The organism is Bacillus sp. FSL M7-0791 (assembly GCF_038627085.1).
Classification (GTDB): Bacteria; Bacillota; Bacilli; order Bacillales; family Bacillaceae; genus Bacillus; species Bacillus safensis.
The window spans coordinates 1,612,457-1,670,127 of record NZ_CP152022.1; the positions used below are offsets into that span (position 1 = coordinate 1,612,457).

Genomic DNA, 57,671 nt, shown 5'->3' on the forward strand with positions numbered 1-57,671 from the left:
GTCAGCACTTCAGACACGCTCAAATACAGCAAATTGATTGAAGAAGTAGAAGGAGCTTGAAGCAGCTATGTTGCAAATAATTAAAGCAAGATGGATTGTATTAGTGGTGTGGATGATAACAGCTGTGATTCTGTTTATTACTGCGCCCGATTTAGAGGAATTAACAAGAGAAAAAGGGCAATTAAAGGTTCCGGAGGGGACACCAACAGCTGAGGCACTTCACCTATTGGATAAGCTGTCAGATAAGAACGGGAAGAAAGATACAGGTGTGCTTGTATTCTCCGAACAACATCTGTTCCCTGCGAAAGAGCAGGAATTAAAAAAGGCTTTAGCTGCACTCATGTCAAATGCCCCAGAACTCCACATTGACGGAATTACTTCGTATTTTCATGTAGATCCGGACATTCAAAAACAACTTTTATCAAAGGATAAAAGTACACTTCTTGTTCCATTCAAATTCGACCACTACGAAACAAAAGCTGTGAAGATTAAAGAACAAATTGAGGAAGTTTTAAAGCCCTATCATGTCTCATATGAAATAACGGGTCAAAAGTTTGTGGATTCAGATGTCATTCAAAGCTCTCAACAAGGTCTGAAGAAAACTGAACTTATCACGATGATTTTTATTTTCTTTATTTTAATTATTGTTTTCAGATCGATATTGGCACCTGTTGTTCCGCTCATTACGATAGGCATTTCTTACGCTGTCAGCCGGTGTATTGTGGCTTTTCTCGTAGAATATACACAATTTCCTCTATCTAATTTTACTCAGATTTTTATGGTAGCCATTATGTTCGGTATCGGAACGGATTATTGCATCCTGCTGTTAAGCCGTTTTAAAGAGGAGATCGGTCAAGGCCGTGATGTCAAAGAGTCGATTATCGTCACGTATCAATGTGCAGGGAAAACGGTATTTTTCAGCGGCTTAGCCGTGTTAGTCGGCTTCTCAAGTATTGGATTTGCTAAATTCCAATTGTATCAATCAGCCGTTAGTGTTGCCGTTGGAGTAGGCATTCTGCTGATTGCCCTTGTCACCATCGTTCCCTTTTTTATGTCTGTTTTCGGAAAATCTCTATTCTGGCCATCTAAAAGAGAAAACATTCGGCACCCGCAAAGTAAAATGTGGGAATGGGCTGGGCGTTTTTCATTTAAAAGGCCGCTGATCAGCTTAGGGTTAGTCGCTCTTATTACAGTGCCTCCTATTCTGATGTACGACGGCACCCTATCTTATAACAGTTTAAATGAAATTGGGAATAAGTATGAGTCGGTGTCAGCATTTAATACGATATCAGAGCAATTTGGCTTTGGTGAAGCGCTGCCGCTGAATGTGCTTGTCGAAAATGATCATAAGCTGGATAATCAAGAAAAGATTGTCATGATTGAAAAACTGACTCGTAAATTAAATGACATTGACGAAGTCAAAACAGTCCGCAGTGTCACGCGGCCTGTTGGGGACGGGCTGAGCCAGCTTTATGTCACCTCTCAAGCGAAAGAGCTGGGAGGAGAACTTGGCAAAGGCCATGAAGGAATCGGGAAAATTTCAGATGGCTTGACCGAAACAAATCTCGCTCTTCTCAAACAAAAACCAAAAATTGAAGAATCCGCTCAAGGCATTGACCAGCTGATTGATGGAACAAAAGCAATCAAAAGCGGTATCGGAGAAGTCAGGGAATCCTTAATCTCTTTAGAAGATGGGGTGAGACGCAGTAAGGAAGGCGTCGGCACCATTCGAAGTAAAATCAAAAAAGCGAAAAAAGAATTAGAGCAAGAATATCGCAGCAGCGAAACGATGATTCAAGAGCTAGAGCGAGTGGTGAATACACTTGAACGCCATGCGAAATCGAATCAGCAGCTGATGACAACCATTAAGAAAGTAAGGGCATCCTATGAAAATCTATCATTTGAAGCACTAGAAAATCGTCTTCCAGAAGTAAAAGACATGGATGAATATAAAGAAATCAAGAAGGTATTCAAAGAAACAAAAGGAATGCTTGATCAAGCAGGGGATCAAATGAGTGTATATGAAGAGGAAGCCGCTCACTTTAAACAAAAGATCAAGCAGGCAGATCAAGTGATTCAAACCTTATCAAGCAAGCAAAAAGAAGTAAAACGCCAAGTGCAAGCGCTCATGGATGGGCTTGATCAAATTTATGACGGCCTTGACCAAACAAATGAGGGCCAAAAACAATTGATTAAAGAAATGCCTAAAATCGAAGATGGTGCAGATCAGCTGACAGACGGCCAAAAAGCCATCAAAAAAGGATTTAGCCAGCTTTCATCAAAACTTACGTTGTTAACAGATGGATTAGGTGAAAGTATTGAAGGGCTTGAACAGGTCAAAAGCGGCTTCACCGAGGCTGACGGCTACTTAAAGCAGCTGCAGCAAGCGCCAGATGAAGAAATAACGGGCTGGTTTATTCCGGAAGAAGTGCTGAAACGCCAAGAATTTAAGCAAATCTTTCATACGTATATGTCTCCAGATCGTAAATTAACGACTTTTGAAGTCATCTTAAATGTGAATCCATACAGTAATGAAGCGATGAAAGGTGTCGCGAAAATTGAGGAAACCCTTGATCAATATTTACCTGTAAGTGGACTCAAAAATGCCAAATACGGTGTATCTGGTATCTCAAGCTTAAATGTGGACTTAAAAGAAACGTCTGACGGTGACTTTATTCGAACTGTTATCTTCATGTTAATTGGTATTTTTATTATTTTAATTATTTTATTACGGTCAATCGTCATGCCGATATACTTAACACTTTCACTGATTTTAACGTATTTTACATCAATCGGGTTAACAGAATGGATCTTTAAAACATTTTTTGGCTACGATGGTGTCAGCTGGGCTGTTCCATTTTTCAGCTTTGTCATTCTTGTGACGCTCGGGATCGATTATTCCATCTTCCTTATGGATCGTTTTAATGAATGGAAGGGAGAGCATGTACAAGCATCGATGATATCAGCGATGAGAAATATGGGTTCTGTTATTATTTCTGCAGTGGCCATTTTAGCAGGTACGTTCGCTGCTATGCTGCCATCAGGAGTATTATCGCTTGTTGAAATTGCAACAGTCGTACTCATTGGACTTTTATTATATGCTTTTGTTGTATTGCCCCTCTTTATTCCGGTCATGGTTCGTATTTTTGGTAAATGGAATTGGTGGCCGTTTAGAATGAAATAACGACTGGCGTCTCTGCTATGAGCAGAGGCGTTTTTATTTCCTATCCTTTCCTCTGATTGATATAATGTCTATTAAATGGCTGTTTCACGTATATATCAGCTATGTTCTAATACATAATAAATAGGATGAACAAAGGAGGTTTCTCATGACGTACTTACAAGAGAAGACACTGGACACACCGGGTCTTCATACTCATATTGTCAAAACAGAAAAATTTAAAACCGTGACAATCCTTTTTAAAATGCTTGCACCGCTATCCAAAGATGACGTCACCATGCGTTCTCTTTTCCCGCATGTGCTGTTAAGAGGAACAGAAAAGATGCCGAAAACAGGCGCACTGCGTGCCTATTTTGATGAGCTCTATGGAGCAACCGTTTCCGCCGACATGGCGAAAAAAGGTGAGAATCACATCATTACCTTTCGCCTAGAAATGGCGAATGAAAAATATTTAAACGATCAAACCCCTTTACTAGAAAAAGGGATTGCCTTACTATCTGACCTATTATTCAACCCGTATGTTGAAGAAGGAGTGTTTAGTCAATTATATGTGGATCAAGAAAAACGCACATTAAAACAGCGAATTCAGGCAGTTTATGATGACAAAATGCGTTATTCGAACTTAAGACTTGTGCAGGAAATGTGTAAAGGTGAACCATATGCGCTGCACGTCAATGGTGAAATGGAAGACATCGATGCAATCACACCTCACTCGCTCTTTGAAGCTTATGAGCATGCGCTTCAATCAAACCAGCTTGATCTTTATGTTGTCGGAGATGTTGACGAACAAGACATCAGCCGCATGGTCTCCCAATACTTTAAAACAAGTGAAAGAGAACCAGTCAAACAGCAGGCTGAATCAAAAAGATCTCAAAATGAACCAAAAGAAGTCATTGATGAAGAGGACGTGAAACAAGGCAAGCTGAATATCGGCTTTCGTACACATACAACGATTGCAGATAAAGATTATCCGGCGCTGCATTTGTTTAATGGTATATTCGGCGGTTTCTCGCATTCTAAGCTATTCATTAATGTTCGTGAAAAGGCAAGTCTTGCGTACTATGCTGTGTCTAGACTTGAGAGCTTTAAAGGCTTGATGATGGTCATGTCAGGGATTGAAGTCGGCAACTACCAGCAGGCAGTAGACATCATTAAAGAACAATTTGAAGCGATGCAAAAAGGTGATTTTTCAGATGAAGCAATTGATCAAACAAAAGCAGTCGTCAAAAACCAGCTGCTTGAAACGATCGATACGTCTTATGGAACAGCAGAATATTTGTATCAGCATGCCGTTGTTCCAACTGGGGAAACCCTTGATTCCTTTTTAGAAGCATTAGACCGAGTGACAAAAGAGGACATCATCAAAGTGGGTCAGAAAATCGAATGGGATACGACCTATTTTCTTAAAGGAACGGAGGGTGCTTCATGACAGTGAAAACAATTCAATTCGATCAGCTGCAAGAAACGGTCTATCACGAAAAAATGGAAAGCGGACTTGACGTCTATGTGCTGCCAAAGCAAGGGTTTAACAAAACCTATGCGACCTTTACAACAAAATATGGCTCTGTCGATAACGAATTTGTGCCGCTTGGCAAAGAAGACATGATTCGAGTGCCTGACGGTATTGCACATTTCTTAGAGCATAAGCTGTTTGAAAAAGAAGATGGAGACGTGTTTCATACTTTTAGTAAACAGGGAGCATCCGCAAACGCTTTTACAACGTTTACAAGAACGGCTTATTTATTCTCAAGCACCTCAAATGTCGAACAAAACCTTGAGACACTCATTGATTTTGTTCAAGAGCCTTATTTTACTGAAAAAACAGTCGAAAAAGAAAAGGGCATCATTGGTCAAGAAATTAACATGTATGATGACAATCCGGACTGGCGTTTATTCTTTGGTCTGATTGAAAATTTATATCAAGAGCATCCTGTTAGAATAGATATTGCTGGAACAGTAGAGAGCATTGCCCCTATTACAAAAGATCATTTGTATGAATGTTATGAAACGTTCTATCACCCGAGCAATATGCTTCTATTCGTCGTCGGGCCTGTTGATCCGAAGCAAATTTTAGATCAAGTCAGAGCGAATCAGGCGAAAAAGCCATTTACAGACCAGCCGGAGATCAAACGAAAAGACATCAATGAGCCAGAAGGTGTGTACCGGAAAGAATACGAACTTCCAATGAACGTACAAGGCTCTAAATGTATGTTCGGTTTGAAAACAAAGAACCCGCATAAAAAAGGAAATCAGCTGCTAAAGCATGAGCTTGGGATGAACCTCATTTTAGAGACGCTGTTTGGCAAAAGCTCCTTACAATATGAACAGATGTATGAAAAAGGCTTAATTGATGAAACATTCAGCTACGATTATACAGAAGAGGGCGGCTTTGGCTTCACTTCAGTTGGCGGGGATACAAATGATCCTGATCAACTCGCAAAGGTATTAAAAGAAACCCTTCTTCAAGCAAAAAGCCTCATGACAGAAGAGAAAATTGAACTCGCGCGCAAGAAAAAAATCGGCAGCTTTTTAAAAGCCATGAATTCTCCAGAATATATTGCGAACCAATTTACTCGATATGCATTCTTAGACATGAGCTTATTTGATGTCGTCACAATGCTGGAACAAATTCAATTGACTGATATTCAGCAAATTTTAGATGAAGAAATTGATGAAGAACGGATGTCTGTTTTCAAAGTCGTCCCAAAAACAAAATAAATGTAAAAAGACAAACTCATATCGGCAGAGTTTGTCTTTTTTATGTTCATTGAAAAAGCCGTTTTATTTGTGAGGATATTCATTGACAATTGTTTTGGACATTAGTTAAACTCTTTAATAGTTAAACACTTAAACTAAAAAGGAGCAGCGTATGGAACAAAATAAAATTGCCCAGCTTATCCAGAGGTATGCAGATGTCTATCTCTGGATGGAGAAAAAAGTCTCGAGTATGATCACCGAAAAGCTTGATAAAGAGCTGACGCTTGATCAATATTACTCGCTTCGATACATCAATTTACATCCAGGATGTACATCTACGGACCTTGCTTATGTATGTAATGTAAACAAAAGTGCTGTAACATCCATGACCAATCGTCTTTTTACGAAAAACTATATTTTTCGTGAACATGATCAAGCTGACAGAAGAAATGTTCACCTGTACGTCACGCCAGAGGGCAAAGATGTGGTCAGCCGAATGGAAAAGCAGCTTCAAGACCTGGTTCGATCTTATTTTGAAAAGCTTGAAGAAAAAGAAATGGAATCATTTATTCAAACATATGAAAAGATCTATCAAGTGATCATCGAAGAGGAGGCACAAAGTACTAATGAGAGCAATCATAAAGGGTAGATGGCTGATCACGATCCTGTGGATCGTATTAGCGGCAGTGTTACTCATCACCGCTCCTAATATGTCGCAATTAACAAAAGAAAAGGGGCAAATTTCTGTACCAGACGGCTATCCGTCCTCATATGCCAATCAGTTATTAAAGAAAATGTCTGAAAACGGCGATACAGAAAAATCAATCGTCATTGTCTTTCAAGAAAAGAACATTGTGAAAGAAAGAGAAACATCTTTAAAAAAGGCAATGGATATTTTAGAAAAAGATCAAGATCTCCACATAGAGGACATCACTTCTTACTTTGAAGCCAATAAAGATATCAAAAAACAAATGCTCTCTAAAGATCAAACGACACTCCTTGTTCCAGTTACATATGACTCAAACAAAATCAAAGCGTCCGATTTTAAAGAAAGAGTCAATGAAAAGCTAAAAAGCTTAAACCTGAAATTTGAAATGACAGGGCAGCCGTTAATTGATGATGATGTTATCACAAGTTCGCAGGAAGGCCTGAAGAAAACAGAATTCATTACGATTGGGTTTATTCTCGTTGTCCTTATTCTTGTTTTTAGGTCAGCTGTGGCGCCTTTCGTTCCCTTAGTCGCAGTGGCACTGTCTTACTTGGTGAGTCAATCAATCGTGGCTTATTTAGTGAAATATGTAGACTTTCCGCTCTCGACCTTTACTCAGATCTTTATGGTCGCGATCATGTTTGGAATTGGAACAGATTACTGCATACTGCTTCTCAGCCGCTTTAAGGAAGAGATCGCACACGGTAAAGATAAAATTGAAGCGATTTTGATTACGTATAAAACAGCAGGAAAGACCGTCTTATTCAGCGGAATTGCAGTGCTGATCGGTTTTACATGTATTGGTCTCGCACAATTCCAGCTTTATAAATCAGCTGTTGCAGTAGCAGTTGGGGTTGCTGTGCTCATTGTGGCCCTTCTCACGATTGTACCGTTCTTTATGGCGGTTTTAGGAAAAGTGTTATTTTGGCCGATTAAAGGCGATATTGCCCACCCGCAGTCAAAAATGTGGGAAACAGCAGGCCGTTTTTCATTTAAGAAACCGCTTTTCAGCTTATTAATTGTAGGAATCATTACGCTTCCGCCAATTCTCATGTATAAAGGAACTCTATCTTATAACAGCTTAGATGAAATTGGTAATAAATACGAATCGGTTAACGCATTCAATACCATTTCTGATAAGTTTGGACCGGGTGAAGCACTTCCGGCAACAGTGGTCGTGAAATCATCTGACCTTTTAGACAACAATGAAGGGCTGATTGCCATCGAAAAACTCAGCCGTGCAATTGAACAAACAGATGGGGTCAGTAAAGTGAGAAGTGCCACCCGTCCTGTCGGTAAAGGGCTGAGTGATCTGTACGTGAAATCACAAGCCAAAGAACTGAACACAGGACTTGATAAAAGCAATGAAGGCTTGAAAAATATCCAAGATGCACTGACGACAATGAGTCAATCCATTGAGGATCAAACACCGCAAATCAAATCATCAGGAAAAGGCATTAACAAATTGATTTCTGGTACAGAATCTGTGCAAACAGGGATTCAAAATGTTGAAAAATCCTTAAGAAAATTGCAAAACGGCATCGATCAAAATAAAAAAGGTGTAGCAGCCATTAAAGGTGAAATCAAAGGTGCAAAAAAGGAATTAATGGCTCAAGTCGCACAAGTGAATCAGCAAGTTTCACTGTATAAAAGCATTTCCAAAGAATTAAAGGCAGCATTAGCGCAAGTGGATACGTCATCATCTGCTGCAGCAGATGTAAAAGCGTTAATCAAACAAGCAAATACACAATTTAGTACCCTTGAAAAGCAAATCCCGCAGGTAAAAGAAAATCAATCGTATCAAGCGATTAAAGCTTCGTACAACGAACTTTCTGCGACATTGCAAGAAGGGGCGAAACAGGCAGACAGCTATGCCAAACAAGCGAAAGAAGCTAGAAAGCAGCTTGAAGCAGCTGATGCCTTTATCGCAAAAGCTTCTGAGCAGCAAAAAGTCTTGACAAATCAAATCGATGAACTCATTGCTGGCTTAGATGCAGTTGAAAATGGACTGGATCAAACGTCTAAAGGCCAAGGACAATTAGCTGATAATATGCCAAAGCTTGCAAATGGAGCGGGGGACATCATTAATGGCCAAAAGCAAATGAAAGAAAAGATTGGCGGCTTTGGAGATGATCTAACCAAGCTGACAGACGGCCTGAACAAAAGTGTAAATGGACTGGAGAAAATTTCGAGCGGCTTAATGGGTGCAGGTGACTACTTAGACGAACTGAAAAATGCACCAGATCAAGACATGGCCGGCTGGTTTATTCCAAAAAATGTCTTGAAAAATAAAGCATTCAAGCAAGTATTTGATTCATACATGTCAGATGATCGCAAGATGACAAAGATTGATGTCATTTTAGAGAAAAATCCATATGGAAATGACGCTTTGTCGACGATTAAACAAGTGGAAGCTTCTGTCGAGCGGGCACTTCCTGAAACAAACCTAAAAGATGCGTCATTTGGCGTCTCAGGTGTATCAAGTATGAACGCTGATCTAAAACAGCTGTCAGACCAAGATTTCAATAAGACAGTGCTTTATATGATGATTGGTATTTTCCTTATTTTGGTGATTTTGTTCCGTTCGCTTGTCATGCCGCTTTACTTGGTAGGTTCACTCATATTGACTTACTTTACAGCAATCGGTGTAACAGAATTTATTTTCACCCATTTCTTCGGATATCCTGGAATTAACTGGGCAGTGCCATTCTTTGGATTTGTCATATTAATGGCGCTCGGAGTCGATTATTCGATTTTCTTAATGGAGCGGTTCAATGAATACAAAACAAAAGACATCCAGTTTGCCATGACTGAATCAATGAAAAATATGGGGTCTGTCATTATGTCTGCTGCTGTTATTTTGGCAGGAACATTTGCCGCCATGCTTCCATCAGGTGTGCTGTCTCTCCTGCAGATTGCAACACTTGTCCTTACAGGACTTTTACTGTACGCACTCGTTGTGCTACCATTGTTCGTACCTGTAATGGTGAAATTGTTCGGATCAGCCAACTGGTTCCCATTTAAACGAAAAGAATAGGTATTCTATATAGAAAGAAGGAATCAATGTGATGAGTCGTTGGGCGCTGATAACAGGTGCCAGTGGCGGGATTGGGCAGGCAGCAGCGAAAAAGCTTGCCCAAGAAGGCTGCCATGTGATGCTCCATTATCATAAAAATGAACAGGCAGCTGTGCGCCTCGCCGCTCATTTGGATGAGGCATATCACATTCAGACGCACGTCGTTCAAGCAGATTTAGCTAAAACGGGCGGAGCAGATGAGCTTGTCAGCCGTCTGCCGCTCTTTCCAGATATTCTTGTTTTAAACAGCGGCAGAAGCCATGTCGGATTGGTAACAGATACAGAAAAAGATGTATTAGCCAGTATGGTGCAGCTTCATGTCACCAGTCCATATGAGCTTACCCAATCCCTTTTACCTGCCATGATCCAAAAGAAAGCAGGCCATATTATTGCGGTCAGCTCGATATGGGGAGAAACGGGAGCATCATGTGAAGTGCTGTACAGCATGGTCAAAGGTGCGCAAAATGCGTTTATTAAAGGATTAGCAAAAGAGCTTGCTCCAAGTGGAATTAGAGCAAATGCTGTCTCGCCAGGTGCTGTCAAAACAGACATGATGAATCGTTTTACGAAAGAAGGCATCGCAATGCTGGAAGAAGAAATCCCGCTTGGCCGCCTTGCATCGCCTGAGGAAGTTGCAGATGTCATTTGGTTTCTCGCCTCAAAACAGTCAAGTTATATCACCGGTCAAATTTTATCTGTTAATGGCGGCTGGTACTGTTAAAAAACGTGTATAATTCGGCTCTCCATGACAAAAGCTATGGCTGTAATTCATCTTTTCGAATGGAGGAATCGACATGTCTGTACTTGAGAACTGGGACCATTGGAAAAACTTTTTAGGTGATCGCTTAAATCATGCGCAGGATAAAGGTTTAGAAGATGAGACCATCAATAACCTTGCGTATGAAATTGGCGGATATCTAGCTAACGAAGTTGAGGCAAAGAACGAGCAGGAAAGAGTACTTGCTGACCTTTGGAGCGTTGCATCAGAAGATGAGCAGCGTGCCATTGCAAATATGATGGTCAAGCTGGTTGAAAATAATAGCTCGCACTAAACAAAAAGAGAGGTCGTTTGTGCCTCTCTTTTTATTTTAACCGTTTCACAACATTGTGCTTTCTAAAAATGTGAAAATGCTTTATGATAAAGGAAGGTAAAAATTTGCCACAATGAAGGGGGTAATATCATTTGGCAAAGCTCGAATGGTATTTTGAATATGAGATACAGGTAAACCGTCCCGGACTTTTAGGAGACATTTCTTCTCTAATGGGGATGCTTTCAATTAATATTGTGACAATTAATGGTGTTGATGTATCAAGACGCGGAATGCTTTTACGCTGTGACCACACAGATCAAATTAAGCGGCTTGAATCAATTTTAAATACAATGGAAACGATAAAAGTAACGAAATTAAGACAGCCGAAGCTTCGTGACCGCTTAGCTGTTCGTCATGGAAGATACATACAGCGTGATGCCGATGACAAAAAGACGTTCCGTTTTGAAAGAGACGAGCTCGGTCTTCTTGTTGATTTTATGGCTGAACTCTTTAAAAAAGAAGGACATAAATTGATTGGGATTCGCGGAATGCCGCGTGTCGGAAAAACAGAATCAATTGTGGCTTCAAGTGTTTGTGCAAGCAAGAGATGGCTGTTTGTATCATCAACTCTTTTGAAACAGACGATCCGAAGTCAGCTGATCGCAGATGAATACAGCCCAGATAACGTCTTTATTATTGATGGGATTGTGTCGACAAGAAGAGGTTCTGAGAAGCACTTGCAGCTTTTAAGGGAAATTATGAGACTGCCGGCAACGAAGGTGGTCGAGCATCCAGACATCTTTATCCAAAATTCAGAATATACAATGGATGATTTCGACTATATCATTGAATTGCGTAATAGCGCAGACGAAGAGATTACATATGAACACGCTGAAGAACCACAAGTGTTTGATCATTCTGGTTTTTCCGGCTTCGATTTTTAATATGGTAATGGTAGGTGTTTGTTTTGACTGAATTGGGAAAACGGCTCGTTGAGGCCAGAGAGGAAAAAGGGATGTCGCTGGAGGATCTTCAGACGGTGACCAAGATCCAAAAGCGCTATTTGCTAGCAATCGAACAAGGAAACTATGATATTATTCCAGGTAAATTTTACGTCAGAGCGTTTATTAAACAATATGCCGAAGCCGTTGGACTGAATCCTGAACAATTGTTCGAAGAATTTCGTAAAGATGTTCCAAGCACGTATAACGATGAAGTATCTGATAAATTATCGAATATTAAGCCGCAAAGAGAGCTGCCAAAGCCTGCCTCAAAAGTGCTTGAACTATTGCCAACAATTTTAATTATTGGAGGCATCCTTGTGGTCATCGCCATCATTTATGTGATCGTGCAGGCGGTCAATCATGATAGCGGACAGAAGAATAATCAGGCGGCCCCTCAGCAATCAGAATCTAAATATGAAGTATCTGAGGGTTCATCTCTTGCAAAAGATCAAAAGAAAAAAGAAAAAGCTTCGTCAGATGATAAAGAAAAATCATCTAAAAAAGATGATTCATCAAAAGACGATGAAACTGTATCTTTAAAGGCGACGAATACAGAAGGCTCGACAACAACGTATGAAGTATCAGGTGCAGACGAAATGGAGTTAAAAATTTCTGCTTCGCAAGCTTCATGGCTGCGTGTAAGAGACGAATCTGGAAAAGTGCTGAAGATGGGTGAACTAAAAGATGGCGAATCGTTTAAAACAGACCTTTCTGATCTTTCTCAGGTCGATATCCGTCTAGGCAATGCGTCTGGAATTGATATCAAGGTAAATGACGAGACACTTAAGTACGAATTAGACCCTAAGGACACCATGACACAAAACATTGTGATTGTGAATAAAGGAAAGGAAAAGTCATCTTAAGCAAGTAGATGACTTTTCTTTTGTTCCTACTATTATATACATAAAAAAATTGCATTATTGGAGGATTGGATTTCATGTTTAACTTACCGAATAAAATAACCCTTTCTAGGATCGCCTTGATCCCTGTTTTTATGATTATTATGCTTGCACCGCTAGATTGGGGTGTTGCGCGCTTTGGCGACGTCAGCATCGAAGTGACGCACCTTGTTGGAGCGATCCTGTTTATTGTCGCTTCAACAACTGACTGGATTGATGGATACTACGCACGTAAGCTTAATTTAGTGACGAACTTTGGTAAATTTTTAGATCCGCTTGCAGATAAATTGCTTGTTTCAGCTGCTTTAATTATACTTGTTCAATACAACCTCACACCGGCATGGATGGCGATTGTGATCATCAGCCGTGAATTTGCTGTAACAGGTCTAAGGCTTGTATTAGCCGGAGGCGGTGAAGTAGTGGCAGCGAATATGCTTGGAAAGGTGAAGACATGGGCGCAGATCATTGCGATTTCAGCACTTTTACTGCATAACCTGCCGTTTGAACTTGTGTCATTCCCGTTTGGTGATCTAGCGATGTGGGTAGCGGTGTTCTTCACTGTTGTCTCAGGCTGGGATTACTTTGCAAAAAACTGGGAAGCTTTAAAGAATTCTAACTAAAAAGGACGTGTACGCTTTGAAGTCAGAGAGAAAAGCAGAAATTATTGCAGTCGGTTCCGAACTATTGCTAGGGCAAATTACGAATACGAATGCACAATTCATCAGCAAACAACTAGCTGAAATTGGTGTGAATGTTTATTACCACACAGCAGTTGGTGACAATCCAGAGCGTTTAAAACAGGCCATTCAGGTGGCGCAGGAAAGATCTAATTTTATTATCTTCTCAGGTGGTCTTGGACCAACCAAAGATGACTTAACAAAAGAAACCATTGCGAGCACGCTTGGCAAAGAGCTTGTACTAAATGAAGAAGCATTTGAATCGATTCAAGACTACTTTCTAAAGACCGGACGCGTTATGTCACCGAACAACCGTAAGCAGGCACTCGTTCTAGAAGGGTCTGATGTGCTCGTGAACCGTTTCGGGATGGCCCCGGGTATGTTTGTTCAAGAAGACGATACGTTTTATATGCTTCTTCCTGGACCGCCAAGTGAACTGCACCCGATGTTTGAAAACGAGGCAAAGCCGCTGATTTCTGAGAAACTTGGCTTAAAAGAAAAGATCGTGTCTGTTGTTCTGCGCTTCTTCGGAATCGGTGAATCGCAGCTTGAAACAGACCTAGAAGATTTAATTGATGCTCAAACCAACCCGACGATTGCACCACTCGCATCTGACGGTGAAGTGACGCTAAGGCTGACTGCTAAGCATGAGGATGAAAAAGAAACAGAGCGTCTGTTAAAAGAAACAGAAGCGCAAATTTTAGCGCGGGTAGGAGAGTACTTCTACGGATATGGGGATACATCACTTGTCCGCGAAGCGTCCAAAGCCTTGCACGAGCACGGGAAAACAGTAGCAGCAGCAGAAAGCCTGACTGGCGGAATGTTCTCTGAATGGCTGACAGATCTCGAAGGAGCATCATCCATTTTGAACGGAAGTGTGGTTTGTTATACAAACCAAGTCAAGCAGCAGGTACTTGGCTGCCGGGAAGAAACATTGTCTTCTCATGGTGCTGTCAGCAAAGAGTGTGCTTTAGAGCTTGCTGAAGGGGTTAGAAAGCTGACCGGAAGTGATATTGGCATTAGCTTTACGGGTGTAGCAGGACCTGATACCCAAGAGGGTCAGCCTGTTGGAAAAGTGTTCATTGGACTATCGACGAAAGACCAGACGGACGTGTTTGAATGGATGTTTACAGGCAGCCGGTCAGGCATTCGAAAGCGTGCTGTGAAATATGGTCTGCATCACTTACTCAACTTATTAAAAGAGAGTTAATTTTGTTTTTTGTTAGGTTTACTCCTTTATAAAAGAGCGTTTTTTCTAATAGAAAATACTCTTTTCTTAAGAAATCTGCCGAGAAAAAAATCGAATATGTGTTCGTTTTTTTCTTGGCAAATGACGTAAAACAAGGTATAGTATAGATAGTGGAATTGATAAAGGAGGAAACAATAGAATGAGTGATCGTCAAGCAGCCTTAGATATGGCTCTTAAACAAATAGAAAAACAGTTTGGTAAAGGCTCTATTATGAAACTAGGAGAGCAAACAGATACACGTATTTCAACAGTACCTAGTGGTTCGTTAGCACTTGATACTGCGCTTGGAATAGGCGGATATCCCCGAGGCCGTATTATCGAAGTATATGGTCCAGAGAGTTCTGGTAAAACGACAGTAGCCCTTCATGCCATTGCTGAAGTTCAGCAGCAGGGAGGACAAGCTGCATTTATTGATGCAGAGCATGCACTCGATCCAGTTTACGCTCAAAAACTAGGTGTCAACATTGATGAACTGTTACTTTCTCAGCCGGATACAGGAGAGCAAGCACTTGAAATTGCAGAAGCTCTTGTCCGCAGCGGGGCAGTTGATATTGTTGTTATTGACTCTGTAGCTGCTCTTGTACCAAAAGCAGAGATTGAAGGAGATATGGGTGATTCACATGTTGGTCTTCAAGCACGTTTGATGTCCCAAGCACTTCGTAAACTATCAGGTGCTATCAATAAATCAAAAACAATTGCCATCTTTATTAACCAAATTCGTGAAAAAGTTGGGGTCATGTTCGGTAACCCTGAAACAACGCCAGGTGGACGTGCGCTGAAGTTCTATTCGTCTGTTCGTTTAGAAGTGCGCCGTGCTGAACAGCTGAAACAAGGCAATGACATTATGGGGAATAAAACGAGAATTAAAGTGGTCAAAAACAAAGTAGCACCGCCATTCCGTATTGCCGAAGTAGACATTATGTACGGTGAAGGGATCTCAAAAGAGGGAGAAATCATCGACCTTGGAAGCGAGCTAGATATCGTACAAAAGAGCGGTGCTTGGTATTCTTACCAAGAAGAACGTCTTGGACAAGGCCGTGAAAATGCGAAACAGTTCCTAAAAGAAAATAAAGATATCATGCTGATGATCCAGGAGCAAATTCGCGAACATTACGGTTTGGATAATAACGGAACAGTGCAGCAGGAATCTGAAGAGGCGCTAGAACAATTAGAATTAGAATAAAATTAAAACAGTATGAAATGATAAAAAAGGCTGGGTGAAAAAACTCAGCCTTTTTTATTTTGCAAAAAACTTTCGACAACTTTTTCAGTATTTCATCCGTCTAAAGTGTACAAAATGGCATTTATTTTGGGAGGAAAAACTAATGACAAGCCCGACCCGCAGAAGAAATGCAAAACACAGCCGGAAACAACCGAGTCAGAGGGGAAAACTTGTGCTTGTTTTTTTAGCAGCGATGATTTGCTTAACGATGTGGAATGTGCTTCATCGAAATAGTGAAGAGAAGAACCCGTTTCAAAAAACTGCAGTAGCTTTAGAAAACAGCCAGAATAAAGAAGTTAAAAGGAAAACCGCCAAAATATCAGAGAAACAAATCAAAACAGTGGACCGTAATCACAAAATCAGCAGTTATTTAAATGGGATCGGTTTCAGCGGAACAGCCATGATTGTTAGAAATGGAGAAATCGTAACAAATAAAGGTTTTGGTTATGCAGACCGTAAACAAAAAGTTCGAAATAATCCTTTGACATCTTTTTATGTCGGTTCGTCACAAAAAGCGCTGATTGCAACCGCTATTTTGCAGCTTGAGGAAAAGGGGAAACTTCAGACAAGTGATTCGGTAAGCACGTATTTACCTCATTTCCCTAACGGACAAGCGATTACTTTGAAAAATCTGCTGACACATACATCGGGAATAAACGGACATATTGAAGGAAACGCCGTAATTACTCCGGACGAATTAATAAAAGACATAGAACGTCAGGGAATTAATCGTCAGCCGGGTGTATGGGGCTACAAGGATTCAAACTATTCTGTTCTTGCTTATATTGTTGCTGAAGTGAGCGGTGAGTCCTATGAACAATATATAAAGAATCATATTTTTAAACCGGCGGGGATGACGCATGCAGGCTTTTACAAAACATATGAAAAAGAACCTTATCCTGCTGTCGGGTATAAGCTGAAAGGCAGCAAAGCGGTTACACCGTATATGCCCGATCTATCTCAGCTTTACGGTGCTGGAGATATTTATATGAGTGCTATAGATATGTACAAATTTGACCAAGCCCTGATAGACGGCAAACTGTATTCGCAGAAGAGCTATAAAAAGATGTTTACGCCAGGAAGCAGCTCCACATACGGAATGGGATTTTATGTTGCTCCCGGTAGCTATTCAAGCCATGGTGTCGTGCCGGGCTTTAACATTTTGAACAGCTTTAGCAAATCTGGACAAACCATCGTTGTTTTGTTCTCAAATATACAAAATAACACTAAACTGGGCCAAGTGAACAATAAAGTATATCAGCTGCTGAATCAAGAATAATTCTGATCTGCTTTTGCAAACGCTAAGATGGCTAGCTTGACAAGTATTTCCGACACAATTACAATGGGAATGTATCACTTGTTTTTCTTAACATGATTGATAACTAATTTAAACTTGACAAGGGCAGTGAGGATCTCATTCCCTGTGAAGGCCCTGTATGTTGAGACACAAAACAATGTACATGCCGACACTTTATTTGTAAAACCAAGTTCATAGCAAGAGGAGGTGAAAATATGTCGCCTACGATGTTTACGATCATCTCCATTTTGCTGAGCCTAATCTGTTTAGTTGTTGGCTACTTTGTTCGTAAAACCATTGCAGAAGCAAAAATATCCGGCGCAAGAAACATGGCCGAACAAATTGTTGAGGATGCAAAGCGTGATGCGGAAGCATTGAAGAAAGAAGCGCTCTTGGAAGCGAAAGATGAAATTCATTCGTTTCGTGTAGAGGCGGAGCAAGAAGTTCGTGAAAGACGAAATGAGCTTCAAAGACAAGAAAACCGTTTACTTCAAAAAGAGGAAAATCTTGATCGCAAAGACGAATCTTTAGATAAACGGGAGTCCCTGTTGGAGAAGAGAGATCATTCTCTGAATGAACGACAACAACATATTGAAGAGATGGAAAGCAAAGTGGATGATATGATTCGTTTGCAGAAAGCCGAGTTGGAACGTATTTCAAGTCTAACTCGAGATGAAGCGAAACAAATCATTCTGGATCAAGTTGAAAATGAGCTTTCCCACGACATTGCAGTCATGACGAAAGAATCTGAAAACCGAGCGAAAGAAGAGGCTGACAAAAAGGCGAAAAATATTCTTTCACTTGCGTTACAGCGTTGTGCAGCTGATCATGTGGCTGAAACAACGGTATCTGTAGTCAATCTTCCAAATGATGAGATGAAAGGTCGTATTATCGGACGTGAAGGACGAAATATCCGTACGTTAGAAACGTTAACAGGTATTGACTTGATCATAGATGATACACCTGAAGCTGTTATACTATCGGGCTTTGATCCGATTAGACGTGAAACAGCGAGGATAGCTCTGGACAAGCTAGTCCAGGATGGCCGCATTCATCCTGCACGAATTGAAGAAATGGTGGAAAAATCACGCCGTGAAGTCGATGATTATATCCGCGAGATGGGTGAGCAAACGACATTCGAAGTCGGAGTTCACGGTCTGCATCCGGATCTGATCAAAATTCTCGGCCGCTTAAAATTCCGTACAAGTTATGGACAAAATGTCCTGAAGCATTCAATTGAGGTTGCACATCTTGCAGGTCTCATGGCTTCAGAGCTTGGAGAAGATGCAAAGCTTGCAAAACGAGCAGGTCTTCTGCATGACATTGGAAAAGCCATTGATCACGAAGTAGAAGGAAGCCACGTAGAAATTGGCGTTGAGCTTGCGACGAAATATAAAGAGCATCCTGTTGTCATCAACAGTATTGCCTCTCACCACGGTGACCAAGAACCGACATCTATTATCGCTGTTCTTGTTGCGGCAGCTGATGCATTATCTGCAGCACGCCCTGGTGCAAGAAGTGAGACGCTTGAAAATTACATTCGGAGACTTGAGAAATTAGAAGATATCTCTGAATCTTATGAAGGTGTTGAAAAATCGTTTGCGATACAGGCTGGACGTGAAGTACGTATTATGGTGAAGCCAGATTCAATTAATGATCTTGAAGCTCACCGTCTAGCAAGGGATATTCGTAAGCGAATTGAGGACGAGCTCGATTACCCTGGTCACATTAAAGTGACAGTCATTCGAGAAACTCGCGCAGTAGAGTATGCAAAATAGAGCGGTGCGCTTAGCGCCGCTTTATTTTTTTGTGTAAATATGCAACACTGATAAGAAGATCAATTTAAAAGAGAAAGGGTTCAAAAGCGCATGAAAATATTATTTGTTGGAGATATTGTCGGTTCACCTGGCAGAGACACACTGAAAGAATATTTGCCAAAGCTAAAGAAAAAATATCAGCCGCACTTTACCATTGTCAACGGAGAAAATGCTGCTCACGGGAAAGGTCTAACTGAAAAAATCTATCATGAGCTGCTGCAAGCAGGAGCTGATGTGCTCACAATGGGCAACCATACATGGGATAAAAGAGACATTTTCGATTTCATCGATGATGCAGCTAATATGGTCCGCCCTGCTAACTTCCCAGAAGGCACACCTGGAAAAGGTCTCACGTTTATTAAAAAACAAGGAAAAGAATTGGCTGTCATCAACCTGCAAGGACGTACGTTTTTACCGCCAATTGACTGCCCATTTCAAAAAGTAGATGAATTAATTGCGGAAGCATCCAAACGGACACCGTTTATTTTTATTGATTTTCATGGTGAAGCCACAAGCGAAAAACAGGCGATGGGCTGGTATACAGACGGCCGTGCATCATGTGTCGTTGGCACGCATACACATGTTCAAACAGCAGATAACCGCGTATTGCCAAAAGGAACTGCGTATATTTCAGATGTCGGGATGACAGGACCTTATGATGGCATTTTAGGTGTTGACCGAGAAACGATCATTAAACGATTCAAAACAAGTCTCCCAGTCCGGTTTGAAATTGCAGAAGGCCGCACGACGTTAAGTGCAGTAATCGTAGAAATTGACGAACAGTCGAAAAAAGCTGTCAAAATTGATCGAATTTTGATAAATGATGACCATATTTTCTTTGAATAAATGTTCACATATTTATTTCAGAAAAATATTAATCAGAAAGAAGGAATATGCGCCCTCTATCGTGAATATAGTAAAAATGGTAGGTAGCCTGCTATTTTTGAAAAACATTTTGGGGATGGATTTTCAAAAAAATAGCATCATCTAACAAAGATTGTTCTAATGAACACTCACTTATCCATTGTAAATTTAAGGGGGAGCAGAAATGGAAATTTTAAAAGTTTCAGCAAAGTCAAATCCGAATTCAGTAGCAGGAGCATTAGCCGGCGTTTTACGTGAACGCGGTGCAGCGGAAATACAAGCAATCGGCGCTGGAGCACTGAATCAGGCGGTTAAGGCTGTCGCCATTGCAAGGGGATTTGTCGCGCCAAGCGGAGTGGATTTGATATGCATTCCAGCCTTTACTGACATTCTGATCGATGGAGAAGAAAGAACAGCCATCAAATTGATTGTTGAACCACGATAATTCTAATTTTATTATTTTCAACCTGCTTACATCATGTAAGCAGGTTGTTTTTGTTTACCGCTAAACATTTCTTATATAACATATTCAGTTCGTGAAATAGATAAATATGACATATTAGAGCTTGCATTTTTTCACCGTGATGATAAATTAAGATTAAGTTGAATTTACTTCATCAAAAATAAATATTTAAGTAGGTGAAATAATGTTTGAAGCTTTTTTGAAAAGAGGAAAGCTTGTTTTTATTTTATTTTTTATCGTTCTCATTGCTGGCGGTTATTTATTCGCGCAGCTTCCTAAACGAGAACTGCCAGAATTCGAGGCGAATCTTGTCACGATTTCTACCGTTTTTCCTGGTGCGGATGCAAAACAGGTGGAAAGAGATGTCACCAATAAACTGGAATCAGCCTTATCTGATATCAATGGTGTAGAGAAAACGAGCTCGGTTTCTGCCATTGGTTTCTCAAATATTGTGCTTGAAATTGAGGACCAAGCCGACTTTCAAAAGGTGGCAAGTCAAATTAAGAATGAAACCACAAGTGCTGCGTCGTCTTTTCCTGACGGGGTGATGGAGCCGGAAGTAAAGGATGAATTTGGCAGCGTGCCGGTTGGCTCTTATATGATTGTGTCAAATGAATCATCGGACTTAGCAAAAAGTCAGCAATCGCTGCGTGCATTGAAGGAAAAAGTAGAGGACATCAAAGGGGTAGACAGTGTCATTATCAAAGGCTTCAATGACAAACAAGCGATTTTAAACTTAGATTCAAACAAGCTGGAGGGTGAAGGGCTCAATGTAACTGATGTCACAAATGCCATCAATCAGGAATTTGACACGTCTCCACTAGGCGATATTCGGGCAGGCAAAGAGAAGGTGAAGCTGTCCATCGATACATATGACCGCTTAGATCAAGTTAAAAAAATTGAGCTTTTCTCAAAAACGAAAAGAGAGCCGGTCACAATTAGTCAGCTTGGCAGTTTAAAAGAAGTAGAAAAACAGAAAAGTGATATTGTGTCGTATAACGGAAAGCCCGCTTATTCATTTACTGTGAATATTAAACAAGGGCTTGATATTCCTAAAATGTATGACAAAGTCAGTGATGTCATTGAGAAAGAAAAGCAGCTGCCAAATGGGGTGGAGTGGGTAGACTACTATTCACAAAAAAGTGAAGTGGATACCATTTTCAATGATTTAATAAAAGAAGCCATTGTTGCGGTCATTGCTGTCATAATTGTTACCACACTTGGACTCACGATTGGCGGGGCGTTTATCGTTTCACTCGCCATTCCGCTATCCATTACAATTGGAACGATTCCGCTGCCATTTTTACAAGTGGACCTCAATCAAATTTCGATCATCGGCTTTATCATTGCTTTAGGGATACTTGTCGATGATGCCATTGTCGTCAATGATAATATTTTAAGACAAATGAAAAAATACGAAAGTCCGCTTAAAGGAACAATTGCAGGGGTGAAAGAAGTCGCAGGGTCCATTTTGACATCAACACTAGCTGTTGTGTTTGCCTTCCTGCCGCTTGTATTCCTATCAGGTGCAAACGGTTCATTTATTCGGGCATTACCGTCTGTTCTAGTGACGACTGTGCTTGCGTCCATGGTGATTTCTCTGACACTTGTACCGGTCTATCAATATACTGTGAACCGGAAAAGAAAGAACAAAAACAGTCAAAAAGAGCCGGGATTCCTAGGGAAACAATTAAAAAGGCTGGCTGATTTCTATGCAGACCGTGTGCTGACAAACATTGTGAAGCGGCCGCTCGTTATTGGACTAAGTGGTTTGCTCGTTGCAACGCTTGCTTTTTTACTTATTTTCGTCACACCATTTGAATTTTTCCCTGCGGCGAATAAGAAAGAAGTGGTCGTCACTGTCACGCTTCCAAGTGAAACAACATTAGACAAAACAAATGAAACACTAAAGAAAATAGAACAAGAGATCAAACAGCAAAAAGGCATTGAAGAAACGGCGATTTTTGCAGGCGGCGGTGTGCCGAACCTGTTTAATGAAAGTATTTCAAATGCAAGTGACCACACGGGTCAGGTTGTCGTGAGAGTAGACAATGATCAGATGACAAGTAAGGCATTAATAGATCGTATGACCGAGCCTTTGCGAGAGACATTCAAAGAAGCTGAAATCTTTATGAAAACCATTGTACAAGGACCGCCAACTGGAGCGCCAGTGACAGTAACGGTTGCGGGTGACTCTTTTTCAAAGCTCATTGATGTCAAAGAAACGCTGACAAATGAAATGAAAGACAAAGGAGCAAGCTTGATTACGGACGATGTCAATCAGCCGGTGAAAACGATCTCCTTTGAATTAAACCGGGAGCGAATGGCAGAGGATGGGCTCAGTGCTCAATTTGTCAGCAGACAGCTTGGTCTTGTGACTGAAGGCATGCCATTAGGTACCTTTCAACAAGGAACAAATGATATCGACTTAGTAGTCAAACAGGATGTAGGTATACATCAAAATGGATTAAAGCTAAATGAAATAAAAGTGCCTGTGAATTCAAATGAAGGCGGTATGCCTTCACTCGAGTCTCTTAGCCGATATGTAAAAGAAAAAGAAACAGAGCAGTACGAAAGCATTCCACATGAAAATGGAGTTCCGACCATTACGCTGAAGGCGTATCCCGGCGCATCAGATTCGTTTAAAGACGATATGAAAGAAGTGGTCAATCAAGTGGGGCAAAGCGCTGCAGCGAAGGATTTGACCATTTCACAGGGTGGAGAAAATGAAAATCAGACCCAGTTCTTTATTGAAATTAGTCTCTTATTTGCAGTAGTCTTGCTGCTCATTTACGTGACCATCGCTTTCCAGTTCAATTCTTTAATGCTTCCGCTGTTAGTTCTAGGAACGGTTTACTTAGCCGTATCAGGAGCCATTATCGGACTGTTTGTCACACAAACACCATTCAGCTTTATGGCAACAATGGGGATTGTCTCATTGGCTGGTATTGTCGTTCGAAATGCGGTCGTCCTATTCGAATTTATTGAACAGCGGCGTAAGCAAGGGTTTGATCAACAGACAGCTGTCATTGAAGCAGGAAGAGCAAGGATTAGACCGATTCTCTTAACAGCATTTACGGCACTTGTTGCACTAATGCCTGTTGCATTAAGTCATGATCCACTCTTTAAGCCGCTGGCCATCTGCATTGTATCTGGTGTCTTTTTCTCAACAATACTGACATTATTCATTGTGCCAGCACTATATGTTGCCGTTTCAAAGAAACGCTGACGATGAAAGCAAATCTCCGATCGAAAGGAGATTTGCTTTTTTTTTAGAAAAATATCCAAAAAAATATGTGGGGTGTTCATTTGTCTTTATCTAGTAGACAGTGGTATTTACGACTAAAATAAGTCGTGTTAAAATCTGATTGGGAGAAGTTTTTTAACAAAGGGGTTGTACGTCATGTGTGGAACGATGAAAGCAATTGTTAAAAAAGAAAGCGCTTACGGAGCGGTGCTGTTGGAGATGCCGATTCCAGAAATCAAAGATCATGAAGTTTTGATCCAAGTGAAAGCCACTTCGATATGCGGAACAGACGTGCATATTTATAATTGGGATGATTGGGCTAAGGGAAGAGTCAAAGCGCCCTACATTTTTGGACATGAATTTACAGGGGAAGTTGTCAAAGTGGGGAAGCAAGTCTCACGAGCAAAAATTGGGGATTTTGTATCGGCTGAGACGCATGTTGTATGTAATCAATGTTATATGTGCTTAACAGGGCAGCAGCATTTGTGCAGTGAAACGAAAATTTTAGGGGTAGACATTGATGGCTGTTTTGCTGAATATGCCAAAGTACCTGAACAAAATGTGTGGCACAATCCAGCTCAAATGCCAGTTGAGCTTGCCTCTATACAAGAGCCGCTAGGAAATGCTGTCCATACAGTACTGCACACACCTGTTTCAGGTAAGTCAGTAGCGATTTTTGGCTGCGGACCAATCGGTTTAATGGCAATTGCTGTCGCAAAAGCCTCCGGGGCTGTTCAAGTGTTCGCTGTTGATAAAAATGAATACAGACTGGATCTTGCCCGAAAAATGGGTGCAGATCATATCGTGGATATTGGAAAAGATGATCCAGTCGCGATGATTAAGCAGCTCACGCGGATGGAAGGGGCAGATGTGATGTGTGAGATGTCAGGCCATCCAGCTGCCATTAATCAAGCACTCGAAGCTTGTGCAAATGGAGGAAAAGTCAATATACTAAGCTTGCCAGAACGACCAGTGACAATTGATATTACGAATCAAATTGTTTTTAGGGGATTAACCGTGCAAGGGATCACGGGGAGAAAAATGTTTGAGACGTGGCGTCAAGTATCTGAGCTATTAAGAACGAATACCATTGATGTAAAGCCAGTTGTCACTCATACACTGCCATTTGAAGAGTTCGAAAAGGGATTTGAACTTATGCAAAGCGGTACGTGCGGAAAAGTCGTACTGATGATGCCGTCATATCAAAGGGGGAAGAAATGATGAAAGAATTCACGTATTTACAAGATGAATTGGAAACAATGAAGCAGCAAGGCACCCACCAAACTTTGAAAGAGATTGATTCAAAACAATCATCCACTGTTACATTAAATGAACAATCTGTTATACAACTCTCCTCAAATAACTACTTAGGCCTCACCTCACACCCAAGGCTGATGAAAGCAGCAAAAGAGGCAATCGATGAATTCGGTGCGGGTACAGGATCTGTACGTACCATCGCCGGCACAATGACGATGCATGAACGTCTTGAAAAAAAGCTTGCTTCATTTAAAAAGACAGAAGCAGCTCTTGTATTCCAATCGGGCTTTACGACCAACCAAGGGGTCTTATCTAGTATCCTGACAAAAGATGATATTGTCATTTCAGATGAACTGAATCATGCCTCAATTATTGATGGAATCCGATTAACAAAAGCAGATAAAAAAGTATACGGTCATTCCAATATGGAAGAGCTGGAGAAGATTTTGAAAAAATCAATGAATTATCGCGTCCGCCTCATCGTTACAGACGGTGTGTTCTCGATGGATGGAGATATCGCGCCACTTCCTGAGATCGTCAGGCTCGCAGAAGCTTATGATGCATTTGTGATGGTAGACGATGCGCATGCCTCGGGCGTGCTTGGTGAGAATGGCCGCGGGACGGTCAACCATTTTAAACTCGACGGCAGAGTGCACATTCAGGTCGGGACACTTAGTAAGGCTGTCGGAGTGCTCGGCGGCTATGTGGCTGGTTCAGCGGTTTTAATTGATTATTTAAAACATAAAGCAAGACCGTTTTTATTCAGCACCTCACATCCGCCAGCTGTGACTAGAGCGTGTGAAGAAGCGATTGAAGTGCTGTTAGATGAACCAGAGCGAATCGATACACTTTGGGAGAACGCCGCTTATTTTAAAGAAAAGGTCATCAGCCTTGGATTTCAAGTCGCCCCAACAGAGACACCGATTATCCCAATCATGATTGGAGACGAAGCACTTACTTTTCGATTCTCAAAGGCTTTAATAGAACGAGGCGTGTTTGCCCAAGGCATCGCTTTCCCAACTGTAGCAAAAGGCAAGGCAAGAATTAGAGCCATCATCACAGCCGAGCACACAAAAGAAGAACTAGACCGGGCACTGACAATCATTGAAGAAGAAGCAAAAAAACTAAACATGCTTGATTGAGAGAGCGCAGGCTCTCTTTTTTCTTTTTGTGAAAAATGGTTATGACTAATAGGCAATTTTCATAGAAGAACCGTATATGATTTATTTTCAATTCATCACAAAATAGTCTATACTGTAGGGTGGAACTTGGTTTGAAAGGAGTACAAATTCATGAATGAAGAGCAGAGAAAAGCGAGCGGACAAGTAAGTTCATCGGACAAAAAATCCGAGAAGGACTACAGCAAATATTTTGAAGCTGTGTACATTCCGCCTTCCTTAAAAGATGCAAAAAAACGGGGTAAAGAAGAAGTCGAATACAATCAATTTCAAATTGACGAGCAGTTTCAAGGGTTAGGGAACGGCCGCAAGTTTTATATTCGCACATATGGCTGTCAAATGAATGAACATGACACAGAAGTGATGGCTGGTATTTTTATGGCGCTTGGCTATGAACCAACAAACTCAACGGAAGATGCAAATGTTATCTTATTAAACACTTGTGCTATTCGTGAGAATGCAGAAAATAAAGTGTTTGGAGAGCTTGGACATTTAAAAGCATTAAAACGTGAAAAGCCAGATTTAATTTTAGGTGTCTGCGGATGTATGTCACAAGAAGAATCTGTCGTGAACCGTATTTTGAAGAAACACCCATTTGTTGACTTGATTTTTGGCACGCACAACATTCACCGCCTGCCAGAGCTGTTATCTGAATGCTACCTTTCAAAAGAAATGGTCATTGAGGTTTGGTCAAAAGAAGGCGACGTGATTGAGAACCTTCCAAGAGCCCGTCAAGGTAAAATCAAGGGCTGGGTGAACATTATGTACGGCTGTGATAAATTCTGTACATACTGTATCGTGCCTTACACGCGCGGCAAGGAAAGAAGCCGCCGCCCAGATGAAATTATTCAAGAGGTCAGACGTTTAGCGGCAGAAGGATATAAGGAAATTACCCTTCTTGGTCAAAACGTGAATGCATATGGAAAAGATTTTGAAGATATGGAATATGGTCTTGGCCACCTGATGGATGAGCTGCGAAAAATTGATATTCCGCGTATCCGTTTTACAACAAGCCACCCGCGTGATTTTGATGATCACTTAATTGAAGTGCTTGCCAAGGGCGGAAACCTTCTCGATCATATTCACCTGCCAGTTCAATCCGGAAGTTCTTCTGTGCTGAAACTTATGGCGAGAAAATATGACCGTGAGCGTTACCTTGATCTTGTGCGCAAAATCAAAGAAGCTATGCCGAATGCTTCATTAACAACGGACATTATTGTTGGGTTCCCAAATGAAACAGATGAGCAGTTTGAAGAAACACTTTCCCTCTATCGCGAGGTTGAGTTTGATGCTGCTTATACATTCATTTATTCTCCAAGAGAAGGAACGCCTGCAGCGAAAATGAAAGACAACGTGCCAATGCGTGTGAAAAAAGAACGTCTGCAGCGCCTAAATGCACTTGTGAATGAAATTTCTGCGAAAAAAATGAAGGAATATGAAGGGCAGATTGTCGAAGTATTAGTAGAGGGTGAAAGTAAAAACAACCCTGAGATCCTAGCCGGATATACAAGTAAAAGCAAGCTTGTGAATTTTAAAGCACCAAAAGAAGCGATTGGCAACATCGTCAAAGTGAAAATCACACAAGCCAAAACTTGGTCTCTTGACGGAGAAATGGTTGGAGAAGCTATCGAGGTGAATTAAAATGACACTTTATTCAAAGAAAGAGATTGTCGAGCGTGCAAGAGAGCTCGCTAAAATGATTTCTGAAACGGAAGAAGTTGATTTCTTCAAAAAAGCAGAAGCGCAAATCAATGAAAATACAAAAATTTCAACGATTATTAATCAAATTAAGGCGCTTCAAAAACAAGCTGTGAACTTAAAGCATTACGGCAAACATGAAGCCTTAAAACAAGTCGAAGAAAAAATCGATGCCCTGCAAGAAGAACTGGATGACATCCCAGTGATTCAAGAATTCAAAGAATCACAAATGGAAGTCAATTCCCTGCTTCAACTTGTAGCGCACACGATTTCGAATCAAGTAACAGATGAAATCATTCTTTCAACCGGCGGTGATCTCTTATTAGGAGAAACCGGTTCAAAAGTGAAAAACTCATCACCAAGTTGCTCCATTAAATGAGAAAACCCCGCAGATGCGGGGTTTTTATTATATAGAATATATGTTATTTGTATTTTGCTACTGCATCAACAACAAAATGTTGATGCAGTAGCCCTTATATTTCGTAAAAAATAAATATTATATTGAAGTGTTATCAACTAAAAATGAATTGATTCTACAGATTAAAAGATTTGAACTGAAGCTCAATGCTTAATCCAAAAATGTTTATTATAATATTAAATTGTTTCATAATATCTCCTCCTTATATAAAGAAGGGCTACTATCTTTATTACATCAAATGACACCATTTCAGTCAACCCCAATCTCTCACTCTCCAACTTTTCCAATTTTCAAGGCAAGTTTATGGGCGACCATGCATACACTGAAACAGAAATGAATTTAATTGAACATGAAGTTCAAAATCGTGACACACTAGACGAATGCCCAGCATAAGATAAAACGATCAAGAACAAGGAGGCATGCCGGAATGTCTGAATACAGAGAAATTATTACAAAAGCGGTGGTTGCAAAAGGGAGGAAATTCACCCAAAGCACACACACCATTTCTCCATCGCAAAAACCAACCAGCATCCTAGGTGGTTGGATCATTAATCATAAGTATGATGCTGAAAAGGTCGGTAAAACCGTTGAGATCGAAGGAACATTTGATATTAACGTATGGTACTCTTACGCCGACAACACGAAAACAGAAGTCGTCACAGAGCGTGTGAAGTATGTAGACATCATTAAACTGAGATATAAAGATAAAAATTTCCTTGATGATGAGCACGAAGTAATTGCGAAAGTATTGCAGCAGCCCAATTGCTTAGAAGTGACCATTTCTCCAAATGGCAATAAAATTATCGTTCAGGCAGAGCGTGAATTCATTGCTGAGGTAGTCGGTGAAACAAAAATTGTCGTAGAGGTCGATTCAAGCTGGAAAGAAAAAGATGATCACGAGTGGGAAGAAGAAGTGGATGAGGAGTTAGAGGATATTCATCCAGAATTCCTAGCAGGTGAGACAGAAGAGTAAGGAATGACTAGGGCGCATATTCCCCTAGTTTTTTTGTGCCTGATCTAGGAGAAAAAAGGTGATTTTTTATGCTATAATTAAAGATGGTATGAATTCGAAAGTAATATAGTGAGGGATTAGAAATATGGCAAGTTATACGCCCATGATACAGCAATATTTAAAGATCAAGGCAGATTATCAAGATGCCTTTTTATTTTTTCGCCTAGGTGATTTTTATGAGATGTTTTTTGATGATGCAAAGGAAGCGGCGCAAGAACTAGAAATTACGTTAACAAGCAGAGACGGCGGCACAATTCCAATGTGCGGCGTTCCTTATCATTCTGCTTCTGCATACATAGAACAGTTGATTTCAAAAGGCTACAAGGTCGCCATTTGTGAGCAGGTGGAAGACCCTAAAACAGCAAAAGGTGTAGTCAAAAGGGAAGTCGTTCAACTGATTACACCAGGAACCGTCATGGATGGTAAAGGTTTAAGTGAAAACGAGAACAACTTTATTGCGTCTGTTACCAGCTTTCAAAATGGGTACGGTCTTGCGCTGTCTGATTTATCAACAGGTGAAAACATGGCGGCTTTCATCGATCGATTAGATGAAGTCGTATCAGAAATTTATTCTGTCGGTGCAAAAGAAATTGTGGTGTCAAAGCAGCTGGATGAGGAAACAATCAAAACCCTTAAAGAACGCTGCCAAGCAACTATTTCATACGAAGATAGTGATGCATTATTAGAGGAAGCTGAGCGGCTCGTTTCCCATCTAGACGAAAAGTTAAAAACGTCATTTTTAACACTATATGCCTATTTAAGAAGAACGCAAAAGAGAAGCTTGGATCATCTTCAGAAAGTTCAAGTGTTTGAGCTTGAACAAACGATGAAAATCGATCTTTACTCAAAACGAAACCTAGAATTAACAGAAACGATTCGTTCAAAAAGCAAAAAAGGCTCTTTATTATGGCTGTTAGATGAAACAAAAACTGCGATGGGCGGCAGACTGCTCAAGCAATGGATCGATCGGCCGCTTATTCGCCTTTCGCAAATTAATGAGCGTCAGGAAATGGTGCAAATTCTGATGGATCATTTCTTTGAGCGAGAGGATCTGCGCGAAAGATTAAAGCAAGTATATGATCTTGAGCGTTTAGCGGGTCGCGTGGCATTTGGCAACGTGAATGCCCGTGATCTCATCCAGCTCAAAGAATCCTTAAAACAAGTACCGGATATTAAAGAACTCGTTCATTCATTACCAGAGGAAATGGCAAAATCAAGAGCGAATGAGATTGATCCTTGTGGTGACCTCCTTAATTTATTAGAAGATGCACTTCATGAAAATCCGCCGATGACGATAAAAGAAGGCAATTTGATTAAAGATGGCTACAATGCAAAATTAGATGAATACCGTGATGCCAGCCGAAACGGAAAGGACTGGATTGCACGTCTTGAACAGCAGGAAAGAGAATATACCGGTATTCGCTCCTTAAAAGTCGGGTTTAATAAAGTGTTTGGTTATTATATCGAAGTGACACGCGCAAATACACATCTGCTGGAGGAAGGGCGTTACGAAAGAAAACAAACGCTTGCCAATGCAGAGCGGTATATCACACCTGAATTAAAAGAAAAAGAAGCACTGATTCTTGAAGCAGAATCAAATATTAACGAATTGGAATATGAACTATTTACAGCTCTCAGGGAGCAAGTAAAAGGCTATATTCCTAGATTACAGCTGCTTGCAAAACAAATGAGCGAGCTTGATGCGCTTCAATGCTTTGCGACTGTCAGTGAAAAGCGCCGTTATATCCGGCCGGAATTCTCAGAGGATGACGTGGATGTCAAAGATGGCCGTCACCCAGTCGTTGAAAAAGTGCTGGATCACCAGGAATATGTACCGAATGACTGCCATATGGGAAAAGGCAGACAAACCTTACTCATCACTGGACCGAATATGTCAGGGAAAAGTACGTATATGAGACAAATGGCGCTCATCTCGATTCTTGCGCAGATTGGCTGCTTCGTGCCTGCGTCAAAGGCGACGCTTCCAATCTTCGATCAAATCTTTACACGTATTGGTGCAGCAGATGATTTGATTTCTGGTCAAAGTACTTTTATGGTAGAGATGCTCGAAGCAAAAAATGCGATGGTGCACGCAACCAAAAACAGCTTGATTTTATTTGATGAAATTGGACGCGGGACAAGCACCTATGATGGAATGGCTCTTGCGCAGGCGATCATTGAATTTGTTCATGATCATATTGGGGCTAAAACCCTATTCTCTACACATTACCATGAGCTCACGGTCCTTGAATCTCAATTAAGCGAGCTGAAAAATGTTCATGTGCGAGCTGAAGAGCATGAAGGCACGGTCGTTTTCTTACATCAAATCAAAGAAGGTGCAGCTGATAAAAGCTATGGTATTCATGTAGCGCAGCTTGCGGAATTGCCTGATACCATCATTAATAGAGCCCAGACTATTTTAACGGAGCTTGAGAGCGGATCACATGACGTGACCCCAACCGTATCTGCAGCACCAAAAGCAGAAAAGTCTGAAGAAAAACAGCAGCTATCTTTCTTTGAAGTAGAAGAAAAACCGCAGCCGAAAGCTGCGCTAAAACAGAAGGATCAAGCGGTCATAGACGAATTAAAGTCTTACAACCTAATGGATATGACGCCGCTTGAAGCGATGACAAAGCTGTATGAATTGCAAAAGAAATTATAATGTAAGGTGAGGTGAGCAGAAATGGCAAAGATTATTCAGTTATCCGATGACCTATCCAATAAAATTGCTGCAGGTGAAGTGGTGGAGCGTCCGGCTTCTGTTGTAAAGGAGCTTGTGGAAAATGCGATCGATGCAAAAAGTACAGTCATTGAAATCGATGTAGAAGAAGCAGGTCTTTCTTCTATCAGGATTATTGATAATGGTGTTGGAATCGATGCTGAAGATTGTAAGCTCGCCTTCCAGCGCCATGCAACAAGTAAAATCAAAGACGAAAATGATTTGTTTCGTGTCAGAACGCTCGGATTCAGGGGAGAGGCGCTGCCAAGTATTGCATCCGTCTCTCACCTAGAAATGAAAACAAGTACTGGCGAAGGAGCTGGGACACACTTAGCTTTGCAAGGCGGGAAGATCATCTCAGAGAAAAAAACCTCTGGCCGCCGCGGCACCGAAATTGTGGTCACCAACTTATTTTACAATACGCCAGCCCGCCTAAAATACATGAAAACCGTTCATACGGAACTTGGTAATATATCGGATGTTGTCAATCGAATTGCGCTAGCTCATCCCGAAGTATCGATCCGTTTGCGTCATCAAGGGAAAGTCCTGCTACAGACGAATGGAAACGGAGATGTGCGTCATGTACTTGCGGCCATTTACGGGACAGCTGTGGCTAAAAAAATGCTGCCGCTTCACGTACAATCACTTGATTTTGAAGTGAAAGGATATATTTCGTTACCTGAAGTGACAAGGGCATCACGGAATTATATGTCTTCTGTTGTAAACGGCCGATATGTCAAACATTTTCCGCTCGTGAAAGCGATCCATGAAGGGTATCACACGCTGCTTCCGATTGGCCGTCATCCAATTACATTCATTGAGATGAAGATGGATCCCATTCTAGTGGACGTGAACGTTCATCCATCGAAGCTAGAAGTGAGGCTAAGTAAAGAACAGGAACTTCATGATCTGATTAAACAAGGAATTAAGGAAGTATTTCAAAAGCAGCAGCTCATTCCAAGTGCTTCAGTACCAAAAAAAGCACCAATGCCAGCTGTGAAAAATGAGCAGCAATCCTTAACCTTTGATGCGAAACAAAGGAACGCAAGCCCAGCGGAAACACCGCTAACCTATCAGCCGGAGCCGCACGAGTCGGTCGTATACGAGACAAGTCATACCGATGCATACGGAATGCCTAAACAAGAGAAGGCAGAAGCATCATCCCCAGTATTTTATGAAGAAGCCTCATCTGAGCGTGTTCATTTAGAGGAATCTGCCGCTTCACTTGAATATGAAGAGACGGTACTGCATGAAGATGTGACAGAAACGATTCCTGAAAACGAACGCGTCCCTGTGATGTATCCAATTGGGCAAATGCATGGCACATATATTTTGGCTCAAAATGAACGAGGGCTTTATATCATCGACCAGCATGCGGCTCAAGAGCGAATCAAGTATGAGTATTATCGTGAGAAGGTAGGAGAGATCGAACAGGAAGTGCAAGAAATGCTCGTCCCCTTAACATTTCACTACTCTAAAAACGATATGCTGATCATTGAAGAGCATAAGGATATTTTAGCGAAAGTGGGGGTCTTCTTAGAGCCCTTTGGTTCAGGTAGCTACATCGTTCGGTCGCATCCGCAGTGGTTTCCAAAAGGTGAAGAGGCTGAACTGATCGAAGAGATTATAGAGCAAGTGCTTGATGAAAAACGTGTTGATATCAAGAAACTAAGAGAAGAAGCGGCGATTATGATGAGCTGTAAAGGCTCAATCAAAGCAAATCGTCATTTGCGTCATGATGAAATCAAAGCCTTATTAGATGAACTTCGGCAAACGAAGGACCCATTCACCTGTCCGCACGGCCGGCCGATCATCATTCATCACTCGACATATGAGATGGAGAAGATGTTTAAACGGGTGATGTGATATAAAAAAAGCGCTCTAATCAGAGCGCTTTTTTATTTAGCATCCGCAAGGATCTGGCGGTGTGACCACAACTGGCCGTGTATTAATATCAATCGTATCTTCTGCATAAAATGTGGAACCGATGCTGATGGCTCGATTTTCTGCACGGAACGTGTATGTACCTGCAGCAGGGAGTACTTTATGTGAAAGCTTTAATGTATACTTGGAAATTCCAAGTAAATCCAGTCTGAGCGGAATACGAACGGTTTGTCCGTTGTTCAAAATATAGCTGTCTTTTAATGCTTTGCCGTTCATAATGTCTTTCGTCGTTGCTTGGAAACCCTTTGGCAGAGTGAACTCAACCGCACCAAGACTTAGAACAGAATTTGGGCTGTACGTCAGCTCAATGTCAGAAAAAGACCATTCCTGCTTACTTGCTCCTGTAATTTTTGCGTAAAGTGCAGCTGGTTTTGCATTGGTTGTTGCTTTGCCGGCTTCCTCAGCAGATGCAGAAAGCGGTACTGACAGCGCCATAACCAATGTGAGCATCCCCATCATAAGAATCGTCCACGTTTTTTTCATTTTTTCCTTCCCCCTTGTTGAATATAGGTAAATAATAGATGATTACACCCATTATTTACCTATAATGTTACCATATTACCATATGGTATTAAATGGGATATTATACCCTTATTTTGTCATTCTTTAGTAATAGCGGGGAAAAAGCGCATTTGGTTGATTCATTCCGTAATAATGGCCTGGCATTTGCTGGTTTGTTGGCATCATCATATGCATATCTTGATAACCATATGGATGATGTGGCATCATTCCATATCCACCATAATGGCCTAGATGATGGTGATCCTTCATTGGAACATGCTTTGAAAAGGTATCATGCTGATTTGGGAACGGTGAATAAACTGAATGATGATGTGGATGGTGCGCGTTATACATATCTTTTTTGCCGCTATGATAATGGTTTGGCATATTCATATGATCATGCATGTTTGGCGCCACCATATGCTCATGATTGGCTGTATACACATTTTCAAATGTGTGATAGGGATTTTCTTGGTGATAATGATTCATTTGGCTGTTCATATCGTTCATGTATATCTCATCCTTTATGTCAGGTTGCCATATCCTATGAGACAGATCTGCTTCATGAGCCTATCCATATGAAAGAAAAAAACCGGCTTTTCAGCCGGGAAAAGGAAAAGCAGGTAAAGCGTCAAGCGTTAAATTGTGTAGCTGTGTCTTCTTCTGCGACGCTTTTTACATCTGCTGCAGACACTTTTAGGAAAATAACAGGGATCGTAGCTTCGAGAGGTATCCCAAAAATCGCTCTCAAACCATTTATCTTTTTTATGACAAAACTTTTTTTCTTTACATGGATCCTCATGGCAATGATCGTCATGCTTTTTATGGCAGTGTGAGTGGGAATGTTTGCACTTGCATTTGCACATTGTCATCCCTCCTAAATGTGACTCAATGCTAGTATATGCAAGAAAGAGTCATGAGGACTGGATGCTTCTGCTTCTTTTATAAAAAAAGGCTTTTTCTGAAAAAACTCAAATAAAAAGAATTGACTAGTGCTAAATTAACATGATAAAATATAAATTTTTATCCTCTGATGAAATGTGTTATAATGATATTGTGAATACTTTCGGAGGTGGCGGATTTGTTTCAAATAGGTGATAAAATTGTTTATCCAATGCATGGAGCCGGTGTGATTGAAGGAATGGAAGAAAAAGAGATTTTAGGTAAGACGCAGGAATATTTCCTGATTCAAATGCCGAATATGCAGATGATGGTCCCAAAAGGCAGAATCAATCAACTAGGTATACGTCCGGTAGCAGATCAAGCAACGCTGAAAGTTGTGATGAACAATTTTGCAGAAGAAACAAACGACGACACGCTTACTTGGAAGCAAAGATATGATGAAAATCTGAAAAAGCTAAAAACAGGTGCGATCGAAGATGGTGCAGACGTTGTCAAAGATCTAATGAGACGAAATCAGAAGAAAGCGTTAAATTCAAGTGAAAAGAAGATGCTTGAAGATGCAAGAGGCATGTTAGTGAGTGAGATTTCACTTGCACAGGGATTGACGCAAGATGAAGTGATGACAGCTTTAGAGAATGAATTAAGAATGTAATGATGATATACAGAGACTAGCTGTAAACTGAAGGGGACATCCTTTTGTTTACAGCTTTTTTGTTTGAAAAAAAGAGTAATATTGCCATTTTTGTAGGTGGTTTTAACTAAAATTGAAATGAGGTCATACGATTTAGTTTTTACGTTCACAACAAAAATTTAAAGACCTCTGAAATACCTAGATCATATGAAAAACAGGTAACTTCTCCTGATTCATTCAAATGAGCCGGACAACCTTTGAATTTTCTAAGCCATTGATAGTAAAATATTGCGGTAAGATGACACCTAAGAGAAAAAAGGAGCGGTGAAATGAAAAGGTTACTAATATGTGGATTCATCTTTCTTATTCTGTGTACTCTTTTAATGGTGAAATGCAGCCATTCTGTTCAAGAAAAAAAAGAACAAAAGCAGCATCATCAAGAGGTAGAAAAGTATCAAAAAGAGCGAAAACAAGGCGATCAATATGAAAACTTTAAACAGCTCATGCGATATGAAAGAGACGGTTATGAGATAGAATTTCACGAAAAGGGCGGAAGTGATTTACTTGTATTTTCTCCTCATGGAGGTGAAATTGAACCAGGAACAAGTGAAATTGTAGAAGCCTTTCAAGAAAAGTACTCTACGTATTTGTTCGAAGGTACAAAGCAAGACAATAACCGGGACCTGCATATCACGAGTACCAATTTTGATGAACCCATTTTGGTTCAAATGATTAAAACGTATCCTTTTTCAATTTCCATCCACGGCTATAAAAGTGATAAAAGACACACGCTCGTTGGCGGCACAAATGAAAAAATGCAAAGAGCAGTTGTACGAGAACTAAAAGATCGGGGATTTTCCGCAGAAATGGTACAAAAAGGCGAACGGCTTTCTGGTACAGACCCTAAAAATATAAATAATCGAAATGCGAGTGGTGAAAGCGTTCAGCTCGAAATTAGTACAGCGCAAAGAGAAGCTTTTTTTGACAATTTTGAGACGAGAAAGGGAAAGAAAAAAGCATTCAGACGCTATATTAATGCGTTAAAAGAAGTGCTCAGAGAATTCGACCCTTCTTCGTAATAAAAATTTGTTGGGCAAAAGTACTCTATTTAAACTTGGTAAAAAAGATAGGAATATGCGATTCGAACATAAAATATGTAATAACTTACAATTTGCCTTAAAAACATAAATTATGTAAAATAATAGTTATCAGTTTGATATGATAGAATGGGGCTGAAGTGGATGGCACATAAAATACCATCTTCCGAAGTAGGTGTAAAAATCAATCAATGGTACACGCATATTTGCAAATTTGAAGTTGAACAGGCAAACGGCATGAAGCGCCTTGTTGAAGAAGAAATTCATGATATGGAAGAGGATCAAGATTTACTCCTATACTATTCTCTAATGGATTTTCGCCATCAAATGATGCTTCAGCACTTAGCGCCAGTCCATGCAGGGAGTGAAACGCTTCAAGCAGTGTCCTTTCCTAAAGAAATTGACGATGCAGAAGATGAGATGACGGGCTTACTCGGCTATTATTTTCATTTTTTTCATGGAATGTATGCGTTTATCCAGCGCCGCTATATCGAGGCCATTTCATATTACAAGCATGCTGAACATCAACTGATTTTAGTGACAGATGAGATTGAAAAAGCAGAATTTTACTATAAAATCGCAGAAGTTTACTATCATATGAAACAAACCTATTTCTCCATGCACTACGCTAAAAAGGCAAGAGACATCTACAAGAAACATCAGCTTTATGGAAAAAGAAGCATTCAATGTGATTTTGTCATGGCAGGTAATTGGATTGATGTTAATCAGTATCAAAAAGCGCTTCCTTATTTAGAAAAAGCGTTAAAGGTCTGTGAAGCGATGGAACAAAAAGAATGCACATCTTACTTTAAAGCGATGGCTCTTAATAACTTAGGCACTTGCCATTATAGTATGGGAACGTACCATACAGCGACTGTCTTTTTTGAACAAGCCATTTCACTTTATCAGAAAGATCAAGCATCCACGATGATCAAATCGTTGTTTTCACTTGCCCTTACTTGTTTTAAACTCGGAGATTTTCAGCGGGCGGGCGAGGCCATATCTATAGGAATGAAAGAAGCTTGTGTATTGGAAGATGAAATTTATCAGTTGAAATTCCAATTTTTGCAGGCGCTCTATATAGAGAAAGACGGCTGTGAGCAATTGAGGTCGGCCCTTTTTGGTCTGAGAAATAAAAAAATGTTTGCTGATTTAGAGGAATTAGCACTTGATGCGGCTAATTATTATAAGGAACGCGACATGTACAAGGAATCCTCCACTTTTTTTGAGATTGTGATCGAAGCGCGTACGCACATTCAAAAAGGAGATGAGATGTATGAGAACGAAGCATAACATGTCAGCTGCTCAAGTAGATGAAAGACTTCACACTTAAAAATGAGACAAACAACACCCTTTACGCAAAACGTAAAGGGCTTTTTTCTTTATTCTTTGATTGCTTTTTCTGCGTCAATTGCACCTGCTCCATAAATCATCGGGTCATCCCCAGACCACTTGCTAGTATTTTCTTTTAACAGGGTTTTGACTTCATCTGGCGTTAAATCTGGTGAATGCTCTAACAGTAGAGCGCAAATACCAGCACAAATCGGTGTTGCCATCGATGTGCCAGATAACGTTGTATAATCCTCATCGACTCTGCTTGATTTATCGAGTTTATCCAGAAAGGATCTTGGTGATCTGAGAGAAACGATGTTTACGCCTGGTGCGAGGATATCAGGCTTTGCTTCCCCATAAACAGTTGGCCCTCTGCTTGAAAACGGTGCCACGACATCGTCACTTGATTCTGGTGTATTCCGGTCATCATAGGCTCCAACCGTAATGACTTTTTGACTGACAGCAGGGCTTGCAATCGTCTGGCTGTTAGGACCAGAGTTTCCGGCAGCGACGCATACAACAATCCCTTGATCCCAAGCCGCATTGACAGCACGCACCATTGGATCGTCCTGTTCGTCATCATAACGCTGCGCAGCTCCGCCTAGCGACATACTGATAATATGAATCGGATCATCAGGGTGGTCTTCGTTGAACTGTATGCACCATTCAACCCCTTCTATAATAGTAGAAAGTGATCCAGCCCCTTGTTTATTTAACACTTTCACGCCAATTAGATTTGCTTTTGGGGCGGGTCCTTTGTATAAGCCATCTGAAGCGGCTCCATCTCCAGCGACATCTCCCGCGCAGTGAGTACCGTGGCCATTATCATCATAAGGTTTTGTTTTTTGTTTGACGAAATCCACAAAATCTCGAATTCTTCCATCTAAATCTTCATGCGGATAAATTCCTGTGTCAATGACAGCGACCGTAATGCCTTCTCCGGTTAAAGTTGTCCCGTTTCGGGTGACTTCTTCAGCATGGCTCGCTTGTGTGGCTACATCCAGCAACGCATGAACTTTCCGGTCTAAATAAATTTTACGAATATGCTCACCGTTTGTTAATAGCTCCTCTAAAGCAGCAGGCGTTAAATCAGCAGCGCAGCAGTCGATATGTGAAAAATGCCGTTTTATATTTGTTTTTCTGCTTTTTTTCATGAACTGTTTTGTGCTTTGAATCCCTGCCTCGGCTGCACCTTCCTTAAATTCAATGATCACACGAAGCTTCTTTTTCTTCTTCAGCCTGCCTTCGAAAAAACGATGAAGAAAGCATGGCGTCCATTTAAAAGGTTTATAAAGGTGAAGAACGGTCTCTCTTAAAGGCTGATCTAGTTTACTAGCATGTGTTCTGACCATTTGCACCATAGAAAATCCAAACATGTGATGCCCTCCATTCCAGCTATCCATTCTCGTACACTCTTACGTTATGAGAATGAGAACTGCTTGGTTCGGATTCTTGTCCCTCCTTTTCTTTATATTGGCGGCTTGCTTAGTCTTTCAAAAAAAGAAAAGCGCTTACATTTTGTAAAATAATAGAAAAAGGTGGAAATCATATAGAATCTGCCGATGATAGGTGGGAGAGTTCTTCTGAGAGAACCAGTGAAACAAAGGATTTTGCAGAAAAAGGAGGGCTGTGGACAGGGTCAATGCTCATATAAATGTGATGCGTGACAGATGGAAAACATCAAATCCTTATCAAAAAAAGCCGAATTAAAGAAAACAGACTGGATAGGACTAGGTCATATTAAACATAACGTCATTTGTTTGTCATACTATTCTAACTCTGTTTTCAAAGAGGAGAGGCGTTTCTGTGTATATAAATGCAATTATCTTATTTTTGAGGAATCTCATGATCTAGAGTGTTATGATCAAACGTGAAGAGAAAATGTGGAAAAAATGATAAGAAATGATGATTCAATATAAATCATAGAAACGGCTTAGAAATCTGTTAAAGGAGAACGGGAATGAAGAAGTTTTTTGCTTTGCTTCTCCTGCTTGCGATCGGATGGGGCGTTTATTATACCATGCAAGCACAGGAACATGATGAGCCAGTGTCATCAGGTGGGGAAGACGAAAGCGGTTCAAATGATATTTATCGAAATTTTAAAGAACTTGAAGAAAACGAATCAACGAGCAGCTATAACATTACAGCCAACCCAGTGCCCGGCAGCCGCCTTCTTGTGATGTCACCTCATGGTGGGAGGATCGAAGGCGGCGTGAGCGAGATCGTCCATTTTTTTGACAACGATTTTTCGACGTATTTATTTGAAGGTCTAAGAGAGAATGCATCAGAACTTCATATTACAAGTACAAACTTTGATGAGCCAATCGGCGTCGCGCAGGCAAAAGCACATGATTACATCTTAGCAGTGCATGGATACAAAGGCGAGGAAGGAATTGACCATACTCTCGTCGGCGGAACAGATTACGATCGTGCAGAGAAAATTGTCAACTCATTAGAGCGGAACGGGTTTTCTGCTGAACTAGCTGTCGCACACGCAACCCTGAGCGGGACAAGCAATCATAATATTAATAATCTTACAAAAACAGGGCAGAGTGTGCAGCTTGAGATTAGTAGAAGTCAGCGTGAAGCTTTATTTGACAGTTTCGATTTTCGGAGGCGGTCAAGTACAAAAAACGAGACATTCTATCGTTATGTAAGGGCGATTCGGACAGTGCTGGATGAAGAATATACATAAGGGCTGTGCACATGTTAAGACAAGGAGTGGAATTCTTGTTACACTATGAACAGTGATAACAAAAGGAGAGACGGATATGGCGCGTCATCATTTTCATCTTCAGGCAAGCTGGCCCGGTCTGCGTAACGATGTGGGTACAATTGCATGTGAACAATTAAAAACAAAGATTTCGATTCCAAAGGAAATGGACGGTCCAGGTATTGGAACCAATCCAGATGAGATGCTCTTAGGTGCAGCGGCTACGTGTTATATCATTACACTTGCAGCCATGATGGAGCGGAGTCAATTAGAGAAAGAGGATCTATCGATGAGCTCTGAAGCCGTCGTAGATGTGACAAATGGCGTGTTTACTTATGAGGAAATCATTCATCGGCCTCTCATCACCCTCAAAGAGTCCGCTTCCGCAGATGATATTGAGCTGGCCCGAAAGCTTGCGCATAAAGCCGAAAGCTCATGTATGATTTCAAGAGCTGTTCAGGGGAATGTGAACATTTCCTTAGAAGAAACCATTCAAGTCGGCCGTTAAAACAAAAAAGTCATTTTCTCTAGAAATATGGAGAAAATGACTTTTTTTATGACGTCCATTCGGTTTGATCGAGTTGTGCTTTGGTTTCGTTCTTTTGCTTCTTGGATTGATTTAAGACAATCACGCCGCAGATGACAAGTGCAAGGCCGATGTAGCCTTTCGTGCTGATTGTTTCGTTAAACAGCACAAGTCCTACAAGAGCAGTGAGAGCTGTTCCAACGCCAGACCAGGTTGCATAGGCAGACGAGAGCTCGATGGTTTTAAGTGCCAAGCTCAGGAAAGTAAAGGCGCATCCAAATCCTATCAGTACCCCGATACTCGGCAGCAGCTGCGAAAAGCCTTGAGAAAGCTTCAGCATTGTACTGCCAAAAACCTCCGTCAAAATGGCTCCTGTTAAGTAGAGTATTCCTTTCATCATCTCCCACATCCTTTATGACATATTTAATAGTACGACCCCTGAGACAAGCATCGCCATGCCAATGACGGCTTTTTGGTTCAAGGTTTCTTTGAAAAAGAGCACGCCAAAAATAGCCGTGAGGACCGTACCAACCCCAGACCATGTTGCATAAGACATGCTAAGCGGAATAATGTTCAGTGTCAATGACAGCATATAAAAAGCAAGTGTATAGCCAGCCACAACAACCGCGCTAGGCTTCCAGCGCGTAAAACCATGAGATAATTTTAACATCGCGGCGCCAATGGCTTCTGAAAAAATGGCCACAGCCAAAAAAAGATATCCGAGGATCATGATCATCCCTCCTCTAATAGGTGTAAAATCCGATGAAGTAAAAGGTTTTTTTCCTCTCTTTTCAGCGGTTCTAGCTGAAACATTTCTGAAAACCATATCCCCCATCACATGCAAGGCGGATCAGCTGACTCAGTGCAGGATCGCTTATTTCCTCAGCTGCTTTTTCTTTGAACTCCGCATAAAAAGCACGCCAAGGGTGCAGCAGCGCATCATCAAATGACATGGTAGCCAGCATACTTGTACATAGCTGGGTCGTATGCTGCATGTCTAAATCATGTCATGTGGCCAATAGATATGCGCGTACATAAGGGGCTTTTTCGTGTTTGTATGTTTCGTAATACGTCTCGAGCTGCTGACGAAAGCAAAGAATCGCATGCTCATTCATTTGTTGGATGAGCTCTTCCTTGCTTGAAAAATGATAAAGCAGACCAGCTTTGGTCATATTTGCATGCTCTGCCACCTGCTGAAGGGTGAGCTGGCTTAATCCTTCTTTTAAAATTGTGCTGGCAGCTGCATCAAAAATTTGCTCTTTTTTGGTTTTAGACATAAAAAAAACACCTACTTTACTGAACAGTCGGTAAAGTAAATGTTAACCCATGAAAAAAGAGTGTGTCAATCGATTCATTTTATGAACGGATGTTTTCACTTAAACGTCATATTTAATACCAAGGGTATGGTCCATATGGCGGGTATGGCGGATAAGGGTATCCATAGCCATATCCTGGCGCAAGCAGAGATCCAGCAAGCAGGCCTCCAGCAAAACCACCTAAAAATGGAGGTCCAGGTCTTCCAAAGCCAAAGCCTGGGCGGCCAAATCCAAAACCAGGTCTCCCAAATCCAAAACCAGGTCGGCCAAACCCGAATCCAAAAGGTCTTCTCATGTCTTCTTGAATAAACGGAGGTGCGTCAAAATAATTCATAATAAAAGGCTCCTTTCTCATAAAATCACTGTAACTGACATCAGTGTATTCCAACAGCCTACAGATGTTTGGGTGAACGCCTAATATAAGGAGGAATGTTAGAAATGGGCCTGTATCCATCTGATTGGGCAAAGTGTCCGCCGCATGCTCATGCATATAAAGCACGTACAGATGTAACGGAGGGGCATTATCATTTAATAGAAGGTATTTCTCAGCCTGTAAATGGAAGCAGTACAGACCGGCATACTCATTTTTATCGGGGGATCACCTCCTTTGAAAGAGGGCATTTTCACAGGTACTATGGGGTCACAGGGCCGGCAATTCCTAGAGTGGATGGAACACATTATCACGAGATCGAGGAAGTCACCTATTCAGCCTATCTCGATTCTGTTCCCATTCCATATGGAGGTGTCGTCTATAGTCCAGATGAGAAGCGGCCAACACATAAGCATCGTTTAAAAGGAAAAACATATGAAGTGGTTGGAAATGAACCGCTTGGCTGGTAATGGGCAGGAGATAGGAGAGTAAGAAAAGTTATGCTATACTGTAGGCAGTTTTGTAAAAGTGAGTGATGTTATGAATAAAACGAAGCAGCCAGTAATCGTGTTAGTAGGGCCGACGGCTGTCGGCAAAACCAAATTGAGCATTGATATAGCCAAAGCATTTAATGGAGAGATTATCAGCGGGGATTCTATGCAGATTTATAAAGGGATGGATATCGGAACAGCTAAAATCACTCCCGAAGAAATGAATGGCATCCCGCATCATTTAATTGATATTAAACAGCCGGACGAATCTTTTTCGACAGCTGAATTTCAGCAGCTGGTTCGTGCGAAAATCAAAGAGATTGCCGCTAGAGGGAAAACGCCAATGATTGTCGGCGGAACAGGCCTCTATATCCAATCTGTTTTATATGATTACACATTTACGGATGAGAAAAGTGATCCTGCTTTTAGAGAAGAAATGACGCTCTTTGAACAGCAGCACGGCGCGCTTTTGCTGCACGAAAAGCTAAAGGCAGTAGATCCTGATGCGGCAAACGCTATTCATCCGAATAACGTCCGCCGCGTGATCCGGGCGCTGGAAGTGATTCATACAACAGGTCAGAAAATGTCGGAGATGCAAAACGGGCATCAAGAAGTTCCTCTTTATGATACAGCCTTCATTGGGCTGAAAATGGATCGAGAGGTTTTGTACGAGCGCATTCATCAAAGAATTGATATGATGATAGATGAAGGCTTAATTGAAGAAGTGAGAGCACTTTATCAATCTGGCTTGAAGGATTGTCAGTCTGTTCAAGCCATTGGTTATAAAGAGCTGTATGCCTATTTTCAAGGTGACTGCTCACTTGATGAAGCCATCGGGCAATTAAAGCAAAATTCCCGTAGATATGCGAAGCGTCAGTTCACGTGGTTCCGTAATAAAATGGCGGTCACTTGGTTTGATATGACACCGCCTTGCCACTTTTCAGACAAAAAAGAGGAAATTTTCGCATATATAGCAGGAAAGCTTGGACTTAAAGCGAAACTGTAGTTATCAGAATCAAGGAGGACGAAACATGAAACCGATTAATATTCAGGAGCAGTTTTTGAATCAGATCCGCAAAGACAATACATTTGTCACAGTATTCTTGCTGAATGGCTTTCAGCTTCGCGGTCAAGTGAAAGGGTTTGACAATTTCACGGTGCTGCTTGAAACAGAAGGGAAGCAGCAGCTTATTTATAAACACGCCATTTCTACATTTGCACCTCAAAAGAATGTAAATCTAGAATTAGAATAGGATATGTTGTATTTAAAATAGCCCCATGCCTCTGCGAATAAACCGGCCGGAACCCGCTACGTTTTTTGTCAGTGCAGAGGGGCTATTTTGCATGCAATGAAACTTTTCTGCCAATTTTCCGTATAATTCCTTATTGGATATTAGAAGGGTGAGGGGATTCATATGGAAAATGCAGAGCTTGAATTAAGAAGGATTAGAGTGATCCTCCTTTTGATTGGAATTGTTGTCTTGTTTGGATCGTGCGCTATCTCAAACATTGAAACGAGACAAGAAAGTTGGAATAACCATTCTCATGAAAATGCAGATGGAATTTTACCATCATCTGCTGCACTAAAAAATAATCATTTTGCAGTTGTGAAAGATGATCAAGTACATGTGTACCGGTTTGATGAAAAAGAAGGAGAGCTGACTCTCGTTACAACGAAATACATAGATGAATGGGACGACGAAGAATATGATGATGGCTCTGAGGAAGAAGAGTAAGCACGTAAATTTACAAATGAATGTGAAGTCGCTACACTATAATCATGCATCAGACATCTAGACAGAAAAGGATGAGTTCATGACACATAAAATTAAAATTAATCATTGGGAACAAACTTGTGAAGACGATTCCTGTTTCGAATATGGAACGAGCGTTTCTGTAAATGGGAAAGAATTAGTGAGAGAAGCTTCAATCGTCTCTGCGCTTGAAGCGGTGCTAAAAGAATTAGGTGTTGAAGTGGAAATTACAGAAGTGTCAGAAGATTTACAGTGCGATGCCTACAAAAAATAAAACAAAAAGTCTAGTCTACTAAGCGATTTTTTTTCGTGTTATGATAGATTTCGGTTTCAGTTGAATAGGGAGTAGAGCAGTCTATTTTTAGATCCTGTTCTGCTCTATTTATTTGAACGTACGAGTTCGGCTATGAAGGTTCGGCCGGGTTGGTTGATTTTTTTCGTTTCGAACATCTATATGTTGTGTTTTGAAAAAACATAGTATACTATATATAGTGAATAACGAAATGATCAACAATACTAAAAACTAGGTCGTGATGGAATTGATTCAAATCGTATTTGATTCAAAAACAGGAAATGTTCAACGCTTTTTGGACAAGACCCCTTTTACAGACAAACGAAAATTGACTGGAGAAGAGTTTTTGGATACGCCGTTTATTCTCGTCACCTTTACGACAGGATTTGGACAAGTCCCTAGTACCACTCAGTCCTTTTTAGAGAAAAATGCTCACCTTTTACTAGGTGTTGCGGTGAGTGGCAACAAAGTGTGGGGAGATAATTTTGCAAAAAGCGCCGATACGATTTCTAAACAATATCAAGTTCCTATTTTGCACACCTTTGAACTAAGCGGAACAAAAAGGGATGTTGAATTGTTTACACAGGAGGTAGAAAGAATTGTCACAAAATCAGGTTCCAAAGTGGATACAATTAAATAACGAAATTATGATTCAAAAAGAAGGAAAGTTTCAGTTTGATAAGGACAAAGAAGCTGTACATAGTTATTTCGTAGATTACATTAATCAAAACACGGTCTTTTTTCACAATCTAGAAGAGAAGATTGATTACTTAATAGAAAACGACTACTATGAGGAAGAATTTTTAAGACAATACAGCATGGCAGATATTAAAGAAGTCTTTGAAGCTGCATATGCCAAAAAATTTAGATTCCCATCATTTATGAGTGCGTTTAAGTTTTACAATGACTATGCACTGAAAACAAATGATAAAAAGAAAATCCTTGAACGCTATGAAGACCGCATTTCAGTTGTAGCACTTTTCTTTGCGGGTGGAGATAAAGAAAAAGCACTTGAGTTTGTAGAGCTGATGATCAATCAAGAGTACCAGCCAAGTACACCAACCTTCTTGAACGCTGGACGTAAAAGACGCGGTGAGCTTGTGAGCTGCTTCTTGCTTGAAGTAAATGACTCACTAAACGATATTTCAAGAGCGATTGATATTTCAATGCAGCTGTCAAAATTAGGCGGCGGCGTCAGTTTGAACCTGTCAAAACTCCGTGCAAAAGGCGAAGCAATCAAAGATGTCGAAAACGCGACAAAAGGTGTTGTCGGCGTGATGAAGCTTCTTGATAATGCATTCAGATATGCAGATCAAATGGGGCAAAGACAAGGATCAGGCAGTGCCTACCTGAATATTTTCCACAGAGATATCAATGATTTCTTAGATACGAAAAAAATCTCTGCCGATGAAGATGTTCGCGTGAAAACTCTGTCCATCGGAGTCGTCATCCCGGATAAATTTATCGAGCTTGCTAGAGAAGATAAAACAGCTTATACTTTCTATCCGCATACAGTCTATAAAGAATATGGACAGCATCTTGATGAGATGGACATGGAAGAAATGTATGACGAGCTTGTAGAAAACCCGAAAGTCAAAAAAGAAAAAGTCAATCCGAGAAAGCTTCTTGAGAAATTGGCTGTTCTACGCTCAGAATCAGGCTATCCATATATCATGTTCCAAGATAATGTAAACAGAGAGCATGCCTTGAACCATATTTCACGAGTGAAATTCTCAAACCTTTGCTCAGAAGTTCTTCAGGCTTCAGAGGTTTCTTCTTACACGGACTATGATCAAGAAGATGAAATCGGTCTTGATATTTCTTGTAACCTTGGTTCATTAAATATTATGAATGTCATGAAAAACAAATCGATTGAAAAAACGGTCAAGCTTGCAACAGACTCACTAACGCTTGTGTCTGAAACAACGGACATTCGCAATGCACCGGCTGTTCGAAAAGCGAACAAAGCGATGAAGTCAATCGGACTTGGCGCGATGAATCTTCACGGGTATTTAGCTCAAAACCAAATTGCCTATGAAAGTGAAGAAGCAAGAGATTTTGCAAATACGTTCTTTATGATGGTGAACTATTATTCAATTAAACGCTCAAGTGAGCTTGCGAAAGAAAAAGGAGAAACATTCCATCGTTATGAAGGCTCTGGCTATGCAACTGGTGAGTACTTCAATAAATACGTGGAAAATGATTTCACACCAAAAACAGAAAAAGCAGCAGCACTATTTGAAGGCATGCACATTCCAACAAAAGAAGACTGGGCCGCACTCAAAGAATTTGTAGCGGAACATGGCATGTATCACAGCTATCGTTTGTGTATTGCACCAACAGGTTCCATTTCTTATGTTCAATCGGCAACAGCCTCTGTGATGCCAATTATGGAACGTATCGAAGAAAGAACATATGGCAACAGCAAAACCTATTACCCAATGCCAGGTCTTTCAGCACAAAACTGGTTCTTCTATAAAGAAGCGTACGATATGGACATGTTTAAAGTGGTCGATATGATCGCAACGATTCAGCAGCACGTCGATCAAGGAATCAGCTTTACACTATTCTTAAAAGATACGATGACAACGCGTGATTTAAACCGCATCGATCTTTATGCACACCATAAAGGCATTAAGACACTTTATTATGCAAGAACGAAGGATACAGGGCAGGAAGGCTGTCTTTCTTGTGTTGTTTGATTAAAGGAGAGTTTAACGTGACAAAAATTTATGATGCAGCCAACTGGTCAAAACACGAAGACGATTTTACACAAATGTTTTACAACCAAAATGTAAAGCAGTTCTGGCTTCCAGAAGAGATTTCCTTAAACGGAGATCTCTTAACATGGAAATATTTAGGTGAAAAAGAGCGAGATACGTATATGAAGGTACTTGCTGGACTGACTTTACTTGATACAGAACAAGGAAATACAGGGATGCCGATTGTTGCTGAACATGTGGACGGCCATCAGCGTAAAGCTGTACTCAACTTTATGGCAATGATGGAAAATGCGGTGCATGCGAAATCATACTCAAATATCTTCATGACACTCGCACCAACTGAAACGATCAGTGAAGTGTTTGAATGGGTCAAGAAGAATAAATTCCTGCAAAAGAAAGCAGATATGATTGTCAGTTTATACCGTTCGATTCAAAAGGACGATCCTATTTCTCTCTTTAAAGCAATGGTTGCTTCTGTTTATTTAGAAAGCTTCCTATTTTATAGTGGTTTTTACTACCCTCTTTATTTCTATGGACAAGGAAAGCTCATGCAAAGTGGTGAAATCATCAACTTAATTTTGCGTGATGAAGCGATTCATGGTGTGTACGTTGGATTATTAGCACAAGAAATTTACAACAAACAAACACCTGACGTGCAAAAAGAGCTGTATGATTTCTCTATTGACCTTTTAAACGAGCTTTATGAAAATGAACTTCATTACACGGAAGATATTTATGACCAAGTCAATTTATCGCATGATGTGAAAAAATTCATTCGTTACAATGCCAATAAAGCGTTAATGAACCTTGGATTTGCCCCTTATTTTGAAGAAGAAGAGATTAACCCTATTGTATTGAACGGACTCAATACAAAAACAAAATCGCATGACTTCTTCTCAATGAAAGGGAACGGCTACAAAAAAGCAACAGTTGAGCCGTTAAAAGATGACGACTTCTTCTTTGGAGATGAATCATAAGGAAAGCGTAAAAGTCAAAACGCATCACTCGTTTTGGCTTTTTGCCATTTCTAACAATGTGATAGTTACATACTGGAGGTTACCGAACATGGGAAAAATGGACGAAATCATTTTAGTAGCACCACGCGCACGCGTGTTTCAAAACGAAACACTTGCGTTTAATGGTGTGAACAGTGAAGAGAAAACAATCAGCACCATTATGAAAGAAATCGAAGAGCACTTCGAGCAAATGCGAAGAGGCGATGCAGAAGAAAATCCTGACTTCAAGCAGCCGATTCCTTATGTCGTGATTAAGCGTGAGGACGAAGTGTATGTATACGAAAGACTTCAAGGCGGAGGAGAGACTCGCTTACATCATAAGTTATCTCTTGGCTTTGGGGGGCATATGAATTTCATCGAAGGAAAAAACTTTGCTGAGATTCTAAAAGAAAATACAGATCGTGAGCTGGACGAAGAACTTTCAATTCAAGAAGAAGACAAACTTGAAATGAAAACCCTTGGGTTAATCAATGACGATGACAACAGTGTCGGCCGTGTGCACATTGGACTGTTATCAGCGCTTGAACTATCTCCAGGTGCTCATGTAGAGGTAAAAGAAACAGATCAAATCTCAGGAAAATGGATGAAAGCAGCCGATTTGAAAAAGCCTGAATACTTCGATCGTCTTGAAACATGGTCTCAATTTGTCGTTAACATCTTAGCGTAAATGAATACACAACAAACCGGCTCAGCAGAAGACTTGAGCCGGTTTGTTTCGTTACAACAGCTTCAGCTTATTGGAAAACGAATGCGTCGTGACCGGCCTGCTTCAATCTTGCGACGAGATCATCTGCATTTTGCTTTGTACGGAAAGCCCCGGCTTGCACTCGGAACATGCCGCCGTCTAATACAACAAACGCGTCAAAGCCTTTGGATTTAAGTGTTGCTGCTAATTCATCTGCATTGGCTTTCACTTTGAAAGCTCCTGCCTGCACTTTATAAAGATTACTTGCTTTTTTTTTCAATTGAAAGGCTTCTTCTAGACCAGTCGCATGAGCGCGAGCGATGCCTTGAAGGAAGGTTGCGTTGCGGAGCTTATTAGCATCAGCTGCCGTATCGATGAAACCATTCTCTGTTAAAATAGCGGGCATAGAAGTTTCTCGAAGAACGTGGAAGTTCGCAGTTTTCTTGCCGCGGTTCGCAAAATCAACCGAGCGGACAATTTCATCATGAAGGGCATTGCGATACGTGGTGGTCGGTGCTGAAACGCCAGGATACACATAGCTTTCAAACCCTGTGCCCCCGCCAGCATTAATATGAATAGACACGAAATAGTCTGCCCCCCAGCTGTTTGCCGCATTCGTACGCTGGGACAAAGTGACGGATTGGTCAGTTGAACGACTTAAGCGGACGGAAACCCCATCATATTCACTAATCAAAATGTCTCTTAATAAAAGCGCTATTTGAAGTGTTATATTTTTCTCCAAAAGTCCATTAGCACTAGCTCCAGAATCTGTTCCTCCGTGGCCAGGATCAATAAAAATTTTCACCATCTATTCATCACCTCGTCTTTATTTTATGAGAAAATAGAAGAATTGCCTGTACAAAATGCGGAAATCATTGAGTCTCTTTTCTGCATCATTTGTGATCAAAAAGCTACATTTTTCTAAGAAAAAGCAAATTGTTGGTTTGTCCGCCCAAACGGGATGAATACAATGGAAATAGCACATCATTTCCTGGGAAACCGCAGAAATCCCTACAATATTCGGTATCTCGGGTCATTTTGACAGCAAACTTGGGCTTAAGCGGGCGATTGTCACGATTACAGCTCCACCCGAATAGAATAAAGAGAGAAGAGCGAGAGGTGAATACGTTGGAGCGAGCTGTCACATATAAAAACAACGGCCAAATCAATATTATACTTAACGGACAAAAGCAAGTATTGGTTGATGCAGACTCAGAGGCAGAATACCTAGAAGCCTTGCAGAAAAATGAGGCAAAACACAGCATCTTACGGGAAATAGAGCGTGAAATGAACAGCCTTGTCGGTATGGATGAAATGAAACGAAACATAAAAGAGATTTATGCTTGGATTTTTGTTAATCAAAAACGGCAGGAACAAGGGTTAAAGGTAGGAAAACAAGCGCTTCATATGATGTTCAAAGGAAATCCTGGCACAGGAAAAACCACAGTTGCAAGACTTGTCGGGAAGCTTTTCTTTGAAATGAATGTGCTCTCAAAGGGTCACTTAATTGAAGCAGAACGCGGTGATCTTGTTGGAGAGTACATTGGTCATACAGCGCAAAAAACAAGGGATTTAATTAAAAAATCATTAGGTGGTATTTTATTCATTGACGAGGCCTATTCTCTTGCACGCGGAGGAGAAAAGGATTTTGGAAAAGAGGCGATTGATACCCTTGTAAAACATATGGAGGACAAACAGCACGAATTCATTCTCATTCTTGCAGGCTACTCCAAGGAAATGGATCATTTTCTTTCTTTAAACCCCGGCCTGCAATCAAGATTTCCAATCAACATCAGCTTTCCTGATTATACAGTCGATCAGCTCATGGATATTGCAAAACGAATGATGGCAGACAGAGAATATGTATTTACACAAGAAGCTGAATGGAAGCTGCGGGATTATTTAATGCACATTAAAAGTACCACAAGCCCGGCAAAATTCAGCAACGGTCGGTTTGTGCGAAACACCATTGAAAAAGCCATACGAACCCAGGCGATGAGACTGCTTCTTGTGGATCATTATGATAAAAAAGATCTGCTGACCATTAAAAGTCACGATCTTCAAATGAAAGAGGATACGCCTTCTTGAAATGGCGTATCCTTTTTATAAAGAGTCACTAAAATAAACCATCCGAATAGTGGTATACGTGTGATGTGTTTGGTATGATGGTACTACTGAAAACTTAAGTACAGAAAGGAAACAACTAACGTTGAATGAACATGAAATGACTGAAAAAGCGATCCTTGTCGGCTGCCAATTGCCGCATGTAACGGATGAACGCTTTCAATACTCAATGGAAGAATTAGCTTCCTTAACTAAAACGGCTGGCGGTGAAGCTGTCAGTGTGATGACGCAGAAGAGAAATAGACAAGACAGTGCAACGTATATCGGTAAAGGGAAAGTAGAAGAACTTGAAGTGCTTTGCGAGGAACTCGAATGTGATGTCATCATTTTTAATGACGAGCTTTCTCCAAGCCAGCTAAAAGCTTTGGCGACTGCTTTAGATGTAAAAATTATTGATCGTACGCAATTGATTTTAGATATCTTTGCAAAAAGAGCCCGTACAAGAGAGGGGAAGCTGCAAATAGAGCTTGCCCAGCTTCAGTATGCCTTGCCGAGACTAAGTGGACAAGGGATCAGCCTTTCAAGACAAGGGGGCGGAATTGGCGCAAGAGGTCCAGGTGAAACAAAACTTGAAACAGACAGACGTCATATTCGAAACCGCATTCATGAAATTAACGGGCAGTTATCTGCAGTCAAAGAACACCGAACAAGATACCGGGAGCGCCGAAAGAAAAATGGTGTGTTCCAAATTGCTATTGTCGGGTATACGAATGCCGGAAAATCAACTTTGTTTAACCAGTTAACAGAAGCGGATAGTCATGAAGAGGATTTGTTGTTTGCGACACTTGATCCAATGACACGTAAGATGACATTAGAATCTGGCTACAGTGTGCTGATTTCAGATACAGTTGGTTTTATCCAAGACCTTCCGACCACACTGATTGCCGCATTTCGTTCCACCCTTGAAGAAGTGAAGGAAGCCGATTATTTGCTTCATGTCATCGACTCTTCTAATGAGGATTATGAAGGGCACGAACGAACGGTTCATGAGCTTTTAGAAGAATTAGAAGCGGACCGTATTCCGATGCTGACTGTTTATAATAAGGAAGATCAAATTAGACCAGATTTCATCCCATCTTCAAAGCATCGCCACATCTTAATCAGTGCTAAGCGCAAGGAAGATGTAAAAAGGTTAAAAGCGGATATTATGGCCGAGCTGAAAAAAGCCTTTTTAAAGCCATATCATGTAAAGATTCCAGCGCATGAAGGGAAGCTCATCTCCGCATTAAAATCAGAAACGCTTGTGGAGTCACTAGAATTTCAAAAAGAAGCAGAGATATATGACATCACCGGATATAGTGGTGAGGATCAGACCATTTTAGGTCAAATCAAGAAGTATATGTTGGAAAGGAATTAAATCAAGATGTTTCACACATTAAAACACGGCAGTATTTTAGAAAAAGCAGCAGCAGAAACAGAACAAGAGATTTTACACGTGCATCAGCAAATTGATCAAAAGAGCGAACAAAATGAGTGGCGGGTGCTTGAAAGCTATCGAAAGCACAAAGTCAGTGACTCTCACTTTAATCCGACGACTGGATATGGCTACGATGATATGGGGAGAGACACATTAGAAAAGATTTATGCGGATGTTTTCGGCGGAGAAAGCGGGCTTGTGCGTCCGCAAATTATTTCCGGTACACACGCAATTTCCATTGCCTTATTTGGTGTGCTGAGACCTGGCGATGAATTGATCTATATGACGGGAAAACCATACGATACGCTAGAAGAAATTGTCGGGATTCGCGGGAAAGAAGGGACAGGCTCATTAAAAGACTTCCAGATTGACTACAAAGCCATTGATTTACGACAAGATGGATCCGTCGATTATGAGAAAGTAAAAGAGTCGATTTCCTCTAAAACAAAAGTCATCGGCATTCAGCGTTCAAAAGGCTATGCGTCAAGACCATCCTTTACTATAGAAGAAATTGAGCAAATGATTTCATTTGTGAAAGAGATTAATGAAGAAATCATTGTGTTTGTAGATAACTGTTATGGTGAATTTACTGAATTAAAAGAGCCATGTCATGTCGGAGCTGACCTCATGGCCGGTTCACTCATTAAAAACCCAGGCGGAGGCCTTGCCAAAACAGGCGGCTATATCGTTGGAAAAGAAAAATGGGTAGAAGCTTGCTCTTATCGAATGACATCTCCAGGCATCGGCAGTGAAGCGGGTGCATCGCTGTATGCGCTCCAAGAAATGTATCAAGGCTTTTTCTTGGCGCCGCATGTTGTAGCTCAAAGTTTAAAAGGCGCAGTGTTTACGGCTCGTTTTCTTGAGAAGCTCGGATTCCAAACAAACCCAGCGTGGAATGCGAAAAGAACGGATTTGATTCAATCAGTCGAATTTGGAGATCCTAAAAAAATGATTGCGTTCTGTCAGGCAATCCAGTATGCATCTCCGATTAATAGTCACGTCACACCACATGCAAGCTATATGCCAGGCTACGAAGACGATGTCATTATGGCAGCGGGCACCTTTGTACAAGGAGCTAGTATCGAATTATCAGCCGATGGTCCGATCAGACCGCCTTATACTGCCTACGTTCAAGGCGGACTCACGTATGCCCATGTGAAAAATGCGATTTGCAGTGCTGTCGATGCCTTATTGGAACAAGGCTTTATTGAAGTACCTGCTCAATAAAAAAATCCATGTTAATATTCCTAACATCTTGTTGACACATAATATAACATGACATATAATAAATTTAAGCAAAGAGGAGGAGACAGTTGAGATGAGTGATAACATTCGCCGCTCAATGCCTTTATTCCCAATTGGGATTGTCATGCAGCTAACAGAATTATCTGCAAGACAAATTCGCTATTATGAGGAAAATGGTTTAGTATTTCCAGCAAGAAGTGATGGAAACCGCCGATTATTTTCTTTTCATGATGTTGATAAATTACTAGAAATTAAAAACCTCATCGAACAAGGTGTAAACATGGCAGGAATCAAAAAACTTTTTGCCAAAGCTGAGGCAGAAAATCCATCGTCTGATACAAAGACGGAGGAAAAAGCTACAGCTAAGCACAACTTGACAGATGATGAACTCAGGAAGCTACTGAAGAAGGAACTCATTCAGGCTGGACGTTTCCAACAAGGAACGACCTTTAGGCAGGGGGATATGTCAAGGTTCTTCCGTTAACCAATTAGCAAAAGCATTGCTATACACATTTTACCTTTTGTAGGGGAGGAGTTTTACGAAATGGCAAAGTACACAAGAGAAGATATCGTAAAATTAGTAAATGAGGAAAACGTAAAGTACATCCGTCTGCAATTTACAGACATTCTCGGAACGATTAAAAATGTTGAGATTCCTGTGAGCCAGTTAGAAAAAGCTCTCGATAACAAATGTATGTTTGACGGTTCATCTATTGAAGGATTCGTACGTATCGAAGAATCAGATATGTATCTATACCCAGATCTAAACACATTTGTTATTTTCCCTTGGACAGCAGAAAAAGGTAAAGTTGCACGCTTTATTTGTGACATTTATAAGCCAGACGGGACACCATTTGATGGAGACCCGCGTAACAACTTAAAGCGTATCTTAAAGGAAATGGAAGAACTAGGATTTAGTGATTTCAACCTTGGACCTGAGCCAGAATTCTTCTTATTTAAATTAGATGAAAAAGGCGAGCCAACGCTTGAACTAAACGATAAAGGCGGATACTTTGACCTTGCGCCAACAGATCTAGGCGAAAACTGCCGCCGTGATATCGTGCTAGAGCTTGAAGAAATGGGCTTTGAAATTGAAGCATCTCACCACGAAGTAGCACCAGGGCAGCATGAAATTGACTTCAAATATGCAGGCGCGATCCGTTCTTGTGATGACATTCAAACGTTCAAACTCGTTGTCAAAACCATTGCGAGAAAGCATGGTCTTCATGCGACATTCATGCCAAAACCATTGTTCGGTGTAAACGGATCTGGTATGCACTGTAACCTATCATTATTCAAAAATGGTAAAAACGCATTCTTTGATGAAAAAGCAGATTTACAATTAAGCGAGACTGCTAGACACTTTATCGCAGGTATCGTCAAGCACGCAACAAGCTTTACAGCGGTCACAAACCCAACGGTAAACTCTTACAAGCGTCTTGTACCTGGCTATGAAGCACCTTGCTATGTGGCATGGAGTGCACAAAACCGCAGCCCATTGATCCGTATCCCGGCATCACGCGGCATCAGCACACGTGTAGAAGTACGCAGCGTAGACCCATCTGCAAACCCATATCTTGCACTAAGCGTATTACTTGCAGCAGGTCTTGACGGAATCAAAAACAAACTAGAAGCACCAGCACCAATCGACAGAAACATCTATGTCATGGACAAAGAAGAGCGCCTTGAAAACGGCATCTCTGACCTTCCTGCAACACTTGCAGAAGCACTCGAGCTGCTGAAATCAAACGAAGTCATGATCAACGCACTAGGCGATCACCTATTCGAGCACTTCATCGAATCAAAAGAAATCGAATGGGATATGTTTAGAACCCAAGTACACCCATGGGAACGCGATCAGTATATGTCTCAGTATTAATAATAAAAACCCCTTGGAGCCATTGGCTTCAGGGGGTTTTTTGTATTTAACTCTATGATTGATGGGATGAATCGAACAAGAACAGTGTTATGTTGTGTAGCTCTTAGTTCATCAAGAGCTTTGTTATTTCCCCTTACATATATGGGATGTCTAAGTCCACAAGATGCAAATAATTTGGATCGATATTGAGCGGTTTGAACAACAGAATTGTATCGATCTATCAAATATAGGTTACACGAACTTATCAATCTTGTAATGTAACAAGTGGTTAAAGATTTCCGATTAAAAAATTGAATTGATTGATAAAGTAAAGTAGTACTACTTCATTATAAGCACAAATACTGGTAGAATTGAGCAAGCAAACCATAAAATGCAACTGAGTTAAATCAGTATAGCCAGTATTCAAAAATAATTAAAATATGAGGGAGAAATTTAATGGAGTATGTATTAATGGAACCACCAATTATAATGGAATCCTTTGAAACTTTATCAAAAAAAGAGGCTGAGATTCTCTTTGATTGGTTTGTTAATCAGATACCACTACGGATTGAAGTTTTGAAAAATGTTACTAATGGAGAGGTGGACTTTAATTTCACTCCCGAATCACTTATAAATATCTATGGTTGGTTTTTATCTCAGGTGGAGATTTATGAACTATCAGAAGAAGAGATTGGTAGAGAATTAGAAGAATTAAGGCAATATCCTGATTTTATTTATGAAGATGAAAAAAAGAGCTTATTGGCTAATCCAGTTGAAATTGCAAAAGTGGACTATGCAATAGCAATGGATATCGGGATTTATTATGCAGAAGTTATTAGAAGAAACCATCCTCAAGTAAAGTGGACGTGCTTTACTAAGCCGAAATCTTATGCATACTTAAACAAGCCTATTCTTCATTTCGAAGAACGAGACAGCATTTATTATGAGCGTGAACCTATAGATTTAATGATCATTCTGAACCAACGAATTAAAAAAGGAGAAGTAACAGAGCGTACAC

At 40.8% G+C, this 57,671-nt stretch carries 54 protein-coding genes (1 of these 54 cut by a window edge); 45 read left to right on the plus strand and 9 right to left on the minus strand.

The genetic code is table 11. The annotated features are described in order from the left end of the window. The first annotated feature begins 67 nt into the window (after positions 1-67). From MHI08_RS08175 to mutL, 24 genes are all read left to right on the plus strand, one after another. Positions 68-3,184 (plus strand): MMPL family transporter, encoded by a 3,117-nt coding sequence (locus MHI08_RS08175; protein WP_125586761.1) that lies wholly within the window; start codon positions 68-70, stop codon positions 3,182-3,184. A 145-nt stretch (positions 3,185-3,329) separates the two neighbouring features. Then, positions 3,330-4,610, plus strand: a complete 1,281-nt coding sequence (locus tag MHI08_RS08180) for a pitrilysin family protein (RefSeq protein WP_339241425.1) — start codon at positions 3,330-3,332, stop codon at positions 4,608-4,610. Further along, positions 4,607-5,899, plus strand: coding sequence for a pitrilysin family protein (locus tag MHI08_RS08185; protein ID WP_073205222.1), 1,293 nt, complete (start codon positions 4,607-4,609; stop codon positions 5,897-5,899). Before MHI08_RS08180 ends, MHI08_RS08185 begins: the two co-directional genes overlap by 4 nt. Positions 5,900-6,050: 151 nt before the next feature. Continuing rightward, positions 6,051-6,527 (plus strand): MarR family transcriptional regulator, encoded by a 477-nt coding sequence (locus MHI08_RS08190; RefSeq protein ID WP_151039478.1) that lies wholly within the window; start codon positions 6,051-6,053, stop codon positions 6,525-6,527. Beyond that, complete coding sequence (locus tag MHI08_RS08195) at positions 6,505-9,624, plus strand: MMPL family transporter (protein ID WP_342500146.1); 3,120 nt, start codon at positions 6,505-6,507, stop codon at positions 9,622-9,624. The genes MHI08_RS08190 and MHI08_RS08195 overlap by 23 nt, the downstream gene beginning before the upstream one ends. A gap of 31 nt (positions 9,625-9,655) precedes the next feature. After that, the gene (locus MHI08_RS08200) at positions 9,656-10,384 is read left to right on the plus strand and encodes an SDR family oxidoreductase (RefSeq protein WP_342500147.1); all 729 of its coding nucleotides are present in this window, start codon (positions 9,656-9,658) and stop codon (positions 10,382-10,384) included. Positions 10,385-10,457: 73 nt separating this feature from the next. After that, entirely contained in the window at positions 10,458-10,715 is a 258-nt protein-coding gene (locus MHI08_RS08205; RefSeq protein WP_024424114.1) for a DUF3243 domain-containing protein, read from the plus strand. Between the two features lie 131 nt (positions 10,716-10,846). Beyond that, complete coding sequence (locus tag MHI08_RS08210; protein WP_003211480.1) at positions 10,847-11,638, plus strand: DUF3388 domain-containing protein; 792 nt, start codon at positions 10,847-10,849, stop codon at positions 11,636-11,638. Positions 11,639-11,661: 23 nt separating this feature from the next. Continuing rightward, positions 11,662-12,561, plus strand: a complete 900-nt coding sequence (locus MHI08_RS08215; protein WP_034623575.1) for a helix-turn-helix domain-containing protein — start codon at positions 11,662-11,664, stop codon at positions 12,559-12,561. Positions 12,562-12,635: 74 nt separating this feature from the next. Continuing rightward, positions 12,636-13,217 (plus strand): CDP-diacylglycerol--glycerol-3-phosphate 3-phosphatidyltransferase, encoded by a 582-nt coding sequence (gene pgsA / locus MHI08_RS08220; RefSeq protein ID WP_008358030.1) that lies wholly within the window; start codon positions 12,636-12,638, stop codon positions 13,215-13,217. A 16-nt stretch (positions 13,218-13,233) separates the two neighbouring features. After that, on the plus strand, positions 13,234-14,484 hold the full coding sequence (locus MHI08_RS08225; protein ID WP_024424112.1) for a competence/damage-inducible protein A: 1,251 nt from the start codon (positions 13,234-13,236) through the stop codon (positions 14,482-14,484). A gap of 178 nt (positions 14,485-14,662) precedes the next feature. Beyond that, the gene (gene recA / locus MHI08_RS08230) at positions 14,663-15,706 is read left to right on the plus strand and encodes a recombinase RecA (protein WP_024424111.1); all 1,044 of its coding nucleotides are present in this window, start codon (positions 14,663-14,665) and stop codon (positions 15,704-15,706) included. Between the two features lie 142 nt (positions 15,707-15,848). Continuing rightward, positions 15,849-17,024, plus strand: coding sequence for a serine hydrolase domain-containing protein (locus MHI08_RS08235; protein WP_024424110.1), 1,176 nt, complete (start codon positions 15,849-15,851; stop codon positions 17,022-17,024). A 233-nt stretch (positions 17,025-17,257) separates the two neighbouring features. Continuing rightward, positions 17,258-18,820 (plus strand): ribonuclease Y, encoded by a 1,563-nt coding sequence (gene rny / locus MHI08_RS08240; protein WP_003211958.1) that lies wholly within the window; start codon positions 17,258-17,260, stop codon positions 18,818-18,820. Between the two features lie 90 nt (positions 18,821-18,910). Further along, on the plus strand, positions 18,911-19,705 hold the full coding sequence (locus MHI08_RS08245) for a TIGR00282 family metallophosphoesterase (protein WP_024424109.1): 795 nt from the start codon (positions 18,911-18,913) through the stop codon (positions 19,703-19,705). 202 nt (positions 19,706-19,907) lie between these two features. Then, on the plus strand, positions 19,908-20,168 hold the full coding sequence (spoVS, locus tag MHI08_RS08250) for a stage V sporulation protein SpoVS (protein WP_003211281.1): 261 nt from the start codon (positions 19,908-19,910) through the stop codon (positions 20,166-20,168). Positions 20,169-20,370: 202 nt separating this feature from the next. After that, positions 20,371-23,415, plus strand: a complete 3,045-nt coding sequence (locus tag MHI08_RS08255) for an efflux RND transporter permease subunit (RefSeq protein ID WP_342500148.1) — start codon at positions 20,371-20,373, stop codon at positions 23,413-23,415. Between the two features lie 174 nt (positions 23,416-23,589). Then, positions 23,590-24,654, plus strand: coding sequence for an L-threonine 3-dehydrogenase (tdh, locus tag MHI08_RS08260; protein WP_342500149.1), 1,065 nt, complete (start codon positions 23,590-23,592; stop codon positions 24,652-24,654). Continuing rightward, positions 24,654-25,832 (plus strand): glycine C-acetyltransferase, encoded by a 1,179-nt coding sequence (locus MHI08_RS08265; RefSeq protein WP_342500150.1) that lies wholly within the window; start codon positions 24,654-24,656, stop codon positions 25,830-25,832. The genes tdh and MHI08_RS08265 overlap by 1 nt, the downstream gene beginning before the upstream one ends. 150 nt (positions 25,833-25,982) lie before the next feature. Then, positions 25,983-27,509 carry a tRNA (N6-isopentenyl adenosine(37)-C2)-methylthiotransferase MiaB gene (gene miaB / locus MHI08_RS08270; protein WP_024427027.1) on the plus strand — a complete coding sequence of 509 codons (1,527 nt, stop codon included), beginning with the start codon at positions 25,983-25,985 and terminating at the stop codon, positions 27,507-27,509. A 1-nt stretch (position 27,510) separates the two neighbouring features. Beyond that, a complete protein-coding gene (locus MHI08_RS08275) occupies positions 27,511-27,945 on the plus strand; it encodes a RicAFT regulatory complex protein RicA family protein (RefSeq protein ID WP_008358013.1) in 435 nt (144 codons plus the stop codon). A gap of 466 nt (positions 27,946-28,411) precedes the next feature. Beyond that, on the plus strand, positions 28,412-28,957 hold the full coding sequence (gene cotE, locus MHI08_RS08280) for an outer spore coat protein CotE (protein ID WP_024424105.1): 546 nt from the start codon (positions 28,412-28,414) through the stop codon (positions 28,955-28,957). Positions 28,958-29,081: 124 nt separating this feature from the next. Then, on the plus strand, positions 29,082-31,658 hold the full coding sequence (mutS, locus tag MHI08_RS08285; RefSeq protein ID WP_342500151.1) for a DNA mismatch repair protein MutS: 2,577 nt from the start codon (positions 29,082-29,084) through the stop codon (positions 31,656-31,658). 21 nt (positions 31,659-31,679) lie between these two features. After that, positions 31,680-33,581, plus strand: coding sequence for a DNA mismatch repair endonuclease MutL (gene mutL / locus MHI08_RS08290; RefSeq protein ID WP_087978924.1), 1,902 nt, complete (start codon positions 31,680-31,682; stop codon positions 33,579-33,581). A gap of 36 nt (positions 33,582-33,617) precedes the next feature. On the opposite strand, the gene bslA is transcribed toward mutL, so the two are convergent. Further along, positions 33,618-34,142 carry a biofilm surface layer hydrophobin BslA gene (gene bslA / locus MHI08_RS08295; protein WP_024424102.1) on the minus strand — a complete coding sequence of 175 codons (525 nt, stop codon included), beginning with the start codon at positions 34,140-34,142 and terminating at the stop codon, positions 33,618-33,620. A gap of 123 nt (positions 34,143-34,265) precedes the next feature. Continuing rightward, positions 34,266-34,670: a hypothetical protein gene (locus tag MHI08_RS08300; RefSeq protein ID WP_024427030.1), complete on the minus strand. Its 405-nt coding sequence runs from the start codon at positions 34,668-34,670 to the stop codon at positions 34,266-34,268. A gap of 68 nt (positions 34,671-34,738) precedes the next feature. Between MHI08_RS08300 and MHI08_RS08305 the strand changes: the two genes are divergently transcribed. From MHI08_RS08305 to MHI08_RS08320, 4 genes are all read left to right on the plus strand, one after another. After that, positions 34,739-34,996, plus strand: a complete 258-nt coding sequence (locus tag MHI08_RS08305) for a hypothetical protein (RefSeq protein WP_024424100.1) — start codon at positions 34,739-34,741, stop codon at positions 34,994-34,996. Between the two features lie 245 nt (positions 34,997-35,241). Further along, complete coding sequence (locus tag MHI08_RS08310) at positions 35,242-35,715, plus strand: CarD family transcriptional regulator (protein WP_024424099.1); 474 nt, start codon at positions 35,242-35,244, stop codon at positions 35,713-35,715. A 308-nt stretch (positions 35,716-36,023) separates the two neighbouring features. Next, entirely contained in the window at positions 36,024-36,773 is a 750-nt protein-coding gene (locus MHI08_RS08315) for a poly-gamma-glutamate hydrolase family protein (protein ID WP_087975403.1), read from the plus strand. Between the two features lie 162 nt (positions 36,774-36,935). After that, positions 36,936-38,084, plus strand: a complete 1,149-nt coding sequence (locus MHI08_RS08320; protein WP_076839615.1) for a Rap family tetratricopeptide repeat protein — start codon at positions 36,936-36,938, stop codon at positions 38,082-38,084. A gap of 89 nt (positions 38,085-38,173) precedes the next feature. Here MHI08_RS08320 and MHI08_RS08325 read toward each other — a convergent pair whose 3' ends face one another. After that, complete coding sequence (locus MHI08_RS08325; protein ID WP_254966879.1) at positions 38,174-39,499, minus strand: S8 family peptidase; 1,326 nt, start codon at positions 39,497-39,499, stop codon at positions 38,174-38,176. Between the two features lie 584 nt (positions 39,500-40,083). Here MHI08_RS08325 and MHI08_RS08330 point away from each other — a divergent pair. After that, the gene (locus tag MHI08_RS08330) at positions 40,084-40,818 is read left to right on the plus strand and encodes a poly-gamma-glutamate hydrolase family protein (protein WP_024427035.1); all 735 of its coding nucleotides are present in this window, start codon (positions 40,084-40,086) and stop codon (positions 40,816-40,818) included. Between the two features lie 76 nt (positions 40,819-40,894). Continuing rightward, positions 40,895-41,344: an OsmC family protein gene (locus MHI08_RS08335; RefSeq protein WP_254966876.1), complete on the plus strand. Its 450-nt coding sequence runs from the start codon at positions 40,895-40,897 to the stop codon at positions 41,342-41,344. A 46-nt stretch (positions 41,345-41,390) separates the two neighbouring features. Here MHI08_RS08335 and MHI08_RS08340 read toward each other — a convergent pair whose 3' ends face one another. The 5 genes from MHI08_RS08340 to MHI08_RS08360 all read right to left on the minus strand — a co-directional run bounded on the left by MHI08_RS08340 (position 41,391) and on the right by MHI08_RS08360 (position 43,012). Next, on the minus strand, positions 41,391-41,759 hold the full coding sequence (locus MHI08_RS08340; protein ID WP_024424093.1) for a multidrug efflux SMR transporter: 369 nt from the start codon (positions 41,757-41,759) through the stop codon (positions 41,391-41,393). A gap of 15 nt (positions 41,760-41,774) precedes the next feature. After that, on the minus strand, positions 41,775-42,092 hold the full coding sequence (locus tag MHI08_RS08345; RefSeq protein ID WP_024424092.1) for a multidrug efflux SMR transporter: 318 nt from the start codon (positions 42,090-42,092) through the stop codon (positions 41,775-41,777). Positions 42,093-42,162: 70 nt separating this feature from the next. Next, on the minus strand, positions 42,163-42,357 hold the full coding sequence (locus MHI08_RS08350) for a hypothetical protein (protein ID WP_342500152.1): 195 nt from the start codon (positions 42,355-42,357) through the stop codon (positions 42,163-42,165). 12 nt (positions 42,358-42,369) lie between these two features. After that, positions 42,370-42,639, minus strand: a complete 270-nt coding sequence (locus MHI08_RS08355) for a TetR/AcrR family transcriptional regulator (protein ID WP_342500153.1) — start codon at positions 42,637-42,639, stop codon at positions 42,370-42,372. Between the two features lie 112 nt (positions 42,640-42,751). After that, a complete protein-coding gene (locus tag MHI08_RS08360) occupies positions 42,752-43,012 on the minus strand; it encodes a spore coat protein (RefSeq protein WP_342500154.1) in 261 nt (86 codons plus the stop codon). 104 nt (positions 43,013-43,116) lie between these two features. On the opposite strand from MHI08_RS08360, the gene MHI08_RS08365 reads away from it, so the two are divergent. From MHI08_RS08365 to MHI08_RS08405, 9 genes are all read left to right on the plus strand, one after another. Further along, positions 43,117-43,518 (plus strand): YmaF family protein, encoded by a 402-nt coding sequence (locus MHI08_RS08365; RefSeq protein ID WP_025093278.1) that lies wholly within the window; start codon positions 43,117-43,119, stop codon positions 43,516-43,518. 70 nt (positions 43,519-43,588) lie between these two features. After that, positions 43,589-44,545 carry a tRNA (adenosine(37)-N6)-dimethylallyltransferase MiaA gene (miaA, locus tag MHI08_RS08370; protein WP_286099115.1) on the plus strand — a complete coding sequence of 319 codons (957 nt, stop codon included), beginning with the start codon at positions 43,589-43,591 and terminating at the stop codon, positions 44,543-44,545. Between the two features lie 25 nt (positions 44,546-44,570). Next, positions 44,571-44,792, plus strand: coding sequence for an RNA chaperone Hfq (hfq, locus tag MHI08_RS08375; protein ID WP_024424088.1), 222 nt, complete (start codon positions 44,571-44,573; stop codon positions 44,790-44,792). 162 nt (positions 44,793-44,954) lie between these two features. Continuing rightward, positions 44,955-45,275 carry a YmzC family protein gene (locus tag MHI08_RS08380; protein WP_041109150.1) on the plus strand — a complete coding sequence of 107 codons (321 nt, stop codon included), beginning with the start codon at positions 44,955-44,957 and terminating at the stop codon, positions 45,273-45,275. A 79-nt stretch (positions 45,276-45,354) separates the two neighbouring features. Then, positions 45,355-45,567 carry a hypothetical protein gene (locus MHI08_RS08385; protein WP_003212415.1) on the plus strand — a complete coding sequence of 71 codons (213 nt, stop codon included), beginning with the start codon at positions 45,355-45,357 and terminating at the stop codon, positions 45,565-45,567. A 265-nt stretch (positions 45,568-45,832) separates the two neighbouring features. Further along, positions 45,833-46,225 (plus strand): class Ib ribonucleoside-diphosphate reductase assembly flavoprotein NrdI, encoded by a 393-nt coding sequence (gene nrdI, locus MHI08_RS08390; RefSeq protein ID WP_008360380.1) that lies wholly within the window; start codon positions 45,833-45,835, stop codon positions 46,223-46,225. Beyond that, entirely contained in the window at positions 46,185-48,287 is a 2,103-nt protein-coding gene (gene nrdE / locus MHI08_RS08395) for a class 1b ribonucleoside-diphosphate reductase subunit alpha (protein ID WP_024424086.1), read from the plus strand. The genes nrdI and nrdE overlap by 41 nt, the downstream gene beginning before the upstream one ends. 17 nt (positions 48,288-48,304) lie before the next feature. Next, a complete protein-coding gene (gene nrdF, locus MHI08_RS08400) occupies positions 48,305-49,285 on the plus strand; it encodes a class 1b ribonucleoside-diphosphate reductase subunit beta (protein WP_024424085.1) in 981 nt (326 codons plus the stop codon). 88 nt (positions 49,286-49,373) lie between these two features. Then, positions 49,374-49,991, plus strand: coding sequence for a hypothetical protein (locus MHI08_RS08405; RefSeq protein WP_024424084.1), 618 nt, complete (start codon positions 49,374-49,376; stop codon positions 49,989-49,991). A gap of 67 nt (positions 49,992-50,058) precedes the next feature. On the opposite strand, the gene MHI08_RS08410 is transcribed toward MHI08_RS08405, so the two are convergent. After that, the gene (locus MHI08_RS08410) at positions 50,059-50,817 is read right to left on the minus strand and encodes an N-acetylmuramoyl-L-alanine amidase (RefSeq protein WP_024427042.1); all 759 of its coding nucleotides are present in this window, start codon (positions 50,815-50,817) and stop codon (positions 50,059-50,061) included. 320 nt (positions 50,818-51,137) lie between these two features. On the opposite strand from MHI08_RS08410, the gene spoVK reads away from it, so the two are divergent. The 6 genes from spoVK to MHI08_RS08440 form a co-directional block, all read left to right on the plus strand. Continuing rightward, positions 51,138-52,097: a stage V sporulation protein K gene (spoVK, locus tag MHI08_RS08415; protein WP_024424083.1), complete on the plus strand. Its 960-nt coding sequence runs from the start codon at positions 51,138-51,140 to the stop codon at positions 52,095-52,097. Positions 52,098-52,218: 121 nt separating this feature from the next. Beyond that, positions 52,219-53,490 (plus strand): GTPase HflX, encoded by a 1,272-nt coding sequence (gene hflX / locus MHI08_RS08420; protein ID WP_024427043.1) that lies wholly within the window; start codon positions 52,219-52,221, stop codon positions 53,488-53,490. 6 nt (positions 53,491-53,496) lie between these two features. Continuing rightward, positions 53,497-54,777 (plus strand): aminotransferase class I/II-fold pyridoxal phosphate-dependent enzyme, encoded by a 1,281-nt coding sequence (locus tag MHI08_RS08425; RefSeq protein ID WP_103132395.1) that lies wholly within the window; start codon positions 53,497-53,499, stop codon positions 54,775-54,777. Between the two features lie 91 nt (positions 54,778-54,868). Further along, positions 54,869-55,279, plus strand: a complete 411-nt coding sequence (locus MHI08_RS08430) for a MerR family transcriptional regulator (RefSeq protein ID WP_025093274.1) — start codon at positions 54,869-54,871, stop codon at positions 55,277-55,279. A 60-nt stretch (positions 55,280-55,339) separates the two neighbouring features. Further along, positions 55,340-56,674 (plus strand): type I glutamate--ammonia ligase, encoded by a 1,335-nt coding sequence (gene glnA, locus MHI08_RS08435; protein WP_024427046.1) that lies wholly within the window; start codon positions 55,340-55,342, stop codon positions 56,672-56,674. Between the two features lie 450 nt (positions 56,675-57,124). Beyond that, positions 57,125-57,671, plus strand: the 5' portion of a protein-coding gene (locus tag MHI08_RS08440; protein WP_202739022.1) for a hypothetical protein. Its footprint extends 71 nt past the window's final position; the window shows 547 of its 618 coding nt (coding positions 1-547); it begins with the start codon at positions 57,125-57,127; the stop codon falls past the right edge of the window.

Bases quoted from the DNA above. Each gene is read 5' to 3' on its own strand.
- MHI08_RS08175 (WP_125586761.1), top strand. From the start codon at position 68: ATGTTGCAAATAATTAAAGCAAGATGGATTGTATTAGTGGTGTGGATG.
- MHI08_RS08180 (WP_339241425.1), top strand. From the start codon at position 3,330: ATGACGTACTTACAAGAGAAGACACTGGACACACCGGGTCTTCATACT.
- MHI08_RS08185 (WP_073205222.1), top strand. From the start codon at position 4,607: ATGACAGTGAAAACAATTCAATTCGATCAGCTGCAAGAAACGGTCTAT.
- MHI08_RS08190 (WP_151039478.1), top strand. From the start codon at position 6,051: ATGGAACAAAATAAAATTGCCCAGCTTATCCAGAGGTATGCAGATGTC.
- MHI08_RS08195 (WP_342500146.1), top strand. From the start codon at position 6,505: ATGAGAGCAATCATAAAGGGTAGATGGCTGATCACGATCCTGTGGATC.
- MHI08_RS08200 (WP_342500147.1), top strand. From the start codon at position 9,656: ATGAGTCGTTGGGCGCTGATAACAGGTGCCAGTGGCGGGATTGGGCAG.
- MHI08_RS08205 (WP_024424114.1), top strand. From the start codon at position 10,458: ATGTCTGTACTTGAGAACTGGGACCATTGGAAAAACTTTTTAGGTGAT.
- pgsA (WP_008358030.1), top strand. From the start codon at position 12,636: ATGTTTAACTTACCGAATAAAATAACCCTTTCTAGGATCGCCTTGATC.
- recA (WP_024424111.1), top strand. From the start codon at position 14,663: ATGAGTGATCGTCAAGCAGCCTTAGATATGGCTCTTAAACAAATAGAA.
- MHI08_RS08235 (WP_024424110.1), top strand. From the start codon at position 15,849: ATGACAAGCCCGACCCGCAGAAGAAATGCAAAACACAGCCGGAAACAA.
- rny (WP_003211958.1), top strand. From the start codon at position 17,258: ATGTCGCCTACGATGTTTACGATCATCTCCATTTTGCTGAGCCTAATC.
- MHI08_RS08245 (WP_024424109.1), top strand. From the start codon at position 18,911: ATGAAAATATTATTTGTTGGAGATATTGTCGGTTCACCTGGCAGAGAC.
- spoVS (WP_003211281.1), top strand. From the start codon at position 19,908: ATGGAAATTTTAAAAGTTTCAGCAAAGTCAAATCCGAATTCAGTAGCA.
- MHI08_RS08255 (WP_342500148.1), top strand. From the start codon at position 20,371: ATGTTTGAAGCTTTTTTGAAAAGAGGAAAGCTTGTTTTTATTTTATTT.
- tdh (WP_342500149.1), top strand. From the start codon at position 23,590: ATGTGTGGAACGATGAAAGCAATTGTTAAAAAAGAAAGCGCTTACGGA.
- MHI08_RS08265 (WP_342500150.1), top strand. From the start codon at position 24,654: ATGAAAGAATTCACGTATTTACAAGATGAATTGGAAACAATGAAGCAG.
- miaB (WP_024427027.1), top strand. From the start codon at position 25,983: ATGAATGAAGAGCAGAGAAAAGCGAGCGGACAAGTAAGTTCATCGGAC.
- MHI08_RS08275 (WP_008358013.1), top strand. From the start codon at position 27,511: ATGACACTTTATTCAAAGAAAGAGATTGTCGAGCGTGCAAGAGAGCTC.
- cotE (WP_024424105.1), top strand. From the start codon at position 28,412: ATGTCTGAATACAGAGAAATTATTACAAAAGCGGTGGTTGCAAAAGGG.
- mutS (WP_342500151.1), top strand. From the start codon at position 29,082: ATGGCAAGTTATACGCCCATGATACAGCAATATTTAAAGATCAAGGCA.
- mutL (WP_087978924.1), top strand. From the start codon at position 31,680: ATGGCAAAGATTATTCAGTTATCCGATGACCTATCCAATAAAATTGCT.
- bslA (WP_024424102.1), bottom strand. From the start codon at position 34,142: ATGAAAAAAACGTGGACGATTCTTATGATGGGGATGCTCACATTGGTT.
- MHI08_RS08300 (WP_024427030.1), bottom strand. From the start codon at position 34,670: ATGAACGATATGAACAGCCAAATGAATCATTATCACCAAGAAAATCCC.
- MHI08_RS08305 (WP_024424100.1), top strand. From the start codon at position 34,739: ATGAAAGAAAAAAACCGGCTTTTCAGCCGGGAAAAGGAAAAGCAGGTA.
- MHI08_RS08315 (WP_087975403.1), top strand. From the start codon at position 36,024: ATGAAAAGGTTACTAATATGTGGATTCATCTTTCTTATTCTGTGTACT.
- MHI08_RS08320 (WP_076839615.1), top strand. From the start codon at position 36,936: ATGGCACATAAAATACCATCTTCCGAAGTAGGTGTAAAAATCAATCAA.
- MHI08_RS08325 (WP_254966879.1), bottom strand. From the start codon at position 39,499: ATGTTTGGATTTTCTATGGTGCAAATGGTCAGAACACATGCTAGTAAA.
- MHI08_RS08330 (WP_024427035.1), top strand. From the start codon at position 40,084: ATGAAGAAGTTTTTTGCTTTGCTTCTCCTGCTTGCGATCGGATGGGGC.
- MHI08_RS08335 (WP_254966876.1), top strand. From the start codon at position 40,895: ATGGCGCGTCATCATTTTCATCTTCAGGCAAGCTGGCCCGGTCTGCGT.
- MHI08_RS08340 (WP_024424093.1), bottom strand. From the start codon at position 41,759: ATGAAAGGAATACTCTACTTAACAGGAGCCATTTTGACGGAGGTTTTT.
- MHI08_RS08345 (WP_024424092.1), bottom strand. From the start codon at position 42,092: ATGATCCTCGGATATCTTTTTTTGGCTGTGGCCATTTTTTCAGAAGCC.
- MHI08_RS08350 (WP_342500152.1), bottom strand. From the start codon at position 42,357: ATGCAGCATACGACCCAGCTATGTACAAGTATGCTGGCTACCATGTCA.
- MHI08_RS08355 (WP_342500153.1), bottom strand. From the start codon at position 42,639: ATGTCTAAAACCAAAAAAGAGCAAATTTTTGATGCAGCTGCCAGCACA.
- MHI08_RS08360 (WP_342500154.1), bottom strand. From the start codon at position 43,012: ATGAATTATTTTGACGCACCTCCGTTTATTCAAGAAGACATGAGAAGA.
- MHI08_RS08365 (WP_025093278.1), top strand. From the start codon at position 43,117: ATGGGCCTGTATCCATCTGATTGGGCAAAGTGTCCGCCGCATGCTCAT.
- miaA (WP_286099115.1), top strand. From the start codon at position 43,589: ATGAATAAAACGAAGCAGCCAGTAATCGTGTTAGTAGGGCCGACGGCT.
- hfq (WP_024424088.1), top strand. From the start codon at position 44,571: ATGAAACCGATTAATATTCAGGAGCAGTTTTTGAATCAGATCCGCAAA.
- MHI08_RS08380 (WP_041109150.1), top strand. From the start codon at position 44,955: ATGGAAAATGCAGAGCTTGAATTAAGAAGGATTAGAGTGATCCTCCTT.
- MHI08_RS08385 (WP_003212415.1), top strand. From the start codon at position 45,355: ATGACACATAAAATTAAAATTAATCATTGGGAACAAACTTGTGAAGAC.
- MHI08_RS08405 (WP_024424084.1), top strand. From the start codon at position 49,374: ATGGGAAAAATGGACGAAATCATTTTAGTAGCACCACGCGCACGCGTG.
- MHI08_RS08410 (WP_024427042.1), bottom strand. From the start codon at position 50,817: ATGGTGAAAATTTTTATTGATCCTGGCCACGGAGGAACAGATTCTGGA.
- MHI08_RS08425 (WP_103132395.1), top strand. From the start codon at position 53,497: ATGTTTCACACATTAAAACACGGCAGTATTTTAGAAAAAGCAGCAGCA.
- MHI08_RS08430 (WP_025093274.1), top strand. From the start codon at position 54,869: ATGAGTGATAACATTCGCCGCTCAATGCCTTTATTCCCAATTGGGATT.
- glnA (WP_024427046.1), top strand. From the start codon at position 55,340: ATGGCAAAGTACACAAGAGAAGATATCGTAAAATTAGTAAATGAGGAA.